49 protein-coding genes and 1 tRNA gene are annotated in these 51,175 nt (G+C 72.5%); 19 read left to right on the top strand and 31 right to left on the bottom strand.

The features are described from left to right. The first annotated feature begins 115 nt into the window (after positions 1-115). Complete coding sequence (locus H9623_RS03005; RefSeq protein ID WP_095797264.1) at positions 116-1,495, top strand: IS1380 family transposase; 1,380 nt, start codon at positions 116-118, stop codon at positions 1,493-1,495. Between the two features lie 150 nt (positions 1,496-1,645). Here the strand turns inward: H9623_RS03005 and H9623_RS03000 are convergent, their stop codons facing one another. Both H9623_RS03000 and H9623_RS02995 read right to left on the bottom strand, forming a co-directional pair. Then, on the bottom strand, positions 1,646-2,134 hold the full coding sequence (locus H9623_RS03000) for a GNAT family N-acetyltransferase (protein ID WP_193718593.1): 489 nt from the start codon (positions 2,132-2,134) through the stop codon (positions 1,646-1,648). 41 nt (positions 2,135-2,175) lie between these two features. After that, positions 2,176-2,895 carry a DUF5701 family protein gene (locus H9623_RS02995; RefSeq protein ID WP_227748041.1) on the bottom strand — a complete coding sequence of 240 codons (720 nt, stop codon included), beginning with the start codon at positions 2,893-2,895 and terminating at the stop codon, positions 2,176-2,178. A gap of 212 nt (positions 2,896-3,107) precedes the next feature. On the opposite strand from H9623_RS02995, the gene H9623_RS19755 reads away from it, so the two are divergent. Both H9623_RS19755 and H9623_RS02985 read left to right on the top strand, forming a co-directional pair. Further along, on the top strand, positions 3,108-5,234 hold the full coding sequence (locus H9623_RS19755) for a TPM domain-containing protein (RefSeq protein ID WP_321575252.1): 2,127 nt from the start codon (positions 3,108-3,110) through the stop codon (positions 5,232-5,234). Positions 5,235-5,312: 78 nt separating this feature from the next. Beyond that, on the top strand, positions 5,313-6,110 hold the full coding sequence (locus tag H9623_RS02985; protein ID WP_193718591.1) for a PspA/IM30 family protein: 798 nt from the start codon (positions 5,313-5,315) through the stop codon (positions 6,108-6,110). 63 nt (positions 6,111-6,173) lie between these two features. Here H9623_RS02985 and H9623_RS02980 read toward each other — a convergent pair whose 3' ends face one another. Both H9623_RS02980 and H9623_RS02975 read right to left on the bottom strand, forming a co-directional pair. After that, positions 6,174-6,473: a Dabb family protein gene (locus H9623_RS02980; protein WP_193718590.1), complete on the bottom strand. Its 300-nt coding sequence runs from the start codon at positions 6,471-6,473 to the stop codon at positions 6,174-6,176. A gap of 180 nt (positions 6,474-6,653) precedes the next feature. Next, a complete protein-coding gene (locus H9623_RS02975; RefSeq protein WP_321575251.1) occupies positions 6,654-7,412 on the bottom strand; it encodes a type 1 glutamine amidotransferase in 759 nt (252 codons plus the stop codon). A 125-nt stretch (positions 7,413-7,537) separates the two neighbouring features. On the opposite strand from H9623_RS02975, the gene H9623_RS02970 reads away from it, so the two are divergent. After that, complete coding sequence (locus H9623_RS02970; RefSeq protein WP_193718589.1) at positions 7,538-8,146, top strand: NYN domain-containing protein; 609 nt, start codon at positions 7,538-7,540, stop codon at positions 8,144-8,146. Between the two features lie 122 nt (positions 8,147-8,268). Here the strand turns inward: H9623_RS02970 and H9623_RS02965 are convergent, their stop codons facing one another. After that, positions 8,269-9,468: a winged helix DNA-binding domain-containing protein gene (locus tag H9623_RS02965; RefSeq protein WP_193718588.1), complete on the bottom strand. Its 1,200-nt coding sequence runs from the start codon at positions 9,466-9,468 to the stop codon at positions 8,269-8,271. Between the two features lie 137 nt (positions 9,469-9,605). On the opposite strand from H9623_RS02965, the gene H9623_RS02960 reads away from it, so the two are divergent. The 5 genes from H9623_RS02960 to H9623_RS02940 all read left to right on the top strand — a co-directional run bounded on the left by H9623_RS02960 (position 9,606) and on the right by H9623_RS02940 (position 15,128). Beyond that, complete coding sequence (locus H9623_RS02960; protein ID WP_056645367.1) at positions 9,606-10,355, top strand: response regulator transcription factor; 750 nt, start codon at positions 9,606-9,608, stop codon at positions 10,353-10,355. Further along, positions 10,352-12,169 carry a sensor histidine kinase gene (locus H9623_RS02955; protein WP_193718587.1) on the top strand — a complete coding sequence of 606 codons (1,818 nt, stop codon included), beginning with the start codon at positions 10,352-10,354 and terminating at the stop codon, positions 12,167-12,169. Before H9623_RS02960 ends, H9623_RS02955 begins: the two co-directional genes overlap by 4 nt. 62 nt (positions 12,170-12,231) lie before the next feature. Further along, on the top strand, positions 12,232-12,969 hold the full coding sequence (locus tag H9623_RS02950) for an HD domain-containing protein (protein WP_193718586.1): 738 nt from the start codon (positions 12,232-12,234) through the stop codon (positions 12,967-12,969). Positions 12,970-13,175: 206 nt separating this feature from the next. Then, complete coding sequence (locus H9623_RS02945) at positions 13,176-13,466, top strand: WXG100 family type VII secretion target (RefSeq protein WP_193718585.1); 291 nt, start codon at positions 13,176-13,178, stop codon at positions 13,464-13,466. A gap of 66 nt (positions 13,467-13,532) precedes the next feature. Then, positions 13,533-15,128: an outer membrane protein assembly factor BamB family protein gene (locus tag H9623_RS02940; protein WP_193718584.1), complete on the top strand. Its 1,596-nt coding sequence runs from the start codon at positions 13,533-13,535 to the stop codon at positions 15,126-15,128. 2 nt (positions 15,129-15,130) lie between these two features. Here the strand turns inward: H9623_RS02940 and H9623_RS02935 are convergent, their stop codons facing one another. Continuing rightward, positions 15,131-15,532: a winged helix-turn-helix transcriptional regulator gene (locus H9623_RS02935; RefSeq protein WP_193718583.1), complete on the bottom strand. Its 402-nt coding sequence runs from the start codon at positions 15,530-15,532 to the stop codon at positions 15,131-15,133. A gap of 80 nt (positions 15,533-15,612) precedes the next feature. On the opposite strand from H9623_RS02935, the gene H9623_RS02930 reads away from it, so the two are divergent. Together H9623_RS02930 and H9623_RS02925 are read left to right on the top strand one after the other, a co-directional pair. Then, positions 15,613-16,023: a RidA family protein gene (locus tag H9623_RS02930; protein ID WP_193718582.1), complete on the top strand. Its 411-nt coding sequence runs from the start codon at positions 15,613-15,615 to the stop codon at positions 16,021-16,023. A 63-nt stretch (positions 16,024-16,086) separates the two neighbouring features. Beyond that, complete coding sequence (locus H9623_RS02925; RefSeq protein WP_193718581.1) at positions 16,087-16,950, top strand: 4'-phosphopantetheinyl transferase family protein; 864 nt, start codon at positions 16,087-16,089, stop codon at positions 16,948-16,950. 28 nt (positions 16,951-16,978) lie between these two features. On the opposite strand, the gene H9623_RS20220 is transcribed toward H9623_RS02925, so the two are convergent. The 4 genes from H9623_RS20220 to groL all read right to left on the bottom strand — a co-directional run bounded on the left by H9623_RS20220 (position 16,979) and on the right by groL (position 22,982). Continuing rightward, positions 16,979-19,543: an iron chelate uptake ABC transporter family permease subunit gene (locus tag H9623_RS20220; RefSeq protein ID WP_193718580.1), complete on the bottom strand. Its 2,565-nt coding sequence runs from the start codon at positions 19,541-19,543 to the stop codon at positions 16,979-16,981. Positions 19,544-19,648: 105 nt separating this feature from the next. Continuing rightward, positions 19,649-20,428 (bottom strand): SDR family oxidoreductase, encoded by a 780-nt coding sequence (locus tag H9623_RS02915; RefSeq protein WP_193718579.1) that lies wholly within the window; start codon positions 20,426-20,428, stop codon positions 19,649-19,651. Next, complete coding sequence (locus H9623_RS02910; RefSeq protein ID WP_193718578.1) at positions 20,425-21,084, bottom strand: isochorismatase family protein; 660 nt, start codon at positions 21,082-21,084, stop codon at positions 20,425-20,427. Before H9623_RS02910 ends, H9623_RS02915 begins: the two co-directional genes overlap by 4 nt. A 263-nt stretch (positions 21,085-21,347) precedes the next feature. After that, positions 21,348-22,982 carry a chaperonin GroEL gene (gene groL, locus H9623_RS02905; protein ID WP_193718577.1) on the bottom strand — a complete coding sequence of 545 codons (1,635 nt, stop codon included), beginning with the start codon at positions 22,980-22,982 and terminating at the stop codon, positions 21,348-21,350. Positions 22,983-23,218: 236 nt separating this feature from the next. Here groL and H9623_RS02900 point away from each other — a divergent pair, with 236 nt between their 5' ends. Next, on the top strand, positions 23,219-24,673 hold the full coding sequence (locus H9623_RS02900; protein ID WP_407671823.1) for a glycoside hydrolase family 15: 1,455 nt from the start codon (positions 23,219-23,221) through the stop codon (positions 24,671-24,673). Between the two features lie 24 nt (positions 24,674-24,697). On the opposite strand, the gene H9623_RS02895 is transcribed toward H9623_RS02900, so the two are convergent. The 4 genes from H9623_RS02895 to H9623_RS02880 form a co-directional block, all read right to left on the bottom strand. Further along, positions 24,698-26,188, bottom strand: coding sequence for a phytoene desaturase family protein (locus tag H9623_RS02895; RefSeq protein ID WP_321575250.1), 1,491 nt, complete (start codon positions 26,186-26,188; stop codon positions 24,698-24,700). Between the two features lie 5 nt (positions 26,189-26,193). Continuing rightward, entirely contained in the window at positions 26,194-26,397 is a 204-nt protein-coding gene (locus tag H9623_RS02890) for a cold-shock protein (protein WP_193718575.1), read from the bottom strand. A 133-nt stretch (positions 26,398-26,530) separates the two neighbouring features. Further along, complete coding sequence (locus H9623_RS19895; protein ID WP_193718574.1) at positions 26,531-27,205, bottom strand: LytR C-terminal domain-containing protein; 675 nt, start codon at positions 27,203-27,205, stop codon at positions 26,531-26,533. Between the two features lie 31 nt (positions 27,206-27,236). After that, entirely contained in the window at positions 27,237-27,557 is a 321-nt protein-coding gene (locus tag H9623_RS02880) for a DUF3263 domain-containing protein (RefSeq protein WP_193718573.1), read from the bottom strand. A gap of 202 nt (positions 27,558-27,759) precedes the next feature. Here H9623_RS02880 and H9623_RS02875 point away from each other — a divergent pair, with 202 nt between their 5' ends. After that, positions 27,760-28,416: a uracil-DNA glycosylase gene (locus H9623_RS02875; RefSeq protein ID WP_227748091.1), complete on the top strand. Its 657-nt coding sequence runs from the start codon at positions 27,760-27,762 to the stop codon at positions 28,414-28,416. A 93-nt stretch (positions 28,417-28,509) separates the two neighbouring features. Then, complete coding sequence (locus H9623_RS02870) at positions 28,510-29,364, top strand: SGNH/GDSL hydrolase family protein (RefSeq protein ID WP_321575248.1); 855 nt, start codon at positions 28,510-28,512, stop codon at positions 29,362-29,364. A 22-nt stretch (positions 29,365-29,386) separates the two neighbouring features. Here H9623_RS02870 and H9623_RS02865 read toward each other — a convergent pair whose 3' ends face one another. The 4 genes from H9623_RS02865 to H9623_RS02850 all read right to left on the bottom strand — a co-directional run bounded on the left by H9623_RS02865 (position 29,387) and on the right by H9623_RS02850 (position 34,248). Continuing rightward, positions 29,387-30,895 (bottom strand): glycoside hydrolase family 36 protein, encoded by a 1,509-nt coding sequence (locus H9623_RS02865; RefSeq protein WP_321575247.1) that lies wholly within the window; start codon positions 30,893-30,895, stop codon positions 29,387-29,389. Positions 30,896-30,966: 71 nt separating this feature from the next. Continuing rightward, positions 30,967-32,307, bottom strand: coding sequence for an ABC transporter substrate-binding protein (locus H9623_RS02860; protein WP_193718571.1), 1,341 nt, complete (start codon positions 32,305-32,307; stop codon positions 30,967-30,969). 55 nt (positions 32,308-32,362) lie between these two features. Next, the gene (locus H9623_RS02855; protein WP_321575246.1) at positions 32,363-33,256 is read right to left on the bottom strand and encodes a carbohydrate ABC transporter permease; all 894 of its coding nucleotides are present in this window, start codon (positions 33,254-33,256) and stop codon (positions 32,363-32,365) included. Positions 33,257-33,294: 38 nt separating this feature from the next. After that, positions 33,295-34,248 (bottom strand): carbohydrate ABC transporter permease, encoded by a 954-nt coding sequence (locus tag H9623_RS02850; RefSeq protein ID WP_193718569.1) that lies wholly within the window; start codon positions 34,246-34,248, stop codon positions 33,295-33,297. Between the two features lie 79 nt (positions 34,249-34,327). Here H9623_RS02850 and H9623_RS02845 point away from each other — a divergent pair, with 79 nt between their 5' ends. Continuing rightward, entirely contained in the window at positions 34,328-35,521 is a 1,194-nt protein-coding gene (locus tag H9623_RS02845) for an ROK family transcriptional regulator (RefSeq protein ID WP_193718568.1), read from the top strand. A gap of 1,054 nt (positions 35,522-36,575) precedes the next feature. Here the strand turns inward: H9623_RS02845 and H9623_RS02840 are convergent. The 8 genes from H9623_RS02840 to H9623_RS02805 all read right to left on the bottom strand — a co-directional run bounded on the left by H9623_RS02840 (position 36,576) and on the right by H9623_RS02805 (position 42,272). After that, entirely contained in the window at positions 36,576-37,391 is an 816-nt protein-coding gene (locus H9623_RS02840) for a GAF domain-containing protein (protein WP_193718567.1), read from the bottom strand. 835 nt (positions 37,392-38,226) lie between these two features. Continuing rightward, complete coding sequence (locus H9623_RS02835) at positions 38,227-38,601, bottom strand: hypothetical protein (RefSeq protein WP_193718566.1); 375 nt, start codon at positions 38,599-38,601, stop codon at positions 38,227-38,229. A gap of 223 nt (positions 38,602-38,824) precedes the next feature. Beyond that, on the bottom strand, positions 38,825-39,658 hold the full coding sequence (locus H9623_RS02830) for a phage major capsid protein (RefSeq protein ID WP_193718617.1): 834 nt from the start codon (positions 39,656-39,658) through the stop codon (positions 38,825-38,827). A 172-nt stretch (positions 39,659-39,830) separates the two neighbouring features. Next, a complete protein-coding gene (locus tag H9623_RS02825; protein ID WP_193718565.1) occupies positions 39,831-40,298 on the bottom strand; it encodes a hypothetical protein in 468 nt (155 codons plus the stop codon). A 202-nt stretch (positions 40,299-40,500) separates the two neighbouring features. Beyond that, complete coding sequence (locus tag H9623_RS02820; RefSeq protein ID WP_193718564.1) at positions 40,501-40,677, bottom strand: hypothetical protein; 177 nt, start codon at positions 40,675-40,677, stop codon at positions 40,501-40,503. Next, positions 40,674-41,456, bottom strand: coding sequence for a hypothetical protein (locus H9623_RS02815; protein WP_193718563.1), 783 nt, complete (start codon positions 41,454-41,456; stop codon positions 40,674-40,676). The genes H9623_RS02820 and H9623_RS02815 overlap by 4 nt, the downstream gene beginning before the upstream one ends. A 28-nt stretch (positions 41,457-41,484) precedes the next feature. Then, a complete protein-coding gene (locus H9623_RS02810; RefSeq protein WP_193718562.1) occupies positions 41,485-41,979 on the bottom strand; it encodes a hypothetical protein in 495 nt (164 codons plus the stop codon). 104 nt (positions 41,980-42,083) lie between these two features. Continuing rightward, positions 42,084-42,272 carry a helix-turn-helix transcriptional regulator gene (locus H9623_RS02805; RefSeq protein WP_193718561.1) on the bottom strand — a complete coding sequence of 63 codons (189 nt, stop codon included), beginning with the start codon at positions 42,270-42,272 and terminating at the stop codon, positions 42,084-42,086. 112 nt (positions 42,273-42,384) lie between these two features. Here H9623_RS02805 and H9623_RS02800 point away from each other — a divergent pair, with 112 nt between their 5' ends. Next, positions 42,385-43,134: a helix-turn-helix domain-containing protein gene (locus tag H9623_RS02800; RefSeq protein ID WP_193718560.1), complete on the top strand. Its 750-nt coding sequence runs from the start codon at positions 42,385-42,387 to the stop codon at positions 43,132-43,134. Positions 43,135-43,231: 97 nt separating this feature from the next. Continuing rightward, positions 43,232-44,266, top strand: a complete 1,035-nt coding sequence (locus tag H9623_RS02795; protein ID WP_193718559.1) for a tyrosine-type recombinase/integrase — start codon at positions 43,232-43,234, stop codon at positions 44,264-44,266. Here the strand turns inward: H9623_RS02795 and H9623_RS02790 are convergent. From H9623_RS02790 to H9623_RS02770, 5 genes are all read right to left on the bottom strand, one after another. Then, complete coding sequence (locus H9623_RS02790) at positions 44,263-44,469, bottom strand: hypothetical protein (protein WP_193718558.1); 207 nt, start codon at positions 44,467-44,469, stop codon at positions 44,263-44,265. The two genes, H9623_RS02795 and H9623_RS02790, sit on opposite strands and share 4 nt — an antisense overlap. Positions 44,470-44,605: 136 nt before the next feature. Continuing rightward, positions 44,606-44,678 (bottom strand) — tRNA-Thr (locus tag H9623_RS02785). A gap of 91 nt (positions 44,679-44,769) precedes the next feature. Beyond that, the gene (locus H9623_RS02780; RefSeq protein ID WP_193718557.1) at positions 44,770-45,609 is read right to left on the bottom strand and encodes a DsbA family protein; all 840 of its coding nucleotides are present in this window, start codon (positions 45,607-45,609) and stop codon (positions 44,770-44,772) included. Positions 45,610-45,744: 135 nt separating this feature from the next. Next, the gene (locus tag H9623_RS02775; protein ID WP_193718556.1) at positions 45,745-46,356 is read right to left on the bottom strand and encodes a hypothetical protein; all 612 of its coding nucleotides are present in this window, start codon (positions 46,354-46,356) and stop codon (positions 45,745-45,747) included. A gap of 50 nt (positions 46,357-46,406) precedes the next feature. Next, complete coding sequence (locus H9623_RS02770; RefSeq protein ID WP_193718555.1) at positions 46,407-48,644, bottom strand: serine/threonine-protein kinase; 2,238 nt, start codon at positions 48,642-48,644, stop codon at positions 46,407-46,409. 120 nt (positions 48,645-48,764) lie between these two features. Between H9623_RS02770 and otsA the strand changes: the two genes are divergently transcribed. After that, positions 48,765-50,231 carry an alpha,alpha-trehalose-phosphate synthase (UDP-forming) gene (gene otsA / locus H9623_RS02765; protein ID WP_227748040.1) on the top strand — a complete coding sequence of 489 codons (1,467 nt, stop codon included), beginning with the start codon at positions 48,765-48,767 and terminating at the stop codon, positions 50,229-50,231. Then, a complete protein-coding gene (gene otsB, locus H9623_RS02760) occupies positions 50,228-51,118 on the top strand; it encodes a trehalose-phosphatase (RefSeq protein WP_193718554.1) in 891 nt (296 codons plus the stop codon). The genes otsA and otsB overlap by 4 nt, the downstream gene beginning before the upstream one ends. The last annotated feature ends 57 nt before the right edge of the window (positions 51,119-51,175 follow it).

Raw genomic sequence — 51,175 nt, 5'->3', positions numbered from 1 at the left:
CCGAGATCACCGCAGCAGCCCTCGTCCTGCTCCACCTTCAACGAGGAACCGCCAAATCAGCCTGGTGAGAACACCTCTGAGAGTCCCAGACCGCTGAGTTACAGGAGCATCGGTAGTGCGAGTTTCCCACAGCTTCTCCGCTGAGTTCGATGATGACAATCTGATCGCTGCCGGTGGGCTGGTGCCGGTGATGCTGCTGGCCGAGTCGGCGGGGCTGTCGGACCTGGTCGATGCGCACATCACCCTGGCCGGCAGCGCCGGTGCGAACGCGCAGGTGAAGGTCGGTGCGCTGGTCGGCGGGATGGTGGCCGGGGCCGACAGCATCAGCGACATGGACCTGGTCCGCCACGGCGGGATGGGCCGGGCGTTCAGCGAGTTGCGGGCTCCCACGACGCTGGGCACGCACCTGCGCGGCTATAAGTTCGGGCACGTTCGCCAACTGGACGCGATCGCTTCTCGGCTGCTGGCCGCGCTGGCCGCTCGGGTGCCTGCGCTGGTGTCCGGCGTCGATGAGATGGCCTACGTCGATCTCGACGACACGATCCGCGAGACTCACGGCTACGCCAAGCAGGGCGCGGGATACGGCTACAGCGGCGTCAAGGGCCTCAACGCGCTGGTGGCCACGTTGTCGACGCCCACGGCGGCGCCGGTGATCGCCGGCATCCGGCTGCGCAAGGGCTCGGTGAAGTCACCGCGCGGGGCGGGCAAGATGATCGCCGAGGCCCTGGCCGCGGCTCGCAGGGCAGGGGCCGGGGGCATGGTCACGGTGCGCGCCGACAGCGCCTTCTACCAACACGATGTCGTAGCCGCGGTCCGCCGCGGTGGCGCGCACTTCTCCATCACCGCGCGCATGGACGCGGCCGTGGTCGCCGCCATCTCCCGCATCCCCGAGGAGGCGTGGGTGGGAATCAAGTACCCCGAGGCCATCTGGGACGAGGACGAGCAGCGCTGGGTCTCCGACGCCGACGTGGCCGAGATCCACTACACCGCCTTCACCTCTCGTAAGAAGGACGACCACACCAGCGCCCGGCTGATCGTGCGCCGCGTCAAGCGACTCAACCCGCGGTCGGTGCCCCAGGGCCAGGGCGAGATGTTCAACGTCTACCGTCATCACGCCGTGTTCACCGACTCCCCGCTGTCGATGCTCCAGGCAGAGGCCGCTCACCGTGACCACGCCATCATCGAGCAGGTCATCGCCGACCTGAAGAACGGTCCGCTGGCCCACATGCCCTCGGCAGTGTTCACCGCCAACAGCGCCTGGACCGTCCTGGCAGCGATCGCCTTCAACCTCACCCGCGCAGCCGGGGTGCTGGCCTCGCGCTTCCACGCCAAAGCCCGCATGGCCACCATCCGCGCTCAGCTCATCGCCGTCCCAGCCCGCATCGCCAACCGTGCCCGCACCTGGCTGCTGCACCTACCGCGCAACTGGCCCTGGCAGCAGGCCTGGGATGAGCTCTTCGAGACCGCCAGCGGCCAACTGACAGCCGCCACCTGACCAGCAAGCCCTGTCCCGACGAGAAGGGACCGAAAGTGGAAGAGCCGGGCAGACCGGCAGGTACCGCGCGCCCCCCCGTCAGCACCGACAGTCAGGCCATCCACGAGCACCGCTCAATCCGCTCCAGAAACCGGCTCGGCGGATCCAGGCTCAGAGCTCCCGGTAGTAGTGCACGACCGGCAGCGCGGTGAAGCCGCCGGCCTCGTACAGGGCCCGCGCCGGTCCGTGCCCGTCGTCGCCTCCGGTCCAGACGCTCGCGTAGGCGCAGCCTGCGTCCCGCATCAGGTCGAGGGACGCGTCCAGGAGGGCGCGGCCCACGCCGTCGCGGTGCGCCGACGGGTCGACGGCGATGAGCTCCAGGTCGCCGGTCCGTGCGTCGGCGCCTGGCTCCCCGAGCACGACCGTGGCGAACCCGACCGGCTGCCCGTCCCGCTCGGACACGAGCGTGGTCGTGGCGTGCTCGGTGCACGCCGAGCGGACGGTGTCGGCCTGGCTGCGACGCCAGTCCGGGTAGGCGAGCGCGTAGATCCGTTCGCCGAGCAGGGTGCGCCACGAGTCGTACACGGGCTGCCAGGCGCGCAGCGACAGCTCCACGAGGGCGTCGAGATCGGTGGGGTGCAGGGGCCTGATCGTCGTCATCGGCGGAGGCTATCGCCGGTGACGACGACGAGGCCCGGCATTTACCCCTCGGTCGCCGTGACGCGGCGCGCGCCCGACGCGAAGCCGAGCCACGTGTGCCGGTTGCCGGCCCAGCACCAGCCGACCTTGGGCGCGCCGTGGCGCTCCTTGCCGTCGCGTCCCGTGCCGTTGGAGATCCACAGCGCGGGCGTGCGGGGGTCGAGGCGCCCCTTGTCCTTGCGGAGCCTCGACCCGATCGTCATGAAGCAGTGGTTGCGCGCCACGACGTCGGGTGTCTGCAGGGCCCAGTGGATGCCCTCGCTGAGGACGAGGGGTGTGCGCCCCCGCCGGGTGATCTCCGGGAGGGCCTCGTCGGGGGACCAGTTCGCCAGGTCGTCGCCGCGGTCGACGTCGGTCACGACGTACAGCGGCCCGTCCGGCAGCACGAGCCCGTCGAGGGGCTCGAACCGGTCGACGTCCTCCATGTCGACCACGACGAACCCCTCCTTGTCGCCGAGCCGCAGCAGGGGCGCGAGGGCGGACGGCGGGGCGAGGCGCGGGTGCACGGCGAGCAGGCCGCCGTGGGGCGCGCTGCGCGTGAGAGGCCCGACGGCGTCGCGCACCTCGCCCGCGGACAGTCCGGCGAGGGCGTGGACGCCGAGCGCGAGCAGGCGTTCGGCCTGGTCGGCGAGCGGCGGCGGTGCGGTGCGCGGCAGGCTCGGCGTGGCGGGCGGGCTCGTGGCGGCGGTCGTGGCGCGTGCGGTCGGCGTGCTCGTCGTCATGGGTTCCTCTCGTCGTCGTCCCCCTTTCAACATGGTACGCCGTACGAACATTCCCGCTCGTCTGCGTCGCTCCGCCGCGCACGGCACCGACGGCCGGGCCAGGCCCCCGGACAGGGCCACCCGGACCGGCCCGGCGGAACTCGTGGGGCGAAATGCCCCCGGTGTCCTGTGTCGCGATTGCGGGCCTCGTACCCGTGGGAAAGGATCACGACGTGGCCTCGTCGTCCCCGTCCCCCGTCAGCACCGCCGTGACCGCCCGTCCTCACCGCGGGCGCCGCCCCGCCCTGCGACACGGCCTGTCGCTCGTGGTCGCGGGGCTGCTGGCCGTCCTCGGCCTCGGCTCCCCCGCAGCCGCCGACGGAGCGACGACGGGGACGAGCAGCGCGCCGCTCGCAGCCACCCTGCTCGCGGGAGCGTCGCTCCCCGCCGAGCAGCCGCTCGACCTCCCGGGCCGGGTCACCGACCCCGCCGGGGTGCTCGGCGACCAGACCGACGAGGTCGAGGCCGCGATGGACCGCCTCGAGGCCGACACCCCCTACCAGCTCTTCGTCGTGTACGTCGACACGTTCGACGGTCAGGACGCGCAGACCTGGGCCACCGCGACCGCGAACCTGTCCGGCATGGGCAGGGACGACGTGCTGCTCGCGGTCGCGACCGAGGACCGCCGCTACGACCTCTCGGCAGACCACAACATCGGCCTGTCCGACGCCGCCCTCGACACGGTCCAGACGGCGGTCGAGGACGAGCTCAGCCAGGACGAGTGGGCCGGCGCAGCGATCGCCGCGGCGGACACGCTGCGCGCCGAGGCGACCGGCTCGTCGTCCGGAGGGTCGGGCTGGCTGATCGCGCTCGTCGTGGGCCTGGTCGCCATCGCCGGCTTCTTCGTGGTCCGCGCGATCCTCAGCAGGCGACGCGGCACGGCCGGCGGCCCCACCCGCCCCGACGAGGCCGACGAGCTCGCACAGCTCCCCACCGCCGAGCTGGACCGGCGCGCCAGCTCGGCCCTCGTCGCGATCGACGACGCCCTCAAGACCTCCGAGCAGGAGCTCGGCTTCGCCCAGGCCCAGTTCGGCCTCGAGGCGACCCAGGAGTTCCAGGTCGCGCTCGAGTCGGGCAAGCAGAAGGTGTCCCAGGCCTTCGCGCTGCGCCAGCAGCTCGACGACGACACCCCGGAGGCCGAGCCCCAGGCCCGCACGATGATGGCGCAGATCATCGCCCTGTGCACCGAGGTCGCCCGGTCGCTCGACGCCGAGTCCGCCCACTTCGACGAGCTGCGGGACCTCCAGTCCCGCGCCCCCGAGGTCCTCGACGAGGTCGACCGCCGCGCGGACGAGGTCGAGTCTCGCGTCGGCCCGGCCCGCAGCACCCTCGCCACCCTGGCGGCGGCCTACCCGCAGACGGCGCTCGCCTCGGTCTCGACCAACCCCGACCAGGCGCTCCAGCTCGTCGCAGGCGCCCGGGAGGCCGTCGCCGCAGGACGTGCCGCCCTCGAGGGCAAGGACCGCGCGTCGGCCGTCGCGCACGCCCGCGCCGCCGAGAACGCGGTCGGGCAGGCCGTGACGCTCCTCGACGCGATCGACTCCGCGGGCGAGGTCCTCGCGCAGGCCGGTCAGCGGCTCGACGTCGCGGTCGCGTCGATCACCGCGGACATCTCCGACGCCGCCCGCCTGGCCCCGGACGACCCGGCCGTGACCGCGCGCGCCACCGAGGCCCAGGCCGCCGTGGCCGACGCCCAGGCTGCCCGCGAGGGCGGCGACCCCATCGCGGCGCTGCGCCGGCTCACCGACGCCGAGGCCGCGATCGACGCGGCGCTCGCGCCGTTCCGCGAGAGCGCCGAGCAGGCCGCGCGCGCCGCGGCGCTCCTGCGCGACACGATCGGGCGCGTCGACTCCCAGATCCGCGCGACGAACGACTTCATCGAGACCCGGCGCGGCGCCGTCGGGCCTGAAGCGCGCACACGGCTCTCCGAGGCGATCCGCTACCTCGGCGAAGCCCGCTCCCTGCAACCCACCGACCCCGTCCGCGCGCTCGCCACGGCCCAGCAGGCCGACTCCCTGGCGCAGGCCGCGGCACAGCTCGCGCAGCGCGACGCGTCGGCGTGGGAGTCGCAGCAGAACGGGCCCGGCATGTTCGGTGGCGGGTCGGGCGGCGGGAGCAACGTCGGCGGCATGGTCCTCGGCGGGATCCTCCTCGACCAGATCCTGCGCGGCGGAGGCGGCGGGGGCCGGCGCTCCGGCGGCGGGTTCGGGGGCGGCTTCGGCGGGGGCGGCTTCGGCGGGGGCGGTCGGTCCTCCGGCGGTTCCTCGGGAGGCCGCTCCAGCCGAGGGGGGCGGTTCTAGACCCGCAGCCAGTCGCAGAGCGTCGCACGTCAGGACGGCACGCACGTACCCGTACCCACGAGCAGGAAGGCACGACCGATGGCAGAGAAGCAGAGCATCTTCGGACGCATCACCCAGCTGGCGAAGGCGAACATCAACGCGCTCCTCGACAGCGCCGAGGACCCGCAGAAGATGCTGGACCAGCTCGTCCGCGACTACACCAACAGCATCGCCGACGCCGAGCAGGCCGTCGCGCAGACCATCGGCAACCTCCGGCTCGCCGAGCAGGACTACAACGAGGACGTCGCCGCCGTGCGGGAGTGGGGGGACAAGGCGGCCGCCGCCTCCGCCCGGGCCGACCAGTACCGCGCCGCGGGCGACACCGCGAACGCCGACAAGTTCGACAACCTCGCCAAGGTCGCGCTCCAGCGGCAGATCTCCGCCGAGGGCGAGGTCCGGCAGGCCGAGCCGCTCATCACGTCCCAGCGCGAGACCGTCGAGAAGCTCAAGACGGGCCTGGCGCAGATGAAGGGCAAGCTGGGCGAGCTCAGGTCCAAGCGCGACTCGCTGATCGCCCGACAGAAGTCCGCGCAGGCCCAGCAGACCGTCCAGGGCGCGATCAGCTCGATCAACGTGCTCGACCCCACGAGCGAGATCTCCCGCTTCGAGGAGAAGGTGCGCCGCGAGGAAGCCCTCGCGCTCGGCCAGGCCGAGGTCGCCGCCTCCTCCCTCGACGCGCAGTTCGAGGAGCTCGAGACCTCGGGCGAGAACATCGAGGTCGAGGCCCGGCTCGCAGCGCTCAAGGGCGGCGGGTCCTCCCCCGCGCCGCAGATCACGCCCACGACCGTGACAGCGATCGACGCGAGCACGCAGGACGCGCCGGCCGGGGGCTGGTGACCTCGTCCCGCAGGGACGGCGTGCGCCGCAGGACCGGGACGCCCCGGTCCTGCGGCGCACGCGTCAGCCGGTGGTGAGCGGCTCGTAGTCGATCTCGAGGAAGTCCTCGACCTCGGGCACCCACCGCTGCGCGACGAACGCCCGGTGGTCCGGGTGCCCGTCGTAGGCCGCGTACGCCTCGGCGTCGGCGAACTCCATCGAGAAGCCGAACGTGAACGCGTTCTTGGTGCTCGTCTGGCGCAGCTGCTCGAACCTCTCGACGCCCGGGATCTGCGCCAGGACGCGCGCGTCGGACAGGAAGTCGGCCTCGGCGGCGGACCCCGCGGGGTGGCGCAGGCGGAAGGCGACCGTGTGTCGGATCATCCGGACACCCTGCCACCGACCGCCCCGTGGCGACCGCGGACACGCAGGGCACGCGGCCCACCAGCCACGAGACGGGCGGTCCCGCACCGGACCGGTCCTGCCGTCACGGCCCCGCGCACCCGTCTCGTGCGCACGCACCCGTCTGGTGCCCCGGGCCCGCCCGCCTCGCCGACGCCGGACCTACGCCCGCACGCCCCGGTGAGCGACGTCGTCGTGCACCACGGCGAGGAACGACTCCGCGAGGAGGCGGCCCGTCCCGAGGACCTCGTCCTCGAAGGGGGCGGCCTCGGCCACGACCGCGTCGGCGTCCACGTCGGGGTGGTCCTCGGCCCAGCGGCGGATCGTGTCGAGCGTCGACTCGGGGTGGAACTGGACCCCCAGGGCCGAACCGTGGCGGAAGGCCTGGTACGGGTACATGTCGGACATGCCCAGCCAGGTGGCGTCCTCCGGCAGGTCGATGACGGCGTCGGCGTGCATGCTGACCGTGAGCGAGCGGGCCCGCTTGCCCGTCCCCGCCGCGGCGCGAGCCAGCGGGCCCAGGACCGGGTCCGCCTCCGCCCCCGACTTCCAGAACACGCGCGTCAGACCGACCTCACGGCCCGGAGGGGCGGCGACCTGCACGTGCCCACCGCCCGCGACCGCGAGGAGCTGCGCACCCAGGCAGATCCCGAGCGTCGGCACCGCGGAGATCACGGCCGCGCTCAGCAGGTCGCGGAGAGCGGGGAGCCAGGGCGCGACGTCGTCGGCGTAGGCGGACATCTGCCCGCCCAGGACCACGAGCCCGTCACCCAGGTCGGTCACGTCCGGCAGGGCCTCGCCGTCGAACGGGCGCACGAGTCGGACGTCAGGACCGAGCCGGTCCGCGAAGGTGTCCAGGGTGACGTCCGGGGAGTTCTGGACGACCGTGATCCGGACCGGGTCGAGAAGCTGGAGGTTCACCGCTGAAAGGTACTCGTTACCCGGGGTTCACGTGCAAACGGTGCCCACGCCTCGACCCGATCCGTGTCGGGGACGCGACCACGCGCCGGACCGCCCGCCCCGCCACGGCGGATAGGCTGGACCCCATGTCGGACTCCAGCACGTCGAACGGCCTCGTCAGCACGCAGGGTGAGGCCAGGCGCCGCACCTACCTGATCGTCGACGGGGAGAACATCGACGCGACGCTCGGCATGAGCGTCCTGGGCCACCGGCCGAACCCCGAGGAGCGTCCCCGCTGGGACCGCATCGTCGACTTCGCGGCGAACCTGTGGAACCAGGACGTCACGCCCCTGTTCTTCCTCAACGCGTCGTCGGGGCAGATGCCCATGGCGTTCGTCCAGGCGCTGCTCGCGATGGGCTACCGCCCCATCCCGCTGGCCGGGTCGAGCACCGAGAAGGTCGTCGACATCGGTATCCAGCGCATGCTCGACGCGCTCCAGGACCGCCCGGGCGACGTGCTCCTCGCGAGCCACGACGGCGACTTCATCCCGCAGGTCGAGGACCTCCTCGACGACACCGACCGCCGCGTGGGGCTGCTGTGCTTCCGCGAGTTCGTGAACTCGCGGTTCACCGAGCTCGCGTCGCGAGGCCTGAGCTTCTACGACCTGGAGGACAACGTGGGCGCGTTCCAGACGGTCCTGCCGCGCGTCCGGATCATCCCGCTCGAGGAGTTCGACCCGCTGCGCTACCTCTGAGTCCGTCCCGGGTCGTCGGACCCACCGGAGGGCGGGGCTGCGCACGTCGCGCCGCCCCGCCCTCCTGCGTCCCACCAGCGGCCGGGCGGCGAGGCGAGCGGGCCGGGCGGGGCCCGGCAGGATCAGCCCCGCAGCTCGCGGTACAGCGGCGTGGGGAACGACGCGGTCACGCCTCCGCCGTCGAGGAGCCCGGTGATCCGCCGGGCCTCGGCGTCGACGGCGGCCACGCCGTCGGTCCCGACGTCCTCGAGGAGACGCACCGCGGGCGTCCCGTCGGGGCGCACGGCCCACGCGCCGACGATGCGCCCCTCCCACCAGACGGTCGCGCCGATGTTCCCGGCCGTGTCGAACAGGTGCTCCCGGTGCGGGCCCAGGTACCAGTCGCGGTGCTTCCACCCCATGGCCGTGGGGTCGAGGGAGGGCAGCAGGGCGACGTGCCCGGCAGTGGACCCGGGGGCGGGCGTCAGGTCGGAGGACCGCAGCGCGACGCCTGCCCCGAGCCCGTCGAGCTCGACCTCGCGTACGTCGAGCGCCGCGAGCGCGGCACGGGTCTGGCCCAGGTTCCACCCGGTCCACCACTGGAGGTCCGCGACGGTCGCGGGGCCGAACGCCTCGAGCCAGTCGTGCGCGAGCCGCACCCGGGCCTCGGCCTCGTCCAGCGCGGGAACCCCGCCGGGCAGCCAGTCCTCGACGGGCCGCCACAGGAAGCGGTTGGAGGACCACCCGCCGGTCGGCTCCCCCCGCACGATCCGCCCCTCGGCCGACAGCAGCGACAGCAACGGCGAGGTCAGCGAGCGCCGCACGTCCCAGGACCTGGTCGTGGTGGGCAGGAACGCGGTCCGCAGCACGGGCGCCTGCGCGGACAGCTGCGCACCCGTGAGGGGGCCGTGCTGCGCGAGCGCGTCGTGGACCTGCTCCTCGGCGTGCTCCAGGAAGGCCGCGGCGTCGGTCACGGGAGGGTCCGTGGGGAGGGTCGCGAGCTCCTTGAGGAGGCGTGCCCGCAGCCGGCGCCCGACGGCGGCGCTCGCCCCGGCGTGGACGACCGGCACCTGGTCGCGGGGCACGACGAACAGGGTGCGGCGCATCGCGAGGACGCGCACCAGGGAGCGCCGGTCGTACATCGCGGCCTGCACGTCCTCGATGCGCAGCCCGGGGACGCGCGCGAGGACGGACAGGTAGACGCTGGGCGCGTCGGTCGCGTGGAGGGCGACGAGCCGGTCGACGACGCCCTCGACCGTGCTCTCCGGGGCGGGACCGCCCGCCCCGAGGTCGAGCTGGTGCGCGACGAGGCGCGCCCTCCTCCGGTCGTCGCTGATCCGCATGCCTGCATCCTCCCGCCTCGACGGCCTCGTGTCAGGACCGGGTCGGCCCGCGGCACCATGCTCCGGCACGCCACCCACGGCCCGGGCCCACCGCTGCCGCCCAGGCGACTCCCAGGGTTCGGTCGCACACTGGAACCATGAGCGAACCCGAGGCACGGCTGGTCGTGGTCGACGACGAGCCCAACATCCGTGAGCTGCTGTCCACGTCGCTGCGTTTCGCCGGTTTCGAGGTCTTCGCGGCCGCGGACGGCACGAGCGCGCTCAAGCTCGTGCGCGACGTCGAGCCGGACCTCGTGGTCCTGGACGTCATGCTTCCCGACATGGACGGGTTCACCGTGACGCGCCGCATGCGTGCCACGGGTCAGCACACGCCCGTGCTCTTCCTCACGGCGCGCGACGACACGCAGGACAAGGTCACGGGCCTCACGGTCGGCGGCGACGACTACGTGACCAAGCCCTTCAGCCTCGAGGAGGTCGTGGCCCGCATCCGTGCGGTGCTGCGCCGCACGCACGCGGAGCCCGAGGACACCGCGGTGCTGCGCTTCGCCGACCTCGAGCTCGACGAGGACTCGCACGAGGTGCGGCGCGCGGGCCAGGTCGTGGACCTGTCGCCGACCGAGTTCAAGCTGCTGCGCTACCTCATGCTCAACGCGGGCCGCGTGCTCTCGAAGTCGCAGATCCTCGACCACGTCTGGCAGTACGACTGGGGCGGCGACGCGAACATCGTCGAGTCCTACATCTCCTACCTGCGTCGCAAGATCGACAACCTCACGGTGACCGGTCCCGACGGCACCGAGGAGCCCGTCCAGCCGCTCATCCACACCAAGCGCGGCGTCGGGTACCTGCTGCGCACGCCCCCGGAGTCGGGGAGCGCCCGCAGGTCATGAGCACGTCTCCGTCCTCGTCGCCCGGCAGCGCGCCCGGGTCGCCGGGCTCCTCGGGCGCGCTGCCGCCGGTCCCCCCGCCCCCCGGCCCGACGACGTCACGCCCCTCCTCGACGCCCCGCACCCAGGGTGCGGCGCGTCCTGGGACCAGGGCCGCGCCGTCGGGCCGCGGCGACGGCCCGAGCGGTGCCGGCCCCAGCGGTGCCGACCCGAGCGGTGCCGGCCCGAGCGGTGCCGGTGGGCCCCGCCCTGCCGCGCACGACGCGCCGACCGTCCCCTCGCCCGACGAGCCCCGGCCCTACGGCAGGCCCGTCCCCACCGAGAACTGGGGCTGGTTCGCCCGGGTGCCTCTGCGCGCGCGGCTCGTCGCGATCATCGCGCTGCTGCTCGCCGCGGGCCTGGGCATCACGGCTCTCGCGACGACGACCGTGGTCGCGCAGTACCTCGTGGGGCAGGTCGACCAGCAGCTCCAGCGGACCTCGGAGAACGTCGCGAACAACCCTCTGAGCCAGTTCAGCCAGGGCGAGGGCGCCCTGCCCAGCGACTACTACATCGTCTACCGCCTCTCGTCCGGCGTGAGCAGCCCGCTGTACGACACGGACACCGTCGAGCGTTTCGGGGCGCCCGACATCCCGGCGATGTCGACCGAGGAGGTCCAGCGCATCGTCGGCGAGCCGTTCACCGTCGGCCCGAAGTCGATCGGGTTCATCGTCCCGACGGACCCGACGCAGTGGCGGGTCATGCCGCTCATCAAGGGCGACGGTTCGACCGCCTTCGTCGCGCTCCCGCTCAGCGGCATCCACGAGACCGTCAAGGTGCTCGGCAGGACGCTCGCGGTCAGTGCCCTGGGGATCGCGCTGATCGGTGGCGCGGTCGCGTACCTCGCGGTCAAGCGTGCGCTGCGCCCGCTGCGCGAGATCGAGGAGGCCGCCGCGGACATCGCCGGTGGCGACCTGACACGCCGCGTGCGGCCCGCCCCGCCGAGCACCGAGGTCGGCTCGCTCGCGGAGTCGCTCAACACCATGCTCAACCACATCGAGCGGGCGTTCGCGGCCTCGGAGGCCTCGGAGGCGCGGATGCGGCGCTTCGTGTCGGACGCCAGCCACGAGCTGCGCACCCCGCTCGCGACGGTGCGCGGCTACGGCGAGCTGTACCGGATGGGAGCCCTCACGACGTCCGAGCAGATGGACGACACCATGCGGCGCATCGAGGACTCCGCGACGCGCATGGGCACGCTCGTCAACGACCTGCTCGCGCTCGCCCGGCTCGACGAGGGCCGTCCGATCCGGCGCGACCCCGTGAACCTGGCGGCGCTCGCACGCGACTCCGCGGGCGACCTCCACGCGCTCGACCCGACGCGCGAGGTGCGGATCGTGGGGTTGGGCGGGGCGGCCGACGACGCGCCCAGGGACCTCACCGTGATCGGTGACGAGGACCGCCTGCGGCAGGTGCTCGCCAACCTCATCGGCAACGTCTCGCAGCACACCCCCGACGGGACGCCGGTCGAGATCGCGCTCGGTGTGCAGGCGCCGGAGGGCGGCGGTCCCGCGCCCGTCGCGGTCCTCGAGGTCCGTGACCACGGACCCGGCATCACGCCCGAGCAGGCGGCCCACGTGTTCGAGCGGTTCTACCGCGCGGACTCGTCCCGCAACCGCGCCTCGGGGGGCTCCGGCCTGGGCATGGCGATCGTCGCGGCGATCGTCGGCGCGCACCACGGGCACATCTCCGTGGCCCCCACGCAGGGCGGTGGCCTCACGGTTCACGTGGAACTCCCGACACAGGGCTACGATGGCGGGTCGTCGGCGGATCGGACGTAGGCTCGAAGGAGCATCCGTGCTCGTCGACGCACCCTGTACCCGCATCGAAGAAGGCTGATCTCATGGGCGTCACCACCTCTGACGCACCGCAGTGGTTGCTCACCTCCTGGACCCGTAGCTGCAAGGGCGCCGGGGCGACGGCCCCGCTCGAGGAGATCCGCGCCGTGGGCGAGGGACTCCTCGAACGGTGGAACCAGCCGGACCGGCACTTCCACAACCTGCGCCACCTCGCCGACGTGCTCGGACGCGTCGACGAGCTCGCGGAGGAGACGCACGACGCCGACGTGGTCCGCCTCGCGGCCTGGTACCACGGCGCGATCTTCGACGCGGCACGCAAGGCCGCGTACGCCAACAAGGGCGGCGAGGACGAGAGTGCGAGCGCGGCGCTCGCGTTCGAGCAGCTGTCCGCGCTGGGGGTCCCGGAGAAGGCGTGCCGCCGTGTCGCGTTCCTCGTCAACGCGCTCGTGCGCCACGCGCCGGACCCTGCGGACTTCGACTGCGCGGTGCTGTGCGACGCGGACCTCGCGATGCTCGCGGCCGAGCCCCAGCGGTACAAGGAGTACCTCAAGGACGTGCGCGACGAGTACGCGCACATCCCGCTCGCCGACTACCTGCGCGCGCGCACCGCGATCATCACCAAGCTGCTCGACCGCCGTTCGCTGTTCTCGAGCCCTCTCGGTGCCGCGTGGGAGGAGCCCGCGCGGCAGAACCTGGACGCCGAGCTGCAGCGCCTGCGCAAGGAGCAGAAGAAGCTCGAGGCGTCGGCCCCGCCGGCGCTCGTCGCGCCGTCGCCGCACTGAGCAGCCCGGCGCGTGCCGGCGCGTCCCGGTTCGCCACGGGGACGAGCCGTGCACAGGCCCGCGCCCTGAGGCCGCGCGCACAGGTGCTGTGTCTGCCCCTGCCCGACGGCGCCGCTCACCCCTAGCGTCCTGCCCACCCGGTCGCGACCGTCACGCCGGGCGGGGCCCGGACGGAGCCCCTCGGAACCGGAGAGAGGCAGGACGACATGAGCAGGTACGAGGTCGACAGCGCACGGGTCGCGCAGGCGAGCGCGGCGGTCGGAGGGTCCGTGACGGCCATCCGCGCCGAGGTGGGCGCCATGCTGCGCAACCTCCAGGACCTCCAGGCGAGCTGGCAGGGCGGGGCCGCCACGGCGTTCGCCGGGGTCATGGTCGAGTGGCAGGGCGCGCAGGTGCACGTCGAGACCGCGCTCGACTCGATCACGACCGCGCTCGGCTCCGCGGCGCAGACGTACGCCGACGCCGAGGCCCAGGCCGCGCGGCTGTTCCTGCGCTGAGGGTCACGGGCGTCGCGAGCCGGTCCCCGGGGGTGCGGATCCCTGCGGGTCGCTAGGCTCCCCTGCATGCCGCGCCGCCGCCAGTCCGCCGCCCCCCGGGCGGTGCCGTTCGAGGTCGTCGAGGACCTGGACCACGAGCCCGTCACGCCGGGGGGACCGGCGGGACCTGCTGGGGACGGGGAACCCCCGACCAGCAGGGGCGACGACGAGCGTGGTCGCGACGGGCAGGACGAGGGACCTCCCGGGGCGGGGGACCCGCCGTCGGGCAGGAGGACGGTCCGCTGGACGCCGTGGGCGGCCGGCGCCGCCGTCCTCGCCCTCGTGGTCGGCGGGCTCGCGATCGGCGGGAAGATCGAGGAGCGACGCACCGCGGCGCGGCTCGTCGCGAGCAAGGGCGGCGTGCTGCCGTTCACCGGGCCCCCGCGCGAGCTGTGGTCCCTGGACACCGGTGACCACGTCTGGATGCCGTTCGGGGGCATGCTCCTGCGCCGCGACGCCGCCGGCACGAGCGAGACGGTCGCCGCCGTCGACGTCCTGACCGGTCAGGAGGTGTGGCAGACGGCCGTCGGGCCGCAGGCGTTCTGCGGCCGAGACGTCTACTGGTCGGCCTTCACCCCGGACGAGGGGCCCCTGCTGTGCCTGTCCGGTACCCCGGACGCCATGGTGGTCTCGGTGCTGGGCGCGGACGGGCAGGTCACGGGGAGCCGAGAGGTCGGCGCGGTCGACGAGGCATCGGGGTACGCGGTGGGGCCGGGCAGCACGGTCGTCCACGTCCGCCGCGACGGCCCCGTCGGTCCACCGGTCGGCCCTCTCGAGCTCTACGACGAGAACGGGGACGCCACCTTCGTCGAGGCGCCCGGAGGGCGAGAGGTCGTCGTGACGCTGGAGGACGCGCTCTCGGGGGACGTGCTCTGGGAGAACCGGGTGCCGTTCGTCGCACCGACCCAGGCCTGGGAGTGCCAGGTGCTCGACGACGGGATCGAGGCCGCCCTCATGCTCGACCAGGTGACCTCCCGGACGACGGGCCAGGTCGTCACGGTCGACGGGTGCGGGATCGACGCGGCGTTCGACGCGGACGGGACCCGTCTGGACGACCCCGTCATCCGGGACGACGAGGTCCTTCCGTTGACCCCGGGAACCGTGAGCCGGTTCGATCCCTCGACCATGCGCTCGGTCGTGCTCGACCGCACGGGCTCTGCACTGTGGGAGGTCACCGGGCAGATCCTCCGGCCGTCCGCCTCCGACGGGACGAGCGAGGACATCGTCGTCGTCGGCACCCTGAGCGGCCTGGCGGCGTTCCACCCCGACGGTAGGCAGCTCTGGCAGGTCTCGACGTCCGGCAGCACGCTGCACGTGCACACGAGCGTCGCCATGGTCGTCGACGACGGCGCGAACGGCCTGACCGCGATCGACCCAGCGACGGGCCGCACGCTGTGGACCGTGCCCGGCGAGGACTCGGTCTACCCGTTCGGGGCCGCCACCGACGGCGCCCAGATGGTCGTCCTCTCCCGCACCGCCGACGGGTCCGCCCGGTCCGTCGGGTACGACCTCGCGACCGGCGAGGTGCTGTGGACCGGCACGGACACCCAGGACGTGGGCATGGTCGGCTACCGGGGTGCGCTGCTCCAGCTCTCCGAGAAGCGGGTGAGCAGGGTCGGCTGACCCTACGCGCCGCGTGCCTCCGGCTCGTGCGCGGCCTCGTCGTCGAACCGGTCGCGGGCGCGTTCGACGTCCTCGCCATACGTCGCGACCCACCCGAGAAGCGCGTCGATCGGTGTCCGGAGCGACTTGCCCAGCGCTGAGATGCGGTACTCGACGGCGACCGGGCGCGAGCGGACCACGACCCGCTCGACGATCCCGTTGCGCTCCAGCCGGCGCAGGGTGGCCGTGAGGGACTTCTGCGTGACGGCGGGGATCGCGCGGCGTAGCTCGTTGAAGCGGGAAGGGCGTTCGCAGAGCTCGTCGAGGACGTGGACCGACCACTTGTCCAGCACCTGGCCGAGCAGGTCCCGGTGCGAAACAGTGATCTCCAGACGGTCGCCGGCATGGCGAGAGGTTTCTGTCACGAGACCTAGTCTCGTTGAAGTGTCCTTCGGCAACCACGTATCACTGGGGTACCACCCCGACCATCGACGAAGGACCACCCATGACCGTCAGTCTCCTCTCCCCTGCCACCCTGGTGGCGGGCACTCCCTATCACCACGTCGCGATCAGCACCGGAACCCGCCAGGTGCACGTCGCCGGGCAGGTCGCCGCCGGCCACGACGGTCGACCGGTCGACCCGGACGACCTCGCCGGGCAGGTCGCGCAAGCGCTCGTGAGCACCGCGAACGGGCTCGAGGCGGCAGGGGCCACGTTCCGCGACGTGGTCCGTCTCACGTTCTACGTCGCTCGCTGGACGCCCGACAGGATGGGCGAGCTCCTGGCCGGCATCGAGACCGTCGCCGCCCGTCTCCAGATCCCGCAGCCCATGCCGCCCTCCTCGCTCATCGGTGTCGAGGCCCTGTTCGAACCTCATGTCCTCGTCGAGGTCGAGGCGACAGCCGTGCTCGACTGAGACGCACGGATCACACGCCGCTCTCGCAGCCCCAGGGATCGTCCCGGCCCCTAGAGTGTCGACGTGCCGACTCCCCTCCTGACCGCGAGCGTCACCGTCTGGTGCGCCGCACCCGGTGCGACGGGAGCCGCAGGATGGCTCTCCCGCGACGAGGGGCTGAGGGCAGCCACGTTCCGGCACGAGGAGGACCGCCGGCGCTTCGTCACCGGCCGGGCCCTGGTCCGCGCAGCGCTGGGCGAACGTCTGGGCGTCGACCCGGCCGACGTCACCATCCGGCGGGGGCGGCGGGACGGCGCCTCCCCTGGCCGGCCGTTCGTCGAGGGGGCGCCGTCGTTCTCGATCGCCCACGCGGGCGGCTGGGTGCTGGTCGCGGTCGTCGGGACCGTGACCAGCTCCCGAGGCGTCGCGGGCGACGCCACGAGCGACGGCGACCCGGACCTCGCAGCGGGCGTGGACGTCGGCGTGGACGTCGAGTCCACGGCACCGGCCCGGGACCATCTCCGGGACCTGCTCGACGCCGTCCCCCCGGAAGAGGTCCCGGTCGGTGGCTGGGACGCCGTGACGTTCACGCGGTCGTGGGTGCGCCGCGAGGCCGTGCTCAAGGCGGTCGGCACGGGGCTGCTCGCGCCGCGCGACGACCTGCTCCTGTCCCGGGCGGACCGCCCGGCGGCGGTCGTCCGCAGCGGGGGCGCGCTCCCCGCTGCGGATCGGCTCGCGGTCTCGGACGTGGGCCTGCCGGAGGGGACGCCCCGCGCGACGGGCTCCGTCGTCCGGGGCGGACCCGACGACGGCACCTCGTCCCTCGCCGCCGTCGCGCTCTGCGCGCCGCACCATCCCCCCGCGCTCGGGACGGTCACGCTCTGCGCCGGGTCGACGCTCCTCGCACGGCACGGTGCCGGGGCGACCGCCCGGCTCGGCCTCCCCTGAGGCCCGGTGCGCTCGGCGCACCGCCCCCTCAGCGCACCTCGCGGCTCTCGCGCAGGAGCAGCCACAGCAGGAACGGTGCGCCGACCGCCGAGGTCACGACCCCGACCGGCAGGTCCACGGGCAGCGAACGCGCCCCGAGATCCGCCGCGAGGACCACGCACGCCCCCACGAGCCCGGCGCCGAGCGGGGGCGGGCCCTGGGCCGCGAGCGCCCGCCACGCGATCTGGGGCGCGACGAACGCGACGAACGGGACGGGCCCGGCCGCAGCGGTCGCGGCTGCAGCGAGGACCACGGCCAGCCCGATCTGCACGAGCTGGGCGGCCGACCGGCGGACGCCCAGGCCCACGATCACGCGCGAGTCGAAGCGCAGGACCGCGAGCCAGCGGGTCGAGAGCGCGCTGAGCACGACGGCGACCACGACCACGGCAGCGACCGGGCCGACGATCGCGAGGCTCGCCCGGTTGAGGCTCCCGGTCATCCAGACGAGGGCCGCGTTGAGGTCCGGCAGCTCGGCCCGCACCAGGAGCCACGACGTGATCGCCGACGCACCGGCGTTGACCCCGAGCCCCACGAGCACGAGCCGGTACCCCTCGATCCCGCCGCGCCACGCGAGCGCGCAGATGAGCGCGGTCGCGACCAGGCCGCCGAGGACGGCGACGACCGGCAGCCCGGACGCGATCAGGAACCCTCCGACCGCGCCCGTGCCCGTTCCGGCGAGCACGATGGCCGCGACCGCGGCGGCGGTGGCCCCGGCGGTGACGCCCAGGATGTCGGGGCTCGCGAGCGGGTTGCGCGCCACGGACTGCGTGATCGCCCCGGCGGCACCGAGCGCGAAGCCCACGACGAGCGCGGTCAGGGCGCGCGGGGCGCGCAGGCCCAGGACCACGAACCGGTCGCCCGGGTCTCCCGCGCCGAGCAGCGTCCGGACCACGTCGCCCGCGGGCAGCACGTACTCGCCGACCATGATCGAGGCGACGAGCAGCCCGAGCACCAGCGCGACGAGCCCCGCGCCGACCAGGACCTGACGACGGCTGCCCGGGTGCCGCCGCAGGGGTGCGAGGGCGCGCCCGAGCCGCCCGGACGGCCCCAGGACGCGGGGGCGCCTCTTCGGGTCGTCGGAGCAGCGCCCCTCCGGCACCTCCTCGGTCGGGGGCCGGGGGCCGTTCGCGAGGTGCGTGGTCATGAGCGGTCTCCCAGGTGGCCACGGGCGAGGACGACGAACAGGGGCGCCCCGACGAGGGCGATGACGATCCCGACCTGGATCTCCGACGTGGCGGGGGCGAGGCGACCCACGACGTCGGCCCCCAGGACCAGGACCGCCCCGCACAGCCCCGCGACCGGGACGCGCCAGGCCGGGCCGCCGAGGCCGAGCCGCGTCGCGGCGTGCGTCGCGGCGAGTCCCACGAACGCGATCGACCCGCACGCGGCCGTCGCGGCCCCCGCGAGCAGCGTGACCGCGAGCAGCCCGATCATCCGGTCGCGCACGACGTGCCGGCCGAGCGCGACGCCGAGCTGGTCGCCCATCTCGAGCGCACCGAGGGTCGGCGCGTTGAGGCGTGGGGTGCAGCGCGTAGACGACGTCGAGCACGGAGACCCCGGGCCTCAGACGGGCCGTGACGGGAGTGCCCAGGTGCCACAGGTGCGAGGTCGCGACGAGCTCCGGCCTCGCGGGCACGTCGAGGTCCTCCTCGCGGGCGACGAAGCCGCGCAGGACGTCGCGGATCGCGTCGGTCACGAACGCGTGCTCGCGCAGGTCCTTGTCCGAGGTCAGCAGGCGCTGCGCGGTCGCGCGGTCCTCGTCCGGGTCGGACGAGCGCGGGGCCGAGCCCGCGAGGGGGTGGCTGTGGAGCACGCCGTCGCGCACCGAGACGAGGAGCTCGGGGCTCGCCCCGAGCAGGTGCCCCTGGCCGCCCGGCAGCTCGACGTCGAACACGTACGCGTCCGGGTCCGCGCGCCGCATCGCTGCGCGCACCGCACCCCGGTCGAGCGGGCCCGGCGCGGACACGTCGAGCGTGCGCGCCAGGACGACCTTCTCGGCCACCCCGTCCTCGAGCCGGGACACCGCACGCCCGACGGCGGCCCGGAAGACCGCGTCGTCGCGGCCGGGCAGGCCGGGCGCTGGTCGGGCCGACGGGCTCGTGGTCGACGCGCCCGCCGCTCCTGCGCGGTCGCCGTGCCCGTGACGACCGCCGTCGTGCGCCGGGTCGACGACGGTCCGCCACGACTGGTGCGCCGGGACCACCAGGTGCGCGGGTCGGGCCGGGTCGAACGGGATCGTGCCCACGAGGACGGGCGCGGGCTCACCGGCCCAGCGCGCCGAGGCGGCCCGTGCGAGCAGGTCCCGGGCGGCGGCGGCCACGGTCGGGCCGTCCCACGAGGGCACGTCGAGGCGTTCGCGCACGCCGTGCGCCACGAGGGCGACGTGGGGCGAGGCGAGACGGAACTCGGCGTACCCGGGCGCCGCGCCGTCGTCCGGCAGCGCGCCGTCCTCCCGGGTGGTCGCGAGCCGACGGCGGGCGTGCGCCGGGTCGGGCGCGACCGCGGGCGTCGTCGGGTGAGGTGCCGGGTCGTCGAGCACGGTGAAGCCGTTCATGAGGCGTCCTCGTCGGTGTCGATGGGGTGCGTGAGCCTGCGCGGGGTCGTCCGCAGGGGACGTGCGAGGGGGTCGTGCGGTGACGCGAGGGGGGGTGGGGCCGGTTCAGCGGAGCGTGGCGCCGCCGTCGACGACGAGCTCGTGCACGGTGATGTGCCGGGCCGCGTCGGAGGCGAGGAAGACGACCGCGTCGGCCACGTCCTGCACCTCGGCGAGGCGCCCGAGCGGGATGCCGAGCCGGAAGTCCTGCGGCGTCCCGGCCACGACGCGGGACTCGGCCGCCTCGTCGAGGACGGCGACGTCGTCGGGCCCGACGGACCCGGCGAGCGCCGCGAGCATGGGCGTGCGGGTCGAGCCCGGCGAGACCACGTTGCAGCGCACGCCGTACGGTGCGAGCTCGAGACCGAGCGAACGGGTCAGGCTCGACGCGGCGGCCTTCGAGGCCGCGTACGCGGCCATGCCGACGCGCGGGACCCCCGCAGCGTTCGAGGCGACCGTGACGATCGCGCCCCGCCGACGCGAGGACAGACATCGCGCGACCTCGCGCGAGACCAGGTAGACGCCCGTCGCGTTGACCGCGAGCACGGCCTGCCAGTCCGCGAGCGAGGACTCGGTCACGACGCCCGGGCGCAGGACGCCCGCGGCGTTGACGAGGACCTCGATCGGGCCGACCTCGTCCTCGACCCACCGCACGAGCCGGACCACGTCCGCCTCGTCGGTCACGTCGAGCCGCACCGGGACGACGGCGCCCGCCGGACGCACGGGGGTGGCCGGACCGTCGAGGTCTCCCGCCACGACCACGTACCCCCGCGCGGCGAGCGCGTCCGCGACCGCTGCCCCGATGCCGCCCGCGGCACCGGTCACGAGCGCGACGCGCGCGCTCATGCCCCCACCACCGCGGGGACGCGCGCCCCGAGGTGGGTCAGCACGTCGTCCGTCGTCCCGACGACGGCGCACCGGTCCGCGGCCCAGGCGAGGGCCTGGCGGTGGTGGGCGAGCGAGAAGTCCGCGACGGCGTCGCCGACGAGGAACGGCTGGACGTCGTGCATGAACGCGTCGCACGCCGTGACGAGGCAGCCGATGTGCGCGTAGACGCCGGTCACGACGAGCTGGTCGCGGCCCTGCGCGCGCAGCAGGTCGCGCAGGCCCGTGCGGACGAACGCGTCGTAGCGCCACTTGGTCAGCACGGTGTCCCCCGGCTGCGGCGCGAGCTCGTCGATCACGACGTCCGTGCCGTCGTCGGGGATGCCCGGGCCCCAGAAGTCCGTGAGGAGTCCGCGGTCGGCGGGCCGCTGCGCGGGCGGCTGGGCGGTCAGGACGACCGGGACGCCGAGCTCGCGTGCCGTCGCGGCGAGCCGGGAGATGTTGCGGACGGCGTCCCGCAGGGCGGGCGACGCCGGGTCGAACGCGTTCACGAAGTACTGCTGCATGTCGTGCACGAGGAGCACGGCGCGGGCAGGGTCGGCCTGCCACGTCACGCGGTTGCTCGGGTACTCGTGCGGTGCCGGGCCGTCGTAGGCGGCGATCGTCGGCAGTCCCATGGTCCCCCCAGAGCCAGGTGTATCGAGTAGGTGTCCAGTGAGTTAGGTAAACCTTTCCTCACTGAGGTAGACCTAAGCACAGACTTCACCCGCCCGGAAGACCCCGTCCACGGAACGGACAGATGGCGACAATCTGCCATCTCGATCCCTGCGGTCGAGGCCCCGGGGACGACGAAGGGCCGCCCGGCCAGGTCTCCCTGGCCGGACGGCCCTTCGAGTCGGCTGCGCGGGCTCCTACGAGCCCGGCCGCGCGAGCGGACGGATCAGAAGTCCATGCCGCCCATGCCGCCGTCGCCACCCGGCATCGGCTGGTTCTTCTCCGGCTTGTCCGCGACGACCGCCTCGGTCGTGAGGAACAGCGCGGCGATCGACGCAGCATTCTGCAGCGCGGAGCGCGTGACCTTGACCGGGTCGTTGACGCCTGCGGCGAGCAGGTCCTCGTAGACGCCGGTCGCGGCGTTCAGGCCGTGGCCCGAGGGGAGGTTGCGGACCTTCTCGGCCACGACGCCACCCTCGAGACCCGCGTTGATCGCGATCTGCTTGAGCGGGGCGTCGATCGCGGCGCGCACGATCTGCGCACCGGTCGCCTCGTCACCGACCAGGTCGGTGATCGCCGAGGTCTCGAACGCCACGGCGCCGGCCTGGATGAGGGCCACGCCACCACCGGCGACGATGCCCTCCTCGACGGCAGCCTTCGCGTTGCGGACGGCGTCCTCGATGCGGTGCTTGCGCTCCTTGAGCTCCACCTCGGTCGCGGCGCCGGCCTTGATGACCGCGACACCACCGGCGAGCTTGGCGAGGCGCTCCTGGAGCTTCTCGCGGTCGTAGTCGGAGTCCGACTTCTCGATCTCGGAACGGATCTGGTTCACGCGACCCGCGATGAGGTCGGCGTCGCCGGCACCCTCGACGATCGTGGTCTCGTCCTTGGTGACGACGACCTTGCGAGCCTGGCCGAGCAGGTCGAGGGTCGCGGTCTCCAGCTTGAGGCCGACCGTCTCGGAGATGACCTGGCCACCCGTGAGGATCGCGATGTCCTGCAGCATGGCCTTGCGGCGGTCGCCGAAGCCCGGAGCCTTGACGGCGACGGACTTGAACGTGCCACGGATCTTGTTCAGCACGAGGGTGGCCAGGGCCTCGCCCTCGACGTCCTCGGCGATGATGAGGAGGCTGCGGCCGGCCTTCATGACCTGGTCGAGCAGCGGCAGCAGGTCCTTGACGTTCGAGATCTTCGACTCGACGATCAGGACGTACGGGTCCTCGAGGACCGCTTCCTGACGCTCGGGGTCGGTCTCGAAGTAGCGGGCCAGGAAGCCCTTGTCGAAGCGCATGCCCTCGGTGAGCTCGAGCTCGAGGCCGAACGTGTTCGACTCCTCGACGGTGATGACGCCTTCCTTGCCCACCTTGTCGAGGGCCTCGGCGATGAGCTCGCCGATCGCGGGGTCACCGGCCGAGATCGCGGCCGTGGCGGCGATCTCTTCCTTGGTCTCGATCTCCTTGGCGGCGACGAGCAGCTGGGCCGTCACGGCCTCGACAGCCTTCTCGATACCGCGCTTGAGGGCGATCGGGTTGGACCCGGCCGCGACGTTGCGCAGGCCCTCGCGCACGAGCGCCTGGGCGAGCACGGTCGCGGTGGTGGTGCCGTCACCCGCGACGTCGTCGGTCTTCTTGGCGACCTCCTTGACGAGCTCCGCACCGATCTTCTCGTACGGGTCGTCGAGCTCGATCTCCTTGGCGATGCTCACACCATCGTTGGTGATGGTGGGCGCGCCCCACTTCTTGTCGAGGACGACGTTGCGGCCCTTGGGGCCGAGCGTGACCTTCACGGTGTCGGCGAGGACGTTGAGCCCGCGCTCCATCCCGCGACGAGCCTCCTCGTTGAAGGCGATGATCTTTGCCATGGGGATTGATCCTCCGCTGGTGGCGTGTGGCGGTCGGTCGGCGCCCGCGACGGACGGCTCGCGCACACCGGCGTTCATGTCACGCCGACTCGCGGGCCTCACCTGACGACCAGAGAATTCTGTCACTCTCATGACGAGAGTGCTAACGCCATTATTGGCACTCCCCCGGTGCGAGTGCAAGACCGGGCAGCCCCTATCGCCCCCAGCGGAACGACGAGCGTCCGCCTCGCCCTAGGATGCCTAGCGTGAGGTTCGCGACGACGAGGTGGCGGCTGGCGGTGCTGGGGGCGGCGATCGCCCCCGTCGTCGTGCTGGCCACCGCGGGCGCGACCCCCGCCCCGCTCCCGACCGACGCGCAGGTCGACCTCTACCAGGACGGCGTCGCCACGGCCGGCGCCGACTCCCTGCTCCGCCTCCCCCGGGACATGGCGGCCACCTACCTCGACGGGAGCCGGGTCCTCGACCCCGCGGCGCTCGACCCGGCCTGGCTCGCGACCGGCCTCGACCCGGCGGACGGCGAGGTCGACCGGCTGACCGTGATCGCCGGCTCGACGCTCGCGACCGACCAGCTCTTGGACCCCCGCGCCGCCCGGCGCGCCGCGGACGCGTCGCGTGCCTGGCTCGCAGCAGGAGACGTCCCCGGCGCCGGGACCCGGTTCGCGGACCTCGGGGAGAGCGCCCTGCTCGACATGCACGCGATGACGCTCACGAACGGGGCCTCCCTCGCGGCCGCCTCCCCGCGCTGGCGCTACGTGTGGCCGCGCGACTCCTCGTTCACCGCGGCCGCGTACGCCCGGACGGGGCACGTCGACGACGCCTTGCGCGTGCTCGACTTCCTGCGCTCGGTCCAGGAGCCCGACGGCTCGTTCCACGCACGCTACCTCCCCGACGCGTCCGGGGTCCCGGACGAGCGCGGGCTCCAGTCCGACGGCAACGGGTGGGCCCTGTGGTCCGCGTGGACCGTGATCGACGAGATCGAGGACCCCGGCGAACGCGCCGCGGCGCACGAGCGCCTCGCCCCGCTCGTCGACGCCTCGACCGACTACGTGCTGGGGCTCCTCGACCCGGAGACCGCCCTGCCGCCGCCGTCGAGCGACTACTGGGAGGTCCACCCGACCGAGCTCACGCTCGGCACCGCGGCCCCGCTGCTCGCAGGCCTCGAGGGGGCCCTGTCGATCTACGCCGACGCCGAGCGCTGGGACCGGGCGGCCGACGCGGCCCGCGCAGCGCTCCGGCTGCGGGCCGCCGTCGAGGAACGGTTCGGCCCCCAGGGGTACCCGCGGCACGCGTCCGGCGGGCCGCAGGACGCCGCGACCACGTTCGCCCTGCCACCGTTCCAGCCCACGGCGCTGAGCGGCGCCGACGAGGCGTGGCGATCGTCGGTCATGTCCATGCTGCGCCCTGCGGGCGGCGTCGCCCCCGGAGCCGGGTGGCGCACCGACGGGATCTCCTGGACGCCGCAGACCGCGCTGTTCGCCCTGGCGGGCGCCTCGACGGGAGAGATCGAGGTCGCGGAGAGCTGGCTCGACTGGCTCGACCAGCACCGGACGGCCTCCGGGGCCATCCCGGAGAAGGTCCTCGCGGACGGGTCCCCCGCCGCGGTCGCCCCCCTCACGTGGAGCGCGTCGCTCGTCGTGCTGACGCTGGCCGAGCTCGAGGACCAGCGCGCGGCGGGCGCGACGCTCCCCTGAGCCGCCAGGGCCCGGACCCAGAGGTCAGGGCGCCAACCGTGGCAGGTGAGGCACGTCGAACTCCCGGCGCAGCACGCGCTGCGCCGCGTACCAGCCGCCGAGCCCGTGGACCCCGGGGCCCGGAGGCGTCGAGGCCGAGCACAGGTAGACCCCGTCGAGCCCCGTCGCGTACGGGTCGAGGCGCGCGGTCGGGCGGGCGACCATGCGCCACAGGTTGACGGCCCCGGCCGAGATGTCGCCGCCCACGTAGTTCGCGTTGTGCTCGCTCATGCGCGCGGCGGGCACGCAGCGCGAGGACACGACGACGTCGCGGAAACCGGGCGCGAACCGTTCGACCTGGGCCGTGACGGCCTCGGTGACGTCGACCGTGGAACCGGCAGGGACGTGCGCGTACGTCCACAGGGGGCGCAGGTCCCCCACCCGGCGCGACGGGTCGACGACGGTCGGGTCGCTCACGAGCACCATGGGACGCTCGGCGTGCCGCCCCTCGGCGACCGCGGCCTCGGCGGCGGCCATCTGGGCCCGCGTGCCACCGACGTGGACGGTTCCCGCCCGCCCGACGTCGGCGTGCTGCCACGGGACGGGCCCGCGCAGGACGAAGTCGACCTTGGCCGCCGCGTTGCCGTACGGGAACGCCGTGAGCGCACGTGCGGCGCGTCCCGTCAGGCGGGACCCGAAGACCTCGACGACCGTGCGCGGGGTCGTGTCGAAGATGATCGCGCGCGCCGGCGGGAGGTCCGACTCCGAACGGACCGGGTGGTCGGTCACGACCTGGCCCCCGTGCGCCTCGAGGTCTGCGACCAGCGCGGTCACGATCGCCCCCGAGCCGCCGCGCGGGACGGGCCAGCCGCCCTCGCTGTGCGCGAGGGACGCGAGGAGCATCGCGACCCCGGCCGAGGCGAGCGACGGCATGGGGGCGATGCCGTGCGCCGCGACGCCCGTCAGGAGCGCCGGCGCGACGTCCCCCACGAACCGCCGGTCCCACAGGCCCGTGCCCTGCTCGAGGACCCCGAGGGCGAACCGCGCCGCGGTCGGGACGCCGCGCGGGAGGAGGCCCGTGGGGATGCTGCGCTTGTCGAAGAGGGCCGTCGCGACCGCGTGCCCGGGGTTCCGGGACAGCGAGCCGACGAGCGAGCGCCACGCGGCGCCGTCGGGCCCCAGCCCGTCGACCGTCCGGTCGAGGTCCCGGTACGCGATCCCCGCCCGGCCCCCCGGCAGCGGCTGGGCGTACGAGACCTCCGGGACGAGCAGCTCGACCCCGCGCGAGGGCAGGTCGAACGCCTGGAAGAACGGCGAGGCCCACGCCATGGGGTGCACGGCCGAGCAGATGTCGTGGACCATGCCCTCGGCCAGCCCCAGCTCGAGCGTGCGGGACCCGCCACCGACCGTGGGCTGCGCCTCCAGGACGCGCACGGACAGCCCCGCCCGAGCGCACGTGACCGCCGCGGCGAGCCCGTTGGGCCCGGAACCGACGACGACGACGTCCACCTCGGCCAGGTGACGAGCTGGGGTCACGGCACTCAGAGCGCGCGCACCTGCTCGGCCTGCGGGCCCTTCTGGCCCTGCCCCTGCTCGTACTCGACCTGCTGGCCCTCGTCGAGGGACCGGTAGCCGTCGCTCTGGATCGAGCTGTAGTGGACGAACAGGTCCGGACCGCCGGCGGCGGGGGTGATGAACCCGAAGCCCTTCTCGGCGTTGAACCACTTCACGGTGCCCTGAGCCATCTGCGTCTCCTCGCGGGGTGCGGACCTGCGTACGGACCTCGGGACACCAGCGTCCCGGGGTGCGTCCGAGCCTAGTGGCAGGGCTCACGCGCCGAAAGCGCGCCCGACGAACCGGCCGGTCGGGCGCAGCCCGTCAGGACGCCGGAGTCAGCTTCTCCTTGACGATGACCATGACGTCGCCCTCGCGAAGAGTCTGCTGCGTGACCTGCTCGGCGGGGATGCCGAGCACGGCGGCGACCGCGAGCGCCGTCTCCCGGCGGTTCTCGACGTACCAGATGGAGTTCGCCGTGACACCCGAGTCGCCGGGGTACGCCTCGAACTCGACGCCCGTGAACCCCTGGGCGTCCAGCGCGGCCTTGCCGACACGGGACTCGCCCTCGGGGCCGTCGTCGTTCATGACACGGACGAACGCTGCCTTGTCCGCGGCGGCCAGGAGGGTCGCGACGTCGACGGCTGGCGCGACCGGCTCCTCCGCCGTCCCGTCGTCCGCCGGGGGCTCCTCGGCCGTCCCGCCGTCCGCGGGCGGCTCCTCGGCCGCGCCCTCGTCGGCAGGCGGTTCCTCGGCGTCCGTCCCGGCCGGCGTCTCGACCGCAGGCTCCTTGGGTCCTGCCGACGGCGTCCCGGCGAACCCGCCCGAGATCGCCGCGACCCCACCGATCGCGAGACCCGCGAAGATCACCGCGACGAGGAGGAAGGGCCAGGTCTTGCTCCAGCCGCTGCGCGGAGCGCGATAGACCCCCACGGGCGCGCCCTCGGGCGCGGGGACGTCGAACTCGTCAGGCGCGTAGGGGTAATCGCTCTTGCTCACGGCGACAGGTTAGCCCGACTTGGCTCAGCGACTAAATGTCGCCGAGGCGGCGGGCGGACCGCGCACGCTGCCGGGTGGACCGCATGCGGCGCAGGCGCTTGACGAGCATCGGGTCGTGCGCGAGCGCGGCCGGGGAGTCGATGAGGGTGTTGAGCGCCTGGTAGTAGCGGGTCGCCGTCATGTCGAAGAGCTCACGGACCGCCTGCTCCTTGGCCCCGGCGTACTTCCACCACTGCCGCTCGAAGGCCAGGATCTCCTGGTCCCGGGTCGAGAGACCCGGTCCCGTGGCCGACGCCTCGTCCGTCCCGGCGGGCGCGACGAGGGGCTCGGTCGCGGCGAACGCTTCGCTCATGGGCAGGTTCCTCACTCGTCGGACGCGTCCGGCCCCTCGACGGGGCCAGGACCTGGACCGCTCCAGCCTACGCGCGAACCACACCCGTGTCATTCACCCGGTCGCGTACCCTCACGGCGTGAACAGCTTCGCGACGCCACCGTCCGCGGGTGCCCTCGAGCAGGTCCCCGACGGCAGCACCCCTCGCCCGCTCGCCGAGATCATGGCCCCCGACTGGGCCGAGGCGCTCGCCCCCGTCGAGCCCCGGCTCCGTGCCGTGGGCGACTTCCTCCGCGCAGAGTCCGCGGCCGGACGCGCCTACCAGCCGGCGCCGTCGGACATCCTGCGTGCCTTCCAGCGACCGCTCGCCGACGTGCGCGTCCTGATCGTCGGTCAGGACCCGTACCCCACGCCCGGGCACGCCATGGGACTGTCCTTCTCCGTCCAGCCGCACGTGCGTCCCGTCCCCCGCTCGCTGCAGAACATCTACGCCGAGATGGCGACCGACCTCGGCACGCCCACCCCCGTGCACGGCGACCTGTCCGCGTGGAGCGACCAGGGGGTCATGCTGCTCAACAGGGTCCTGACCGTCGGCGCGGGCGACGCGGGCTCGCACCGCCGCAAGGGCTGGGAGGCCGTCACCGAGGCCGCGATCCGCGCGCTCGTCGACCGCGGAGCGCCCCTCGTCGCGATCCTCTGGGGCCGCGACGCCGCGACGCTCAAGCCCCTGCTGGGCGAGACCCCGGTCGTCGAGAGCGCGCACCCCAGCCCCCTGTCCGCGCGCCGCGGGTTCTTCGGGTCGCGCCCGTTCTCGCGCGTCAACGAGCTCCTCGTGGCCCAGGGAGCGACGCCCGTCGACTGGACGCTGCCCACGGCCTGACCCCCGCGCGGCCACCCGGCCGCCCGGGCCCCGCGACGCCGTCGGGCAGGAATCTCCCGGGACGGACGGCGCCCGGTGGCGGACAATGGACCCGTGACCACCTCGCAGCCGGACACGCAGCCGGACACGCCACCGGAAGAGAACGCGCCCCGCTGGGGCAGCTACGTCGCGATCGGCGACTCCTTCACGGAAGGGCTCTGGGACCCCTACCCGAACGACCCCGACCGCCAGCGCGGCTGGGCCGACCTCCTGGCCGGGCACCTGTCGACCCGCCGCACGGCCGCGGGCGAGGCCCCGCTCGAGTACGCCAACCTCGCGATCCGCGGGCGGCTCCTGCGCTCGATCCTCGCCGAGCAGGTCTCCGCGGCGCTCGCGCTCGAGCCCGACCTGGTGAGCCTCATCGGGGGCGGCAACGACATCCTGCGCCCCGCGGCCGACATCGACCGCCTCGCCCGCAACCTGGACCACGCGGTCGGGAGGCTGCGCGCCGAGGGCATCGACGTGCTGCTCGGCACGGGCTTCGACACGTCCGGCTCGCCGCTCGTGGGGCTCACGCGCGGGCGCGTCGGGGTCTACAACGCGCACATCTGGTCGATCGCGCGCCGCCACGGCGCGCACGTCCTGGACCTGTGGGGCATGGCGTCCCTGCACGACTGGCGCATGTGGTCGTCGGACCGCATCCACCTCACGCCCGACGGGCACCGGCGGGTCGCCCAGGCGGCGCTCGTGGGCCTGGGGCAGGTGCCCGACGACGCCACGTGGGACGACCCGCTGGCTCCCCTCCCGCCCGTCCCGGCCCTCGACCGGGCCCGGCAGAACGCCGAGTGGGTGCGCGTGCACGTCTACCCGTGGGCGACGCGGCGGCTCCGTGGCCGGTCCTCGGGCGACCTGCGCGTCCCCAAGGCGCCGGCCCTCACCCCCGTGCAGTCGGACCTCGGGACCGACTGACACGGGAGGTGCTCCGGCTCGCTCACTTCACGACCATGGACTCCGTCTCGCGGCGGTCCCCGCTCAGGTACCCGGCGAAGTCGACCTCGCGGTCCCCGATCCGGTAGGCGAACCGCCCGGTCCTCTCGATGCGTGGCCGCGCCACGAGGAAGTCCCGCAGCCGCTCGCGCTCGTCGGCGTCGAGCCAGGCGATGGGGTCGGAGGTGGACCTGAACCCGGTGATCAGGGCCAGGTCGACGAGCGCCCGGCCGGCGTTCTCGTCGAGGAGCGTGCGGCGCGAGCGGAAGTACACGACGTCCGGGTCGACGTCGTACCAGTCCTTCATCCACGTCCGCGCGACGGAGCTGGCGAGGCTGTTGAGCGCGCCGGGGCCGCTGGGGTCGCGCCGGCGCTCGGTGTTGTCCCAGTACGGGGCGACGTCGGGCCCCACCCGCACCCCGTCGAAGAGCCCCACGGAGGCCAGCATCGGGACACCGCACCCCAGGAGGTAGGTGTCGGGCCCGACCGCGTCCCGGACGAGCTCGACCGCGGCGCGGTAGACCTCCTCGCGGTGGCCGCCGCCCGAGCGGACACCGGGGAGCGCGCCGGCGTACATGAAGTCGAGCTTGAAGTAGGCGAAGCCCATCCCGGTCAGACGGGTGAAGAGCGCCCGCAGGTGGTCCTGGACGTCGGGCCGGGTCGTGTCCAGGGCGTAGTAGTGCGTGCCCCAGTTGTACCCGGCGACCAGCGGCCCACCGTCGGCGTCCTGCACGAGCCACTCGGGGTGGTCGCGGGCCGTGTCGGACTGCGGCAGGCAGATGAACGGGGCCAGCCACAGGCCCGGACGGGCACCGACGCCGGTGATGCGCGCGACGAGCCGCTCCAGCCCGGACGGGAACCCCGGCCCCTCCGTCCAGTCGCCGACGACCTTCTCCCACCCGTCGTCGACCTGGACGACGTCGAACGGGTACCCCGCGAGGTCGTCGATCGCCTCCCCCAGGGAGACCTCGTCGATGTTCTCGAAGAACGAGTACCAGGACGACCACACCGGACCGACGGAGCCCGTCGCGCGCCCCAGCCGGGACGCGACCAGCCCCGCGTACTGCGCGAACACGACGGCCTCGTCGCCGATCGCGAGGTACCACTCGGTCCCCGTGGACTCGCCCGTCCCCCACATGCGTCCGTCGTCGGCGCCGACGAGCGACGTCCCCAGGTCGAGCGCGCCCAGGAGCAGGACCTGCCCCGCGCCCGCGTCGAGGGCCCCGAGGACGCTCCCCTGGTGGCGGGTGGGGTCGTCGACCGCGGCGTCGTCCGCGGTCAGGAGCCGCTCGGGGTTGTCGTAGATGCGCAGAGGCTCGTCGGACAAGGATCGCCACCCGGTGGGCGACCAGGAGTTCCAGCCGTTGCGGTAGAAGCTCGTGGCCCCGAAGGGGTGCTCGATGCTGAGGTTCGCCCCGCGCAGCAGGAACCCGCCGGCGCTCTCCTCCGGTCGGCTGCTCGAGCGGACGGTGAGGGGGCCGTCAGCGGTGTGGATCGTGTGGGTGTGCGTCACGGTCGTCGGTCTCCGGTCTGGGATGCGGGTGGTGCCGCGGTGTCGACCACGGCACCACCCGCGTGGTGCGGCTAGTCGAACAGGTTGTTGATGCGGCCGTTCAGGGTCGCCAGCGCGGTGGCGGGGTCGACCTTGCGCTGCTGGATGTCGTCGATGACGGCCTGCGCCTCGGACTGGATCTCGTTGGCGTGCAGCGTGATGGGGTAGTACGCGACGCCGTCGGGGTCCTGGGCCTGGTCCAGGAACGCCGAGACGTCGACGCCCTGCTCCGCCCGGACCTCTGCGGACCGCTGGGCCGCCTCGGTGATGGCGGGGAAGACGACCCCGGTCTCGGCCACGAGGTCCTGGCACTCGGACGAGCCGATGAACTTGACGAGCTCCCAGGCCTCGTCGGGGTGCTCGGTCCCCGCGATGATCGACGGCGCGAGGCCGTTGGTCTTGCGCCCCTCAGGCCCGACGGGCAGCGGCGCGAACGCGAAGTCCTGCTCGCTCGCACCTGCCCACGTGCCGATGCGCCAGGACCCGTCGGAGATCATCGCCGCCTTGTTCTGCAGGAGCTGCGGCTCCAGCCCGAGCTGGCCGGCGTTCTCGAACGGGACCATGTAGCCCGCCTCGATCTGCTGCTGCCACCAGGTCAACGTCTCGGCGAGCCGCGGGTCGTCGAGCTGGTACTCGGTGCCGAACGGGTTCTCGTCGAGGTACTCGAAGCCCGTGGAGAGCGCGCTCCACGACCACTGCGTCTGCCCGACGACGCCTCCGCCGGTCTCCAGACCCCACCCGTAGGTCTGGACGGCGTCCTTGTCGAAGCCGGGCTCGTCGCCGCGCACGCCGTTCTTGTCGATCGTGAGCCGCGCGATGAGGCTGGCGAAGGTCCCGCCGTCGGTCGGGTTCCACGTCAGCTCGTCCAGCGCCGCGGGGTCGACCCCCGCCTCCTGGAGGTCGGCGGTGTTGTAGACGAGGCCGATCGTGTCCCAGTCCTGCGGCAGCCCGTACCGGGCGCCGTCCTTGACCCACAGGTCCGCGAGCCCCGCGGTGTACCGGTCGAGGTCGATCCCGTCCTTCTCGACGTAGGGCTGCAGGTCGAGGAGCTGCCCGTTCGCCGCGAGCTCCGGGTAGTACTGGACGTGGTCGGTGATCACGTCGGGCGCGGTCCCCGAGACGATGCCGGTGGTGATCGTCTTCCAGTAGTCGTCCCAGCCCTGCTGGTTGATCTCGACCTCGATGCCCGACGCCGCGGTGAAGGCGTCGGTGCACTGCTGGTAGGCGGGGAGCTGGTTCGGGTCCCACAGCGAGTACGTCAGGGTGACGTCGCCGCCGTCCCCGCCGCCGCTGCCGGATCCCGCGGAGCAGGCCCCGAGGGCGATGGTCGACGCAGCGATCAGCGCCACTGTGCGCAGATGCCGAGTGTTCATGGGAGTGCCTTTCAGGTGACGGCCTGCTCAGGCGCGGGACCGGTGGGGGTGGCGACTACTTGACGCCGGAGAAGCCCAGCGAGTCGACGATCTTGCGACCGAAGACGATCAGGAGCAGGAGCATCGGGACGACCTGCAGGGAGGCGGCAGCCATCAGACCGGACCAGTCCGGCGACGTCGAGGGCGAGGACTGGGCGAACGTCGCGACCGCGACGTTGAGGAGCCGCACGCTCGGGTCCCGCCCCACGAGCTGCGGCCACAGGTACTCGTTCCAGGCCGTGACGGCCTGGATGATCGCCAGCGTCGCCATCGGTCCGGACGCCATCGGCAGGATGATCCGCGTCAGCACCCGGAACCTTCCGGCGCCGTCCAGCAGCGCCGCCTCCTCGATCTCCCGGGGGATGCCGAGGAAGAACTGGCGCAGGAAGAAGATGGCGAACGGTGTCATCAGCAGGTACGGCGCAACCAGGCCCGCGAACGTGTCGATCCACCCGAGGTTCCGCATGAGGACGAAGTTCGGCAGCACGGCGAAGATGGGCGGGACCATCATCCCGGCGAGGAAGACCGTGAAGATCACGTCCCGCCCCGTGAACCGCAGCCGGGAGAACGCGTACGCCGCCAGCGCGCTGAAGCCCACCTGGCAGGTCACGACGACCCCGGTGAAGACCAGCGAGTTGCGCAGGTAGAGGAAGAAGTCGACGTTCTGCCCGCTGCCGCCCGCGGCCGCGGCCTCCTCGGGCGTGGCGAGCCCCAGCACCCGGCTGAAGTTGATCGCGGTGGGATCGGGTGGGACCAGGGACATGCTGCCGGAGAAGATGTCGCTGTTCGCCGTGAAGGCCGTCCGCAGCATCCACAGGAACGGGAAGACGGTGATGACCAGGAGGACGATCAGCGCCGTCCACGACAGCGCCGTGCTCGGGGTGGGCCGTCTGCGCGGTCGACGCCTCACGAGGGTTCCGTGGGCGGCAGGTGGGGTCGAGGAGGACATCAGTTACCGTCCGATTCCGTCGCGCGCAGAGCTCGGAGCTGCACGAGGCTGAAGGTGAAGATGATCGCGAAGAGCACCACGGCCATCGCGGCCCCGTAGCCCATGTCGAACTGCTCGAACGCCTTCTGGTAGATGTAGTAGTAGATGACGCGGGTGGAGTTGCCCGGGCCGCCGGAGGTCGCGACCGCGACGGTGTCGAAGATCTGGAACGAGCCGATCATCGACACCACGAGGACCAGCGCGGTGATGGGCCGCAGCAGCGGCAGCGTGACGGACCGGAAGGTCCGCAGGTACGAGGCCCCGTCGAGGGCGGCGGCCTCGTAGACGGACGGCGAGATCGTCTGGATCCCCGCGTAGAACAGCAGGGCCGTGTAGCCCATGTTGCGCCAGGTGTTGACCAGCGCGACGGTGACGATCGCCAGGTCCGAGCTGCCGTAGAAGCTCTGCGTGCGGGCACCGACGAACTCCAGGACGTGGTTCACGAACCCGACGTTGGGGTCGAGCATGAACAGCGTCACGATCGCGATCGTGACGTTCGGGATCAGCCAGGGGAGCAGGATCGCGCTGCGTGCCGCGAGCCCGATGCTCAGCCGCTGCATCAGGAGCGCGATCGTGAGCCCCAGGGCCATCTGGGTCGTGATGTTCACGACCACGTAGACGGCGGTGACGCGCAGCGCGTTCCAGAAGAGCGGGTCCTGGAAGAGGTCGGCGTAGTTGTCCAGGCCGACCCACCTGGCCTCGGTGAGCAGGTTCCAGTCGGTGAGGCTGATGCCGACCCCTCGGATCATCGGCCAGGCATAGAAGACCACGAAGCCGACCACGGCCGGTAGCAGGTACAGCGCGGCTGTCGGGCCGTCGGAGCTGCGCCGGCGCCGACGACCCGGGGGTCGGTCGCGGCGCTCGGGGGCGCGCCGGGCGTCCGGCGGGCGCACCGTCACGGTGGTGTTCGTCATCGAAGCCAGCCCATCAGGAGAAGGAACTTATTTATGCAAGTTGGAAATGTAATGCCGATGCAGTAGCCTGTCAACTGCCATGGACACCGCATCCTCAGCCCGCACCGGCGACCGTTCCTACCTGCGACGACGCAACTCGATGGCCGTCCTCGAGCAGATCTGGGACACGCCCGCGACCGTCGCCGAGCTGGCGCGCGCGACGAGCCTGTCGCGCACCGCAGCCGAGGCCGTCCTGGCCGACCTCCTCGCCGCCGGATGGGTGCGCGCCGGCGGCCCCCGCAGCGACCGGGCCGGGACCGTCGGCCGACCTGCGGCCTTCTACTCCCTGGCCCCCGAGGGCGGATACCTCGCCGGTGTGGACATCGGCGCCCACCACGTCTCGGGGGCGATCGCCCGCATCGACGGCGAACGCCTCGCGACCGTCCACCTGCCCGCCGACGAGGACACCCCCGCCGATGATCGTCTGCAGGCCGCAGCGGAGGCGCTGACGGCCGCCCTCGCCGAGGCCGGCGTCAGCTCCGACGCCCTGTGGGCCGTCACCGTCGGGACCCCTGGCGTCATCGACGACGGCAAGGTGATCCACTTCGGTGGTCAGGGCATGCCGGGCTGGGTGGGCACGGACGTCGCCAGAGCGTTCGACGACGTCACCGCTGCCCCCGTCTTCGTCGAGGGCGACAGCGCCCTCGGCGCGCTCGCCGAGATGGCGCACGGCGCCGCCAAGGACGTCGAGGACTTCGTCTACATCCTCAGCGGCGTGCGCACCGGCGCGGCGATCGTCGCGCACGGGGAGCTCCATCGCGGACATCGCGGCGGGGCGGGTCTCGTCGGCGAGCTTCCCGCGGTGCGGTGGCGCGAGCTGGAGCACGAGCTCTACGGCGCTCCGGACCTCCCGGCCCCTCGGCCGACCCGCCAGGAGATCTTCGCGCGAGCCGACGCAGGAGATCCACAGGCCATGGCCGCGGTCGCCGACTTCGGCCGCACGCTCGCGGTCGGGTCGGCCGTCATGGTCCTCGCGGTCGACCCTGCGGTCCTGGTGCTCGGCGGCCCCAACGCCCAGCACGCGCACCTGTTCCTCGACCAGTTCACCCAGGTCCTGACGGACCTGTGCCCGCTGCCACCGACGGTCGAGGTCTCCACGCTCGGCCCCGACGCCGTCCTGGCCGGGACGATCAGCCGAGGGATCGCGTCCCTGCGTCGCGGCCTGTGGCAGGCCGTGGAGTCGCAGCCCGCGTTCCCGCCCTCGACCCCGACGCCCGGCGCGCTCGCCCTCTAGGAGGGCGCGCCGCGAGCAGCAGGGTCCACGAACGCCGACAGGCCAGGTCCACGGAAGGACCTGGCCTGCTGGGACGGAGCCGCCTGTCGGGTTCGAACCGACGACCTTTCGCTTACGTGCCCGTAGTTTTCATCGTTATGCGGTGGATCAGCAATATTGCCTGTCACCTGGGATGACGCTCGACCGCCGACCTTCACTGACGCTCGTCGTTCGGCGGTGGATCGCGTCGATTCCGCCGGGTAAGCGGTGGGTGACCATCCGTCAGGCGGATGCTGAGCCTCCTTCACGGAGGCTCAGCGATGGGGTGCGTCAGGCGCACCCCTGGCCTGGGGTAAGCCCGGCTTACCTGGGTCTTCTTCGCGGCGCCGCGAAGAAGGCCCAGGCGGCCAACCTTGGTGACGCCACCGGAGTTTTCAGGGTGGACCTTGAAAAGGGTCCGCAGATTGTGCGACCCCTTGGCCGATGCTCCGGAGGGGTACACAGTGTGTACACCCCTTGGAATGGGGTAATTCGGCGTCACCCCATGGAAGGGTGCCCTCGACACCGTCGAGGCCATCCGCCCGGGCTCAACAAGGGGGTACGCCAGACGTACCCCCTTTGGCCAGCTCCGATGCCCTCAGCAGTACTGAGGTCACCGGGAATGGGGTAGGTCCGAGCGACCCCAGGGTGTCGATCTGACCGACACCCTGGGCGACCTGGGGCGGGGACTCTGCCGGGGTACTCGGCCAGCGAGTACCCCGGCGTGTCGCATCACTTTCGTGACGTCAGGGATGTGATGTCCGGTTTGCACCAAATTGCTGGCGTCAGCAAAGTGAAGGGATCAGGCGCGGCACAGGACCCCTGCGGCTGCACCGCCATAGTGGCGCAACTCGGGTGGGTTCAGCGCCGACGCTCAGCGCTTGCGGTCTGCGGAGCGTCTTTGTGGTCGCGCGGGGCGGACGAGAGCGTTCCCCGATTCACCTCGCGTCGCACAGACTCGAGATATCGGATCGGGTCACGCCGCATTTCTGCGACGCGACGGTCCATGTCGGTTGACCACTTGTCAGTGCTCATCTCAACCTCCCTCTCCCGATTGTGTACCAGTATCCGCCCAGGCACCCCCGCAAAGTGAGATGGCTGCGCTCGCGAGTCGCGCCAACACCTGAACTACCCCGACGTCGACCTTGGTGAGGTCGCCGGGCTTGGCCGCGTTGATGGTCAGTAGGCCGGCGACTCGGCCCGAGACCATGAGCGGGGCCGTGATGTACGTCCGGTACGACCGCTCTCGCGCGAGGTCGATGCCCTCTGGTGGCTTGGTTTCTAGATCCTCGCAGAAGGAGGGTACTCCGGTTTCTGCCTGCCTCCATACCTCTATGCCCTCCCCCGAGCTGCGGAAGAAGCGTGAGACCGGATCATCGCCGCGCCCCCAGGTCAGGGTGGGGTGAGGCAGCAGGCAGTCGTCGCCATCGATCCGCTCACGTACGAAGAACGATGCTCGCGAGCCATCGGGGTTCGTGAGGCTGAGGGCTGCCGTCAATGCTGCCCAAAGGACATCAGGAAGGGCGTCCTTCCTCTTCGTGGGTGTGGTCTTGCTCGCGAGGACGGCGAGGCACCGCACGAGCGGCCCCAGGCAGCCGTAGACCAAGAGCTTGAACTCGCCCGCCTCTCGAGCCAGGACCCGCTTCGACAGCGCCTCAACGACGACGCCGATAGCCCCCGGGCCCGCCACGGCAAGCGTCCAGAGCCCCCAGGGCCCAACCAACAGTCCAGCAGCGGCCAGAAGGAGTGCGGAGACGGGTCCTAGCAGGGTCGAGCGCGACGCTGCGCTCAGTACGGCCCTCCACAGGTCTTTCACGAGCCGTGACACTATCCCAGGCTGGCTGTTCAGCACTTGCTCGCCCAGTCTCCCCATCGAACTTCACCCGCCCTGGACGTGCGGGCATTCCCCTAGGTCGTGAGGGAATCGAGCTCGACATCAGCCCGCGCGTAGCGCGCCCGCTCCGATCGGTAGACCCGGCCCCACGCATAGGGTCACACCGTGTTACCCCACTCCGCGACAACCTCCGCACTCTGGAGGCTGTCAGCTTCCTGTCCGGCGAGGGATGCATGAGGAGTGCCCCCTCACGGAGATGGAACCTCCCCCGCACCCTCTGAGCCTCGCGGCAATTTGCGGGATCCCGCACAATCTCGGAGTGACGTCGTGAGCGTCCGCCTGGCGGATGGAACCTCCCGAGCGCGGGCGACCGAAACAACTTCGGCGGCGTCACCGAAGGTCGCCTTCCCTGGGTAGGGGCGTCCAGCAGACAGACCCCTTTCCAGGGTCAACCCCGAAATCCTCGCGGGGCGCGCCGGGCGTCTGAAGGGGGTGCACTCGGAATGCACCCCTCGTCGAGGCGCTCGGTGTCGAACCGTACGGTGCCGAGAACCGGGCTGATCCGACGTCACCCCGTGGAGGGGTGCTCTCCGCGCTGTCGAGGCCGTCCGCCCGATGGACCCCCTTCCCGAGGCTCGACGATGGGGTCAGTACTGCTGACGTCATCCAGGCTCGTTGACGAGGGTCCGCTCGCAGGCGACTTCAAGTGAACCCTCGCTGAGGGCGAGAGTTGCCAGTCTCCGCGGGGCGGACAGCACGGGCGATGGGGTCGATTGCGTCGAGGCCATCCCGGCGGCCCAGGGGCGACTAGGTCGGGTCGATGAACCGAGAAGACGTTCCGGCGAGGGGTCGGCTACTCCTTCGCGAGGTCCCGGAGCTCGACGTCGATCGCCCGGACGCGGTCGGTTACGTCTTCGACCGATCGCACCGGGAAGCGCACGGCCTGTCCCGGGGCGTATGTCCCGACGACGAACCCCTCATCGACCAGCGTCGCTCGTTCCGCCTCGAGGGCCTTCGTCCTCACGTAGCGCTCGAACGATCCTGTGAGCAGCCACCGCTCTCCGGTGGCCGGCTGTCCGTCCGTCCAGTAGACGAGCAGGGGTGGCGCTCCGGCATGTGCGAGTGCAGTCACGTCGTCCGCCGTCAGTAGGCACTCCGGGTCCTCGATGAGCCGATCGCGCACGGATGCGGGGAGCTTGGACCAAGCGGCGTCGTAGTTCGTGGTCATCCTCGGATCGTAGGGGGCCGGGGCGACGGGAAGGGGGCCAGGGCGCTGCTGTGCGGCGAAAGTATGACCACCACTGGAGATCCCCAGTCCCGTACAGGTCCAAATCCCCCTCTCCGGCGGTTCCGGCGGCTGGGGGCTAAGGGGGGACCCCCCGGAGGTGCGGGAGGGTCCGGCAGCGGCCTGGTTGAGGAGGGAAGACTCAGGCCGCTGCCGAGCGTGTGGGTCACGGCGTGAGCGTGACCTTCTGGATAGCCGCGGCGTGAGGGAAGCCGAAGCCCACGCGCATGATCGCGCGGACGGCGACTCGGTGGCTCGTGAAGAACACCGAGTGGTCGACGTCGACAGTCACGTCATCGCGAAGGACTACGAGCGAGCGATCGGCCGGGATGCCGAAGACGGTGCCGGGCGCGACCGCTGGCGAGACGAACAGCCGCACGCCCTGCACGAGTCGACGCGTGGGCTGCGTCGGGTCGACGCCAAGCAGCGGCCGGTTCGAACCGTCCTCGTCCTTGAGCTGCGCGAGGATCAGCGCGTCAGTCGGGTTCGCGACGAACGAGGTGATGGTGGCTCCGACCTGCTCTGCCTCAGCGATGGCCTCGGCGAACGGGTCGAGGTTGATCCATGCCGCCCCTGCGTCAACGACGTTCACCCCGACGAGTCCTCCGAGACCCTTCTGCGCCGGGGCCGCGGCGTTGCCGAAGAAGGCGGCGTCAACAACCTTCGCGATGGATCGGGCCAGACCCTCGCCGATGAGCTGGCCGGCCGCGGGGCTCGAGTCGCTGGCGAGCTCGGAGGAGATCGGGGTAAGCCCGGCAACCTTGGTGGGAGTGATGGTGAGCTGGTCCAGGGTGCCCTCGTCAGCGTTGATCTCGGCACCCTCGGCGACCCATGCTGCGTTCGGGTCGTCGGTGATGACCGGCACGCGCATCTTGGTCGTGCCGGTCGAGATGACGTTGGAGACCTGGAAGGCGATGGATCGGTCCTGAACGGGCTGGATGATGAGCGGCCCGAAGCTGTCGGGCAGGATGCCGGCAACGTTCGCGGTGGTGGTGAGCATGGTCACGGGTGACTCCAAGGGGGAGGGCGCTAGGTGGCGCGCACGGTCGATTGGTCTTCGACGCGGCGGCCACCGGCCTTCTCCGCGCTGCCCCGCTGGGGCTGCGTGACCTGGGGGCGAGCGCCTGGCCCGGCACCCTCGGTCATGTCCGAGTCTACCGGGCCAGGGCGCGTCATGCTTGGCGCGACAAGAGCCCCTGCCAGGTCGCCGGGGGGTTGCCTGTGCCCTCGGTACGGTGAGCGCCTGGGGACTCGAACATGACCGAGTGACGTTCGAGTCCGTGCGCTTCGGCCGCGCCGCGCGCAGCGCCCGAGAGTGCGTCGACGTCGAGCGTCCCGTCCTCTGCGGTGAAGTCGTCAACGGTGACGCCCGTCAACCACAGCGTCGCAGGCTTGGCGAGGATGCCGGCGATGTGTTGTTCAGCGGCCGCAGTCCGCAGCGCCTGGACCGTCTCTCGCAGCTGGTCCCGCTCACCCTCGGCCTCGCGCAGCTGTCGGCGGTACTTCGCAGCCTCGGCGCCAGGCCCCTTGGCGTCCGTCTCGGCCGCCTCGAGGGCGTCTCCTTCGCCCCCTGCGGCGGTGGCGACTTCCGCGGCGTCGCCGGTCTCGTCGGTGTCGGCCTGGATGGTGCTGTCGGTCATGGTCGTTCCTTCCGGTTGCGCCACGCGGTGAGCGCGGCTCGTTCGTGGGGGCATGTGCTGAAGCGGTGGGTCCCGCAGTCGTCGCAGTGCCACTGGTTGACGCGGTCGCTGCGACGGAACCGAGCGCGGGTCTCTCCGCGCCCGTCGAGGGCCACGAATGCGACGAACTGCCCTGGGCGGGCCGAGGTCTTGAGCCGGACGTTCACGCGGTCCCCCGTCCGGCCCTAACCAGACGGACGGCTCCGCAGGTGGGGCAGGTCAGGAGGTGCCAGCCGCGCAGGCTGGCGGGCTTGGATGTCCAGCCGGGCATGTAGCACCCGTAGCGGTGGGTGGTTCCGTGCTCGTCGGTGGTCTCGGGCCTGCTCGGGGTGGTCTTCATGCGGTCCTCCTGTCGTCGGCGGCGACGATCGCAAGGGCTGCTGCTGCCTCGATGACGGCGTCGCGCAGCGTGGTCTCGGGATAGGCGCCTTGAATCTGGGCGATGAGGCTGTGTGCTCTGGGGCCGTAGGCCACGAGCTCGTTCCTCGCGGACTCGTACTCCTCGTCTGGTCCTTGGTGCTCCTCGACGGCCCTCGCGCGCTGGTGAGACGAACTACGGGGCACCATGTTGGATTCGGCCTGTTGAAGTGGTGTTGAAGTCTCTTGTAGTAGGGCCCCACCTGAAGTGGGGTCTGTGACCCCACCTGAGATGGGGCCTGTGACCCCACCTGAAGTGGGGTCTGTAGACCCTGGCTGAGATGGGGTCTGGGGCACGCCGGGTTGGCCATTCCCCGTTCCCGTAGACCCCACCTGAAGTGGGGTCTGTGTGAGAGTGAGTCGGTACTCGCTGCGCCCGCCGTAGCCGCCCTGGCGTACCCGTTCGATCGCTCCGGCGTCGATGAGCTTCTTGACGTCAGTGCGCACGGCTTCGAACACGAGCCTGCGTTCACGACGGGCGTCCTCGGCGGCCGGACTCAGATCGTCCTCGTCTGGCTTCGCTGGCGCTGGTCGACCGATCGCAAGCCCGAGCCGCTCCTGCCCGCCCCAGTAGAGACAGGCCGCTTGCCCCTCACGGGACTCGTCGAGGGCCATGAACGCCATGAACACGAGCAGACGGAAGGGACGGTGCGGGAGGCTGTGCCACAGCGCGTAGACCTCCGCTACGTTCTTGGATCCCACTCCGCACCTCCCTCCCGTCGTCGCATCGTCAGTTCAGTGCCCCCGACATGGACTCCGGCGCGAACTCCGGCACACGTGCGACGAGGGCCAGGTCGTCGCCGTAGTCGCTCAGCGGACGCGCGACGTCGAGCTGCAGGGCGAGGAACCCGCCCTTGGCCGTGAACTCGAACCAGAACTCTCCGGCGATGGGCGCGGTCTTGCGGGCCTCGCGAACTGCTTGAACGAGCAGCGTCGTGGTCTCATCACGCGTGGCGTCTGAACGGATCCACGCCGATAGGCGCTTGAGCTCGAAGTTCCACGTGAGCGAGCCGACGATTCGGAACTCGCCCCCGTCCGGCAGCTTGTTCGTGAACGTCTTGCACCGGTTCGGCGACTCGACCATCCGCACGCCCGCGACCTCGCACAAGGCGAAGGCGGCGGGGAGCGTGAAGTCCTCCGGCTTCGTGGTGACCAGAACGGGTCGAAGGCCGGCCGGAAGCCGCGTCTTGTTGACCGCTCCCTCGGTGTCACGCAAGATGGTCATGTTCTTGATCTCCTTGGTAGGGGTTGGAACCACGCCCTCGGGACCGGTGCAACGGTCGCCGGGGGCTTTCACGCTGCGGCTGGGCGTCGCCGAGACTGGCCCCATCAGGCCGGCACCTGCTGTTCCAGCCACTGGTCTACGTCGGCCTGGCGCCACCGCAGGTGCTTGCCGACCTTCAGCGCACGGGGGCCGATTCCCCTCGTTCGCCAGGCGTAGAGGGTGGGGATCGGGACCCCGAGCTGTGCCGCCAGATCAATCGGAGTCAACAGGGGCGGTGTAGCCGCTTGAGCCATCTCAGTCCTCCTTTGTCTCGCCACGGGACACTTCTGACGACCCGCTGCTTCGTGATCACACAGTAACCATAGCTATCGCGAAAGCACAACATCGGATGTAGCCTGTGTCCCCATGGGACAAGAAGCAGGACGTGACTGGGCCGCTCGTTGGGCGAAGAGGATCGGCGAGAATCTCGCGGCACTCCGGAAGGAGCGTGGAGTTTCCGCGCGCGAGTTGAGCGAACGATGCGAAGGGCTTGGCTACCCCATCCCGCGAAGCACCATCGCGAACATCGAATCGGGCCGGAAACGCGAACTCCCAGTCCAGGAGCTCGCCGTCCTTGCGGCCGCGCTCAACCTCGCACCGCTGGCCCTGCTCTACGATTCCGAGCACATGCAGCCAGTGCTTCCGAACAAGGAGCGCACCCTTGGCGAGGCGCTTCTCTGGTTCAGCGGCGAGTGGCTACTGCGAGAAGATGAGGTCGCACCGGACTACGACGCTTGGATTCGACTGGATCCCTCGTTAATCGCACCCAGCAACTCGCAAGATGGCGGGATCGAGGCGCGTCGAGGTGTCGCCGCTGCCGAACGCCAGCTCGGACATCGCGTGGCGATGCGGGACCTCGCGCGCCAGGCTCTTCACGACCGCGATGCGAGTCTCGACCCTGACGGCGGCTCGTCCATGTATCGGCACCCCTCGAGATCAGGCGCTGATCGCCAGGCGTGGGAGGCGGAGTTGGACATCCGCGAGGCCCACGTGGCGTCGGCGGCCCGAGTCCTCAACGCGGCACGCGAGTGGGCGCGCGAGCGCGGTATCACCGTCGAGGCGGTGCCTGAATCAATCCGTCCCGACTACGAAAGGTATGGGCACGCAGATGCCTAGGAATCCACTGCCGATCGGGACGTGGGGGCGGATTGCTCGCACGGAGGTGGAGCGTGGCCGATGGGTGGCGCGGGCGCGGTTCCGTGACCCGGACGGGGTGACGCGCAAGGTCGAGGCATGGGGGAAGTCGGGCGCGGCTGCGGAGCGCGCACTGGTCCTGGCGATGACGGACCGCGCGACGATGTCAGGCACGGACCTGTCGAGTTCGACGCGGCTGGCGGCCCTTGGGGACTACTGGCTGCGCACCGAGGTGGATGCGTCCAAGCGGTCGACGAACACGCGCCAGCGGTACCGGTACGTCGTCGAGACGTTCATCGTGCCGGGTGTCGGTGGACTCACGGTCCGGGAGGCGACGGTGGCCGCGATGGACCGCTACCTGAAGCGAGTGACCGACGAGACGGGGGCGGCCACGGCCAAGCTCTGCAAGTCGGTCTTGTCGGGGATGATGGCGCTCGCCGTGCGTCACAACGCCGCGCCGGCGAACCCGCTGCGTGACGTGTCGAGGATCGAGTCTGCGGACAACGAGGTTCGGGCTCTGAGCTTCGACGAGGTGCGGGCGCTGCGAGAGATGCTCCGGGTCGACCAGAAGGCGGCGGCGGTCGACCTGCCCGCGCTCGTCGACGTGATGCTGGCGACGGGCGCACGCATCGGCGAGGTGCTCGCGTTGAGGTGGGACGACGTCGACCTCGAGGCCGGGACTGTCGCGATCACGGGCACGGTGGTGCGCGTGAAGGGCGAGGGGCTGACCCGTCAGGACACGACGAAGGGTCGGAAGGTCCGCAGGCTCCAGCTGCCCAAGTTCGCGGTCTCGCTGCTCCTGGACCGCTCGGTGAACGGCGTGCCTGGGGGTCCGTGGAACGTCCTCTTCCCGTCCGCGACGGGAGGCCTGCGAGAGGTGACGACGGTCGAGCGGCAGTGGCGGACATTCCGCGAGAAGCACTCCGGGTGGGGGTGGGTCTCGCCCCACACGTTCCGCAAGACGGTGGGCACGATGATCGAGCGCGACCGCGGGCTGGCTGATGCCGCGACGCAGCTCGGCCACACCTCCGAGAAGATCACCCAGCGCCACTACGTCGAGGTGCCGGATCTGGCGCCGGACTTCCGAGAGGTACTGGGGCGCTTCGCGGACTAGTCCGCGTCGACGACCCGGCCAACCACATGCAGCGTCCAAGGCTCGTCGCGACCGCGGACCTCCAGGGCCGGCTCGCCGTCAGGCACCTTGCCCTGAGCATGTACCGCACGTCGCCACTCGCTCACGGCGCGCGCCCGGACCTCGCTCTCCAGGACCTGGTCTCCGACGCTAATTTCGATCTCTACCGTGCCCTCGCCGCTCATGTTGGCGATCGTCTCGCGGTCCGCCAGGGGTCGCAAGAGGTATCGTCCGGAATCCAAAGCGGTGGGTTTCCGGTGGGTGCCTGTCTCGTAACGACAGCAGGCCAGGCCCAACATGGGGCCTGACCTGCTGCTATAGAGCCGCCTGTCGGGTTCGAACCGACGACCTTTCGCTTACAAGGCGAGTGCTCTACCAGCTGAGCTAAGGCGGCGTGCCACCCGGAGGGCGGCGGCACCGTGAGGTGCGCGAACAGCCTACCCGGTGCCGAGCAGGCGGTTGACGTCCGCCGAGCAGGCGGAGCGTCAGGCCTTGGCTTCCTCGACGGCCTTCTTGAGCTCGGCCGGGTCGGCCCAGTTGCCCTCCCAGCGCTCACCGTCGATCGTGATCGTCGGGGTACCGAACCCGCGGGTCCCCTGGAGGTCGGGGTTCTGCGTGGCGAGGTTCGTCGCGCCCTCGACCCAGTCGCCGAACTCCTTGACGGGCGTGCCCGCGGCGATCGCCTCGGCGACGTCGGCGGGGACGCCGGCGGTCCGGGCGATCTCGGCGAGCTGCGCGTCGGTCAGGCCGGCCGTGTTCTCCTCGGGCTGGTTGGCGAACATCGCCTCGTTGAACGCGTTGAACTGCTCGGGGGCGTGCTCGGCGACGTACGCGGCGGTGGCGGCCGAGCGCGTCGAGAACTGGCTGCCGGACGCGAGGCGGTCGAGGATCGACACCGGGTGCTGCACCAGGGTGATGTCACCGGCCTCGCGCATCTCGTCGATCGAGGCCGCGTTGACGTCCTCGAACTGACCGCAGACGGGGCACAGGTAGTCGAAGTAGACGCCGACCTCGACCGCGTCCTCGTTGGTGGTGCCCGCGACGCCGTCGGCGCCGACGGGGATGCCGCCCGTGTCGTTGGCCGTGGCGGGCGCGGTGACGCCGGTCAGGGGCTCGGTCGTGCGCGCCTCCTTCTGCTGCATCGCGGGGATGAAGACCCAGAGGAAGGCACCGATGAGCACGGCGAGGCCGCCCACGAGGGCGCCGATGGTGATCGCTCGGTTGCGCTTGTCGCGCTTGGCCTGCGCCTCACGCAGGGCGAGGGCCTCGGCACGGGCCGCGTCGCGGCGGTCGGCCTTGGTCTGGCGGGGTTCGTTCGTCGACATGAGAGTCCTTGGTGGTCGGGGGGTGGCGCGGCCCCACGCAGGGGCGCACTGGTCGCGAGGTTAGCGGTCCGGGCCGCGCGTGCCCAGGATGCGGGTGGCACCGGGGCGCGCGGCGGTGACGAGTCCTCGGAGTCGTCAGGCGGCCGCGAGCGCCGCGGGAGGCCCGCGCAGGGAACGCACCGCGGCGAGCGCGAGGTGGCGCAGGACCGTGGTCACGGTCCGGACGACCTGGCGGCACGAGCGCCCGACGGGGGCGAGCGGCGTCCGCAGGAGCGCGACGACGCGGCGCGGGCTCAGGACGACGGCCAGCCGGTCCCGGACCCGCATCGCCACGGCGGCCAGCCCGCAGCCGGCGAGCAGCAGTGCGAGGTGCGCGAGCAGCACGGGCAGGGCCAGGACCCCGACGACCGTGACCACGTGCGCGGGGTCTCCCCCGAGCGCGGCGGTCCCGGCGGGGCAGTCCGCCGTCTCGCGCAGGAGCGCCAGGTGGACGCCCGCCACGCCCCAGCCGCCCGGTGCGGGCAGGCACTGGTGGACGAGGCTGAAGCCGCGGTCCGCGAGGAGCGTCAGGGTCCCGACGACCAGGAGGAAGCCGGCGACGACGAGCGAGGTCACCGCGGGGAGCGTCCGGGCGAGCCGCAGGGGGGCGTCCGCGCGCACGCTCGAGCGGGCCGCGGGCGCGGCCTCGTTCGGGGGTGTGCCGGGCGAGGCGCCGAAGGGCGCTCCCGGGTCGGACGTCCTGATCACGACGTCAGCGTACCCGCGCATTCTGAGAGTTTCCGGTGAACCGCCGGGGATCACACGCTCGGGGGCGGGCCCGGGAAGGGAGCCCACACGACGGGCGCCCCGGCCCCCCAGGAGAACAGGACGATCGCGGCGAGCACGAGCCCGGTGAGCACCAGGAAGATCGCGCCGACGCGCCCCGGGGCGACGTGCGCGAGGGTCGTGCGCGCACCGTAGCGGGTGAGCCCGGACATCGGTCCGAACCACGCGAGCAGGACCGTGACCGCCATCGCGGCGCACAGCACGACGGTGAAGACCCAGGGCTCGTTGACCCCGCCGACCGACCGTGCCTCGACGGACTGCTGGGGGGCGAGCACGAGGACCCCGGGCGCGAGCAGCCACCACGAACCCACCACGAGCAGCACTCCCCCGCACAGCGCGACGATCAGGGACGGCACCGCGCCGACGAGGGCGCGCAGCGCGTACCACGGCGTCGCGACCGCCGTCCTGACGCCGTCGCTGCGCTGTGCCCCCTTGCGCTCGCGGCGACGGTGCAGGGAGTCCGCGCCGACCCCGACGACGCGGAGCGCGACCACGACCACGGCGAGCAGCACGAACGCGAGACCGGGGTACGTCCCGGCGAGCAGCACGAGCGGCAGCCCCAGCGCGAGCACGGTCCCGGTCCGGCGACGGTGCGCCGGGCGCACGTAGTCGGGGGCGGGGATCACGCCGAGCGGCCGTCCGAACGCGTCGAGGGGGTCCCCCGGGGGTCCGGCCTCCGGCGCGCCGCGCCCCTTCCTCCTGCCCGACGCCGGAGCCTGGGCCGGGGGCGCGGGCTGCGGCGGGTACGTGGCCGTGGTGGGCGGCGGGTACGTCGCCTGGCCGGGCGGGTACGAGCTCCGCCGCACCGCGGGCTGCACGAGGGTCGGCTGCTGGGCGGGGGCCACCGCGGGCTGGACCAGGGTCGGCTGCTCGGCCGGGGGCACCGCGGGCTGCACGAGGGTCGGCTGCTGTCCCCCCGGGCGGGCAGGCGGCGCCGGGGGGACAGAGGGCGGCGCGACCGTGGTGGCCGACGACGCCGACGCTGCCGCCGCGGGAGGGGCCGTGGGCACGGCGACGGTCCGGCCGTCGTTGGCGATCACCTGCGTCGCCGCGAGCGGCGGGATCGAGGGGGCCGGCGGGGTCGGCCGGGGCAGGGGGACGGCCGAGCGCACGGTCGGCACGACGCTGGTCGGCTGGACGTCTCCCGCCGAGGAGGGCAGGGCCACCGTGGCCGCGGCGGCCCCGGCGGCACCCGCACCACCGACCGCGGCCGCGCGCTCGGCGGCCGCGAGGGTCGACGCCGCGGCACCGAGGGCAGCACCCCCGGCGACGGCTCCCCCCGCGCCCCCGGCGAAGTGCTGCGGGACGACCGCCGTCGCACCCGTGGCGGGCGGCGCCGTCAGGCCGGCCGCCTCCTGGGCCGCACGGTGCAGGACCCCCGCGACCTCCGACGGGCCCAGCCGGCTCGCGGGGTCCGCCCGCAGCGCGGCCGCGAGGGCCGCCGCCGTCCGTGGCTCGAGACCGTCGAGGTCCGCCTCCCCCGTCCGTGCACGGGCGAGCACGGCCTCGACCGGGCGCATGCCGAACGGCGGTCGGCCGGTCGCGGCGAACGCGAGGAGGGCCGCCCACCCCCACCAGTCGCTGTTGGCGCTCGGTGCGGCTCCCTCGAGCAGCTCGGGCGCGAGGTATCCGGGCGTGCCCATGACCAGGCCGGTCGACGTGGCGCGCGCCTCGTCGAGCCCGTGCGCGATCCCGAAGTCGATGAGGACGGGTCCGTTCTGGGTGACCAGGACGTTGCTGGGCTTGAGGTCGCGGTGCACGACCCCGGCGGCGTGGACGGCCTCGAGGGCCTCGGCGAGCTGGTCGGCGAGCTCGAACAGGTCGTGGGCGTCGAGGGGGCCGCCGGTCGCGATCTCCTCCTCGAGGTTGGGTCCGTCGACGAGCTCGGTCACGATGAAGGCCTCGGAGCCGTCGAGCTCGACGTCGAGGATCTGCGCGACCGCGGGGTGCCGCAGCCGTTGGAGGGCGACGGCCTCGCGGCGCAGGCGGTCGCGACCCTGCGCGTCGACGTCGAGGTGGGCGTGCAGGAACTTGATCGCGACGCGGTTGCCCCCGCCGTCCTCGGCCTCGTAGACCGCGCCCATGGCGCCCGCTCCGAGCCGGGCGAGGATGCGGTAGCCGCCGACCTCGCTGCCCGAGGGCAGCCCGCCCCGGGGTGCGGTGCCGCTGCCCCGCACGGGGTCGACAGGTCTGCTGCTGGCCTCCTCCATGGTGTCAAGGTATCGACAATTCGGCCCGGTGCCCCTCTCTCCCGGGAGCAAGCGGGACGCGACACGGATAACCTGGGGGGAGATTCACCGAAGTTCAACCGAATACCAAGGAGATCTCCATTGACTGGCAAAGACGGCTACGACCTCGTCGTCGTGTCCAACCGGCTCCCCGTCGACTTCACGGTCGACGACGAGGGGCACGTCGACTGGAAGCGCTCCCCTGGGGGACTCGTCACGGCGCTCGAACCGGTCATGCAGAGGTCGGACGGCGCCTGGGTGGGCTGGTCGGGTGCGCCTGACCTGGAGGTCGAGCCCTTCGACGCCGACGACATGCGCCTCGTGCCCGTGACCCTGTCCGCGACCGAGATCGAGCGCTACTACGAGGGCTTCTCCAACGACACGCTCTGGCCGCTCTACCACGACGTGATCGCGCCTCCTGCGTTCCACCGGCAGTGGTGGGACGCCTACCGCCGGGTCAACCAGCGCTTCGCCGACGCCGCGGCCGCGCAGGCCGAGCAGGGCGCGACCGTGTGGGTGCACGACTACCAGCTCCAGCTCGTGCCCCGCATGCTGCGCGACCAGCGGCCCGACCTCAAGATCGGGTTCTTCAACCACATCCCGTTCCCGCCCCTCGAGCTCTTCCAGCAGCTCCCGTGGCGGCGCCAGGTCATCGAGGGGCTCCTGGGCGCGGACCTCATCGGGTTCCAGCGCGCGGGCGACGCGTCCAACTTCATCCGTGCCGTGCGCCGCCTGACGGGCTACACGACCCGCGGCCCCATCGTGACCGTCCCGGGCGGCGAGGACCGCCCCTCGCGCAACGTCCGCGCCGCCGCCTTCCCCATCTCGATCGACTCGCGCACGTTCGACGAGCTCGCCCGGACCCCCGAGGTCCAGGCCCGCTCGCGCGAGATCCGCGCGGACCTGGGCGACCCCGAGGTCATGATGCTCGGCGTCGACCGCCTCGACTACACCAAGGGCATCCGGCACCGCATCAAGGCCTACGGCGAGATCCTCCAGGACGGGCGCATCGACGTCGAGCACGTCACGCTCGTCCAGGTCGCGAGCCCCAGCCGCGAGAACGTGGGCGCCTACCAGGAGCTGCGCGAGCAGGTCGAGGGCCTCGTGGGACGCATCAACGGCGAGTACGCCGAGATCGGCCACGCCGCGATCCACTACCTGCACCACTCCTACCCGCCCGAGGAGATGGCAGCCCTCTACCTCGCGGCCGACGTCATGCTCGTCACGTCGCTGCGCGACGGCATGAACCTCGTCGCGAAGGAGTACATCGCGGCCCGCTCCGACGACCGCGGCGTCCTGGTCCTGTCCGAGTTCACCGGGGCGGCCGACGAGCTCGCGGGCGGGGCGCTGCTCGTCAACCCCCACGACATCGACGGCATGAAGGACATCATCGTCGCGGCCGCCAACATGGACGTCCGCGAGCAGCGCAAGCGCATGCGTCGCCTGCGCCGCCGCGTCCTCGCCGACGACGTGACCAAGTGGTCCGAGTCCTTCCTCGGCGTGCTGCAGGCCCTGCCGTCCCGCGACACCCCCCGCGCCCAGGCGCCGACCGAGGGGGAAGGCGCGTGACGTCGTCGGACCCGCAGAGCACCTCGCTCGACGGTGAGCTGACCGCGACCCTCGCCGCGTTCGCCGCTCGCGCGCCCGCCGGCCAGGGTGAGGACGCCGCCGGCCCGCTGCTGGTCGCGAGCGACTTCGACGGCGTCCTCGCGCCCCTCGGGGACGACCCGCTCGCGTCCCGGCCCACGCCGGGCGCGGCCGCGGCCCTCGCCCGCCTCGCGGCGACCGCCCCCGGACGGGTGCGCGTCGCGCTCGTGTCCGGACGTCGGATCGAGGACCTCGCTCACCTCGCGTCCCCGCCCCCCGGGGCGCTGCTCGTCGGGAGCCACGGCGCCGAGACGGGCGAGGTGCTCTCCCCGCTCCGCGACGGGGCCGAGGACGAGCGCCAGGTCCGTGCCGACGGGACCTCGGCCCGCGTGCGGCTGATCCCCGTCGCGCTCGACGCCGGGCAGAGCGACCTCCTGGCGGAGGTCACGGCAGGGCTCGAGGACGTCGCCGCGCCCGTCGAGGGGGCCTGGGTCGAGCACAAGCCCTCGGCCGCGGTGCTGCACACGCGCCTCTCCCCCGCGGGTCCCGCCCAGGCGGCCTCGGCAGCGGCCGTCGAGCTCGGGGAACGCCTCGGGGCGCACGTCATGGCGGGCAAGAACGTCGTCGAGATCGCGGTGACGAGCACGTCCAAGGGCATCGCGCTCGACGCGCTGCGCGAGGCGCTCGGCGCCCCGGCCGTGCTCTACCTGGGCGACGACGTGACCGACGAGCGGGCCTTCGCGGTGCTCGGCCCGGACGACGTCGGGATCAAGGTCGGTGACGGCGAGACCCTCGCCGCGCACCGCGTCGCCGACCCCGCCGGGGCGGCCCGCGTCCTCACCACGCTCGCGGACCTCCTCGGCGCCTGAGCGCGCACCGTCCGGGGGACCGGGGGGGGGGGGGGGGGGGGGGGGGGGGGGGGGGGG

The organism is Oerskovia douganii, from assembly GCF_015142735.1.
In the GTDB taxonomy this organism is placed as follows: Bacteria; Actinomycetota; Actinomycetes; order Actinomycetales; family Cellulomonadaceae; genus Oerskovia; species Oerskovia douganii.
The sequence above is the reverse complement of the archived record's forward strand: the minus strand, read 5'-3'. Positions and strand labels throughout refer to the sequence as shown.

Excerpts from the sequence above, each read along its gene's own strand:
- H9623_RS03000 (WP_193718593.1), bottom strand. The coding sequence starts at position 2,134 with ATGACGACGATCAGGCCCCTGCACCCCACCGATCTCGACGCCCTCGTG.
- H9623_RS02930 (WP_193718582.1), top strand. The coding sequence starts at position 15,613 with ATGACCGTCAGTCTCCTCTCCCCTGCCACCCTGGTGGCGGGCACTCCC.
- H9623_RS20220 (WP_193718580.1), bottom strand. The coding sequence starts at position 19,543 with ATGAACGGCTTCACCGTGCTCGACGACCCGGCACCTCACCCGACGACG.
- H9623_RS02890 (WP_193718575.1), bottom strand. The coding sequence starts at position 26,397 with ATGGCTCAGGGCACCGTGAAGTGGTTCAACGCCGAGAAGGGCTTCGGG.
- H9623_RS02985 (WP_193718591.1), top strand. The coding sequence starts at position 5,313 with ATGGCAGAGAAGCAGAGCATCTTCGGACGCATCACCCAGCTGGCGAAG.
- H9623_RS02770 (WP_193718555.1), bottom strand. The coding sequence starts at position 48,644 with ATGGAGGAGGCCAGCAGCAGACCTGTCGACCCCGTGCGGGGCAGCGGC.
- H9623_RS02995 (WP_227748041.1), bottom strand. The coding sequence starts at position 2,895 with ATGACGACGAGCACGCCGACCGCACGCGCCACGACCGCCGCCACGAGC.
- H9623_RS02805 (WP_193718561.1), bottom strand. The coding sequence starts at position 42,272 with ATGGCTCAAGCGGCTACACCGCCCCTGTTGACTCCGATTGATCTGGCG.
- H9623_RS02820 (WP_193718564.1), bottom strand. The coding sequence starts at position 40,677 with ATGAAGACCACCCCGAGCAGGCCCGAGACCACCGACGAGCACGGAACC.
- H9623_RS02900 (WP_407671823.1), top strand. The coding sequence starts at position 23,219 with ATGCCTAGCGTGAGGTTCGCGACGACGAGGTGGCGGCTGGCGGTGCTG.
- H9623_RS02965 (WP_193718588.1), bottom strand. The coding sequence starts at position 9,468 with ATGCGGATCAGCGACGACCGGAGGAGGGCGCGCCTCGTCGCGCACCAG.
- H9623_RS02980 (WP_193718590.1), bottom strand. The coding sequence starts at position 6,473 with ATGATCCGACACACGGTCGCCTTCCGCCTGCGCCACCCCGCGGGGTCC.
- H9623_RS02835 (WP_193718566.1), bottom strand. The coding sequence starts at position 38,601 with ATGACCACGAACTACGACGCCGCTTGGTCCAAGCTCCCCGCATCCGTG.
- H9623_RS02945 (WP_193718585.1), top strand. The coding sequence starts at position 13,176 with ATGAGCAGGTACGAGGTCGACAGCGCACGGGTCGCGCAGGCGAGCGCG.
- H9623_RS02830 (WP_193718617.1), bottom strand. The coding sequence starts at position 39,658 with ATGCTCACCACCACCGCGAACGTTGCCGGCATCCTGCCCGACAGCTTC.
- H9623_RS02960 (WP_056645367.1), top strand. The coding sequence starts at position 9,606 with ATGAGCGAACCCGAGGCACGGCTGGTCGTGGTCGACGACGAGCCCAAC.
- H9623_RS02780 (WP_193718557.1), bottom strand. The coding sequence starts at position 45,609 with ATGTCGACGAACGAACCCCGCCAGACCAAGGCCGACCGCCGCGACGCG.
- H9623_RS02860 (WP_193718571.1), bottom strand. The coding sequence starts at position 32,307 with ATGAACACTCGGCATCTGCGCACAGTGGCGCTGATCGCTGCGTCGACC.
- H9623_RS02955 (WP_193718587.1), top strand. The coding sequence starts at position 10,352 with ATGAGCACGTCTCCGTCCTCGTCGCCCGGCAGCGCGCCCGGGTCGCCG.
- H9623_RS02825 (WP_193718565.1), bottom strand. The coding sequence starts at position 40,298 with ATGACCGACAGCACCATCCAGGCCGACACCGACGAGACCGGCGACGCC.
- H9623_RS02850 (WP_193718569.1), bottom strand. The coding sequence starts at position 34,248 with ATGACGAACACCACCGTGACGGTGCGCCCGCCGGACGCCCGGCGCGCC.
- H9623_RS02880 (WP_193718573.1), bottom strand. The coding sequence starts at position 27,557 with ATGAGCGAAGCGTTCGCCGCGACCGAGCCCCTCGTCGCGCCCGCCGGG.
- H9623_RS02810 (WP_193718562.1), bottom strand. The coding sequence starts at position 41,979 with ATGACCATCTTGCGTGACACCGAGGGAGCGGTCAACAAGACGCGGCTT.
- H9623_RS02915 (WP_193718579.1), bottom strand. The coding sequence starts at position 20,428 with ATGAGCGCGCGCGTCGCGCTCGTGACCGGTGCCGCGGGCGGCATCGGG.
- H9623_RS02970 (WP_193718589.1), top strand. The coding sequence starts at position 7,538 with ATGTCGGACTCCAGCACGTCGAACGGCCTCGTCAGCACGCAGGGTGAG.
- groL (WP_193718577.1), bottom strand. The coding sequence starts at position 22,982 with ATGGCAAAGATCATCGCCTTCAACGAGGAGGCTCGTCGCGGGATGGAG.
- H9623_RS02910 (WP_193718578.1), bottom strand. The coding sequence starts at position 21,084 with ATGGGACTGCCGACGATCGCCGCCTACGACGGCCCGGCACCGCACGAG.
- H9623_RS02940 (WP_193718584.1), top strand. The coding sequence starts at position 13,533 with ATGCCGCGCCGCCGCCAGTCCGCCGCCCCCCGGGCGGTGCCGTTCGAG.
- H9623_RS02790 (WP_193718558.1), bottom strand. The coding sequence starts at position 44,469 with ATGAGCGGCGAGGGCACGGTAGAGATCGAAATTAGCGTCGGAGACCAG.
- H9623_RS02800 (WP_193718560.1), top strand. The coding sequence starts at position 42,385 with ATGGGACAAGAAGCAGGACGTGACTGGGCCGCTCGTTGGGCGAAGAGG.
- H9623_RS02950 (WP_193718586.1), top strand. The coding sequence starts at position 12,232 with ATGGGCGTCACCACCTCTGACGCACCGCAGTGGTTGCTCACCTCCTGG.
- H9623_RS02875 (WP_227748091.1), top strand. The coding sequence starts at position 27,760 with ATGGCCCCCGACTGGGCCGAGGCGCTCGCCCCCGTCGAGCCCCGGCTC.
- H9623_RS02845 (WP_193718568.1), top strand. The coding sequence starts at position 34,328 with ATGGACACCGCATCCTCAGCCCGCACCGGCGACCGTTCCTACCTGCGA.